Source organism: Alloactinosynnema sp. L-07, assembly GCF_900070365.1.
Taxonomy (GTDB): Bacteria; Actinomycetota; Actinomycetes; order Mycobacteriales; family Pseudonocardiaceae; genus Actinokineospora.
Genome location: NZ_LN850107.1, coordinates 900345 through 957577, shown reverse-complemented (window position 1 = coordinate 957577; position 57233 = coordinate 900345). Strand labels below are relative to the sequence as shown.

The 57233-nt window shown below is 69.8% G+C and carries 52 protein-coding genes and 2 pseudogenes (2 of these 54 cut by a window edge); 17 read left to right on the top strand and 37 right to left on the bottom strand.

Annotation, left to right across the window (positions count from 1 at the left end):
- From BN1701_RS04700 to BN1701_RS04660, 9 genes are all read right to left on the bottom strand, one after another.
- Window positions 1–1136, bottom strand: partial view of a molybdopterin cofactor-binding domain-containing protein gene (locus BN1701_RS04700; protein WP_054045833.1) — the 5' portion only. Its footprint begins 1069 nt before the window's first position; the window shows 1136 of its 2205 coding nt (coding positions 1–1136); it begins with the start codon at window positions 1134–1136; its stop codon lies beyond the left edge, outside the window.
- Entirely contained in the window at window positions 1133–2497 is a 1365-nt protein-coding gene (locus BN1701_RS04695; protein ID WP_054045831.1) for an 8-oxoguanine deaminase, read from the bottom strand. Before BN1701_RS04695 ends, BN1701_RS04700 begins: the two co-directional genes overlap by 4 nt.
- Entirely contained in the window at window positions 2494–2967 is a 474-nt protein-coding gene (locus tag BN1701_RS04690; RefSeq protein ID WP_054045829.1) for a (2Fe-2S)-binding protein, read from the bottom strand. Before BN1701_RS04690 ends, BN1701_RS04695 begins: the two co-directional genes overlap by 4 nt.
- Before the next feature lie 5 nt (window positions 2968–2972).
- Complete coding sequence (locus tag BN1701_RS04685) at window positions 2973–3830, bottom strand: xanthine dehydrogenase family protein subunit M (RefSeq protein ID WP_054045827.1); 858 nt, start codon at window positions 3828–3830, stop codon at window positions 2973–2975.
- Between the two features lie 2 nt (window positions 3831–3832).
- Window positions 3833–4687, bottom strand: coding sequence for a factor-independent urate hydroxylase (gene pucL, locus BN1701_RS04680; protein ID WP_054045825.1), 855 nt, complete (start codon window positions 4685–4687; stop codon window positions 3833–3835).
- A complete protein-coding gene (uraH, locus tag BN1701_RS04675; protein ID WP_054045823.1) occupies window positions 4687–5001 on the bottom strand; it encodes a hydroxyisourate hydrolase in 315 nt (104 codons plus the stop codon). Before uraH ends, pucL begins: the two co-directional genes overlap by 1 nt.
- On the bottom strand, window positions 4998–5495 hold the full coding sequence (uraD, locus tag BN1701_RS04670) for a 2-oxo-4-hydroxy-4-carboxy-5-ureidoimidazoline decarboxylase (RefSeq protein ID WP_197672042.1): 498 nt from the start codon (window positions 5493–5495) through the stop codon (window positions 4998–5000). Before uraD ends, uraH begins: the two co-directional genes overlap by 4 nt.
- A 612-nt stretch (window positions 5496–6107) precedes the next feature.
- On the bottom strand, window positions 6108–8273 hold the full coding sequence (locus tag BN1701_RS04665; protein ID WP_054045821.1) for a 3-hydroxyacyl-CoA dehydrogenase NAD-binding domain-containing protein: 2166 nt from the start codon (window positions 8271–8273) through the stop codon (window positions 6108–6110).
- A gap of 19 nt (window positions 8274–8292) precedes the next feature.
- The gene (locus tag BN1701_RS04660) at window positions 8293–9507 is read right to left on the bottom strand and encodes an acetyl-CoA C-acetyltransferase (protein ID WP_054045819.1); all 1215 of its coding nucleotides are present in this window, start codon (window positions 9505–9507) and stop codon (window positions 8293–8295) included.
- A 132-nt stretch (window positions 9508–9639) separates the two neighbouring features.
- Here BN1701_RS04660 and BN1701_RS04655 point away from each other — a divergent pair, with 132 nt between their 5' ends.
- Together BN1701_RS04655 and BN1701_RS04650 are read left to right on the top strand one after the other, a co-directional pair.
- Complete coding sequence (locus BN1701_RS04655; RefSeq protein WP_231949481.1) at window positions 9640–10854, top strand: TetR/AcrR family transcriptional regulator; 1215 nt, start codon at window positions 9640–9642, stop codon at window positions 10852–10854.
- A 10-nt stretch (window positions 10855–10864) separates the two neighbouring features.
- Window positions 10865–12235 carry a cytochrome P450 gene (locus BN1701_RS04650; protein ID WP_054045817.1) on the top strand — a complete coding sequence of 457 codons (1371 nt, stop codon included), beginning with the start codon at window positions 10865–10867 and terminating at the stop codon, window positions 12233–12235.
- Here the strand turns inward: BN1701_RS04650 and BN1701_RS04645 are convergent.
- The 15 genes and pseudogenes from BN1701_RS04645 to BN1701_RS04580 all read right to left on the bottom strand — a co-directional run bounded on the left by BN1701_RS04645 (window position 12222) and on the right by BN1701_RS04580 (window position 29925).
- Window positions 12222–13028 carry a phosphotransferase family protein gene (locus BN1701_RS04645; RefSeq protein WP_054045815.1) on the bottom strand — a complete coding sequence of 269 codons (807 nt, stop codon included), beginning with the start codon at window positions 13026–13028 and terminating at the stop codon, window positions 12222–12224. The two genes, BN1701_RS04650 and BN1701_RS04645, sit on opposite strands and share 14 nt — an antisense overlap.
- Before the next feature lie 177 nt (window positions 13029–13205).
- Window positions 13206–13811 carry a TetR/AcrR family transcriptional regulator gene (locus tag BN1701_RS04640; RefSeq protein WP_054045813.1) on the bottom strand — a complete coding sequence of 202 codons (606 nt, stop codon included), beginning with the start codon at window positions 13809–13811 and terminating at the stop codon, window positions 13206–13208.
- Between the two features lie 8 nt (window positions 13812–13819).
- Window positions 13820–14977 carry an acyl-CoA dehydrogenase family protein gene (locus tag BN1701_RS04635; RefSeq protein ID WP_054045811.1) on the bottom strand — a complete coding sequence of 386 codons (1158 nt, stop codon included), beginning with the start codon at window positions 14975–14977 and terminating at the stop codon, window positions 13820–13822.
- Window positions 14974–16908 (bottom strand): biotin carboxylase N-terminal domain-containing protein, encoded by a 1935-nt coding sequence (locus BN1701_RS04630; protein WP_054045809.1) that lies wholly within the window; start codon window positions 16906–16908, stop codon window positions 14974–14976. The genes BN1701_RS04635 and BN1701_RS04630 overlap by 4 nt, the downstream gene beginning before the upstream one ends.
- Window positions 16909–16915: 7 nt before the next feature.
- Window positions 16916–18514 (bottom strand): acyl-CoA carboxylase subunit beta, encoded by a 1599-nt coding sequence (locus tag BN1701_RS04625; protein WP_054045808.1) that lies wholly within the window; start codon window positions 18512–18514, stop codon window positions 16916–16918.
- Window positions 18515–18666: 152 nt separating this feature from the next.
- Window positions 18667–18861: pseudogene (locus BN1701_RS35240) on the bottom strand (acyl-CoA carboxylase subunit beta); the annotation flags it as partial.
- A 133-nt stretch (window positions 18862–18994) separates the two neighbouring features.
- Window positions 18995–20140, bottom strand: a complete 1146-nt coding sequence (locus tag BN1701_RS04620) for an acyl-CoA dehydrogenase family protein (RefSeq protein WP_255364579.1) — start codon at window positions 20138–20140, stop codon at window positions 18995–18997.
- Window positions 20137–21789, bottom strand: a complete 1653-nt coding sequence (locus BN1701_RS04615; protein WP_054045806.1) for an acyclic terpene utilization AtuA family protein — start codon at window positions 21787–21789, stop codon at window positions 20137–20139. The genes BN1701_RS04620 and BN1701_RS04615 overlap by 4 nt, the downstream gene beginning before the upstream one ends.
- Entirely contained in the window at window positions 21786–22571 is a 786-nt protein-coding gene (locus BN1701_RS04610; protein WP_054045803.1) for a TIGR03084 family metal-binding protein, read from the bottom strand. The genes BN1701_RS04615 and BN1701_RS04610 overlap by 4 nt, the downstream gene beginning before the upstream one ends.
- Before the next feature lie 39 nt (window positions 22572–22610).
- Complete coding sequence (locus BN1701_RS04605; RefSeq protein ID WP_255364577.1) at window positions 22611–23231, bottom strand: HAD family hydrolase; 621 nt, start codon at window positions 23229–23231, stop codon at window positions 22611–22613.
- On the bottom strand, window positions 23228–24577 hold the full coding sequence (locus BN1701_RS04600; protein WP_054045801.1) for a glutamine synthetase: 1350 nt from the start codon (window positions 24575–24577) through the stop codon (window positions 23228–23230). The genes BN1701_RS04605 and BN1701_RS04600 overlap by 4 nt, the downstream gene beginning before the upstream one ends.
- The gene (locus BN1701_RS04595; protein ID WP_054055615.1) at window positions 24574–26286 is read right to left on the bottom strand and encodes an IucA/IucC family siderophore biosynthesis protein; all 1713 of its coding nucleotides are present in this window, start codon (window positions 26284–26286) and stop codon (window positions 24574–24576) included. Before BN1701_RS04595 ends, BN1701_RS04600 begins: the two co-directional genes overlap by 4 nt.
- Window positions 26287–26336: 50 nt before the next feature.
- On the bottom strand, window positions 26337–27587 hold the full coding sequence (locus tag BN1701_RS04590; RefSeq protein ID WP_054055614.1) for a lysine N(6)-hydroxylase/L-ornithine N(5)-oxygenase family protein: 1251 nt from the start codon (window positions 27585–27587) through the stop codon (window positions 26337–26339).
- Entirely contained in the window at window positions 27587–28978 is a 1392-nt protein-coding gene (locus BN1701_RS04585; RefSeq protein ID WP_054045799.1) for a pyridoxal-dependent decarboxylase, read from the bottom strand. The genes BN1701_RS04590 and BN1701_RS04585 overlap by 1 nt, the downstream gene beginning before the upstream one ends.
- A complete protein-coding gene (locus BN1701_RS04580) occupies window positions 28975–29925 on the bottom strand; it encodes an LLM class F420-dependent oxidoreductase (RefSeq protein WP_054045797.1) in 951 nt (316 codons plus the stop codon). Before BN1701_RS04580 ends, BN1701_RS04585 begins: the two co-directional genes overlap by 4 nt.
- A gap of 101 nt (window positions 29926–30026) precedes the next feature.
- Between BN1701_RS04580 and BN1701_RS04575 the strand changes: the two genes are divergently transcribed.
- From BN1701_RS04575 to BN1701_RS38065, 3 genes and pseudogenes are all read left to right on the top strand, one after another.
- Window positions 30027–30866: a helix-turn-helix transcriptional regulator gene (locus BN1701_RS04575; RefSeq protein WP_054045795.1), complete on the top strand. Its 840-nt coding sequence runs from the start codon at window positions 30027–30029 to the stop codon at window positions 30864–30866.
- Between the two features lie 6 nt (window positions 30867–30872).
- Window positions 30873–31061, top strand: coding sequence for a DUF397 domain-containing protein (locus BN1701_RS04570; RefSeq protein ID WP_054045793.1), 189 nt, complete (start codon window positions 30873–30875; stop codon window positions 31059–31061).
- 167 nt (window positions 31062–31228) lie between these two features.
- Window positions 31229–31381 (top strand): annotated as a pseudogene (locus tag BN1701_RS38065) (Imm1 family immunity protein); the annotation flags it as partial.
- Between the two features lie 4 nt (window positions 31382–31385).
- Here BN1701_RS38065 and BN1701_RS04565 read toward each other — a convergent pair.
- Window positions 31386–31793 (bottom strand): VOC family protein, encoded by a 408-nt coding sequence (locus tag BN1701_RS04565; protein ID WP_054045791.1) that lies wholly within the window; start codon window positions 31791–31793, stop codon window positions 31386–31388.
- A gap of 94 nt (window positions 31794–31887) precedes the next feature.
- Window positions 31888–33954 carry a S9 family peptidase gene (locus BN1701_RS04560; protein ID WP_054045790.1) on the bottom strand — a complete coding sequence of 689 codons (2067 nt, stop codon included), beginning with the start codon at window positions 33952–33954 and terminating at the stop codon, window positions 31888–31890.
- A 107-nt stretch (window positions 33955–34061) separates the two neighbouring features.
- Here BN1701_RS04560 and BN1701_RS04555 point away from each other — a divergent pair, with 107 nt between their 5' ends.
- The gene (locus BN1701_RS04555; RefSeq protein ID WP_067520518.1) at window positions 34062–34589 is read left to right on the top strand and encodes a TetR/AcrR family transcriptional regulator; all 528 of its coding nucleotides are present in this window, start codon (window positions 34062–34064) and stop codon (window positions 34587–34589) included.
- On the opposite strand, the gene BN1701_RS04550 is transcribed toward BN1701_RS04555, so the two are convergent.
- Complete coding sequence (locus tag BN1701_RS04550; RefSeq protein ID WP_054045786.1) at window positions 34569–35054, bottom strand: SRPBCC family protein; 486 nt, start codon at window positions 35052–35054, stop codon at window positions 34569–34571. The two genes, BN1701_RS04555 and BN1701_RS04550, sit on opposite strands and share 21 nt — an antisense overlap.
- Window positions 35051–35359 carry a helix-turn-helix transcriptional regulator gene (locus tag BN1701_RS04545; RefSeq protein ID WP_054045784.1) on the bottom strand — a complete coding sequence of 103 codons (309 nt, stop codon included), beginning with the start codon at window positions 35357–35359 and terminating at the stop codon, window positions 35051–35053. Before BN1701_RS04545 ends, BN1701_RS04550 begins: the two co-directional genes overlap by 4 nt.
- Before the next feature lie 103 nt (window positions 35360–35462).
- On the opposite strand from BN1701_RS04545, the gene BN1701_RS04540 reads away from it, so the two are divergent.
- A complete protein-coding gene (locus BN1701_RS04540; RefSeq protein WP_054045782.1) occupies window positions 35463–36347 on the top strand; it encodes a S1C family serine protease in 885 nt (294 codons plus the stop codon).
- Between the two features lie 44 nt (window positions 36348–36391).
- On the opposite strand, the gene BN1701_RS04535 is transcribed toward BN1701_RS04540, so the two are convergent.
- The 6 genes from BN1701_RS04535 to BN1701_RS04510 all read right to left on the bottom strand — a co-directional run bounded on the left by BN1701_RS04535 (window position 36392) and on the right by BN1701_RS04510 (window position 42064).
- Complete coding sequence (locus BN1701_RS04535) at window positions 36392–37876, bottom strand: CoA-acylating methylmalonate-semialdehyde dehydrogenase (protein WP_054045780.1); 1485 nt, start codon at window positions 37874–37876, stop codon at window positions 36392–36394.
- Window positions 37876–39234, bottom strand: coding sequence for an aspartate aminotransferase family protein (locus tag BN1701_RS04530; protein WP_369800491.1), 1359 nt, complete (start codon window positions 39232–39234; stop codon window positions 37876–37878). The genes BN1701_RS04535 and BN1701_RS04530 overlap by 1 nt, the downstream gene beginning before the upstream one ends.
- A 61-nt stretch (window positions 39235–39295) precedes the next feature.
- Window positions 39296–39889, bottom strand: a complete 594-nt coding sequence (locus BN1701_RS04525) for a hypothetical protein (RefSeq protein ID WP_054045778.1) — start codon at window positions 39887–39889, stop codon at window positions 39296–39298.
- 54 nt (window positions 39890–39943) lie between these two features.
- A complete protein-coding gene (locus BN1701_RS04520; protein WP_054045776.1) occupies window positions 39944–40825 on the bottom strand; it encodes a hypothetical protein in 882 nt (293 codons plus the stop codon).
- A 49-nt stretch (window positions 40826–40874) separates the two neighbouring features.
- Window positions 40875–41270 (bottom strand): RidA family protein, encoded by a 396-nt coding sequence (locus BN1701_RS04515; RefSeq protein WP_054045774.1) that lies wholly within the window; start codon window positions 41268–41270, stop codon window positions 40875–40877.
- Window positions 41267–42064: an NAD(P)-dependent oxidoreductase gene (locus BN1701_RS04510; RefSeq protein ID WP_067520516.1), complete on the bottom strand. Its 798-nt coding sequence runs from the start codon at window positions 42062–42064 to the stop codon at window positions 41267–41269. Before BN1701_RS04510 ends, BN1701_RS04515 begins: the two co-directional genes overlap by 4 nt.
- An 82-nt stretch (window positions 42065–42146) precedes the next feature.
- Between BN1701_RS04510 and BN1701_RS04505 the strand changes: the two genes are divergently transcribed.
- Window positions 42147–43061, top strand: coding sequence for a LysR family transcriptional regulator (locus BN1701_RS04505; protein WP_054045770.1), 915 nt, complete (start codon window positions 42147–42149; stop codon window positions 43059–43061).
- 101 nt (window positions 43062–43162) lie between these two features.
- On the opposite strand, the gene BN1701_RS04500 is transcribed toward BN1701_RS04505, so the two are convergent.
- Entirely contained in the window at window positions 43163–45145 is a 1983-nt protein-coding gene (locus BN1701_RS04500) for a TPM domain-containing protein (RefSeq protein ID WP_054045768.1), read from the bottom strand.
- Window positions 45146–45235: 90 nt separating this feature from the next.
- Between BN1701_RS04500 and BN1701_RS04495 the strand changes: the two genes are divergently transcribed.
- Window positions 45236–46831, top strand: a complete 1596-nt coding sequence (locus BN1701_RS04495; RefSeq protein ID WP_054055612.1) for a PucR family transcriptional regulator ligand-binding domain-containing protein — start codon at window positions 45236–45238, stop codon at window positions 46829–46831.
- Window positions 46832–46922: 91 nt separating this feature from the next.
- Here BN1701_RS04495 and BN1701_RS04490 read toward each other — a convergent pair whose 3' ends face one another.
- Complete coding sequence (locus tag BN1701_RS04490; protein ID WP_054045766.1) at window positions 46923–47519, bottom strand: TetR/AcrR family transcriptional regulator; 597 nt, start codon at window positions 47517–47519, stop codon at window positions 46923–46925.
- Window positions 47520–47594: 75 nt separating this feature from the next.
- Here BN1701_RS04490 and BN1701_RS04485 point away from each other — a divergent pair, with 75 nt between their 5' ends.
- The 4 genes from BN1701_RS04485 (at window position 47595) to BN1701_RS04470 (ending at window position 52625) form a co-directional block, all read left to right on the top strand.
- Entirely contained in the window at window positions 47595–48635 is a 1041-nt protein-coding gene (locus BN1701_RS04485; protein ID WP_054045764.1) for a nitronate monooxygenase family protein, read from the top strand.
- Window positions 48636–48787: 152 nt separating this feature from the next.
- Complete coding sequence (locus BN1701_RS04480) at window positions 48788–50215, top strand: DNRLRE domain-containing protein (protein ID WP_054045762.1); 1428 nt, start codon at window positions 48788–48790, stop codon at window positions 50213–50215.
- A gap of 191 nt (window positions 50216–50406) precedes the next feature.
- On the top strand, window positions 50407–51660 hold the full coding sequence (locus tag BN1701_RS04475; RefSeq protein WP_082860261.1) for an MFS transporter: 1254 nt from the start codon (window positions 50407–50409) through the stop codon (window positions 51658–51660).
- On the top strand, window positions 51657–52625 hold the full coding sequence (locus BN1701_RS04470) for a PD40 domain-containing protein (protein WP_054045760.1): 969 nt from the start codon (window positions 51657–51659) through the stop codon (window positions 52623–52625). Before BN1701_RS04475 ends, BN1701_RS04470 begins: the two co-directional genes overlap by 4 nt.
- Before the next feature lie 11 nt (window positions 52626–52636).
- On the opposite strand, the gene BN1701_RS37775 is transcribed toward BN1701_RS04470, so the two are convergent.
- Window positions 52637–52771 (bottom strand): hypothetical protein, encoded by a 135-nt coding sequence (locus tag BN1701_RS37775; protein ID WP_255364575.1) that lies wholly within the window; start codon window positions 52769–52771, stop codon window positions 52637–52639.
- Window positions 52772–53060: 289 nt separating this feature from the next.
- Between BN1701_RS37775 and BN1701_RS04465 the strand changes: the two genes are divergently transcribed.
- The 4 genes in view from BN1701_RS04465 to BN1701_RS04450 are tightly spaced (at most 9 nt apart) and all read left to right on the top strand, a layout consistent with a single transcriptional unit that may run on beyond the window.
- On the top strand, window positions 53061–54599 hold the full coding sequence (locus BN1701_RS04465; RefSeq protein WP_054045758.1) for an NCS1 family nucleobase:cation symporter-1: 1539 nt from the start codon (window positions 53061–53063) through the stop codon (window positions 54597–54599).
- Window positions 54592–55434, top strand: a complete 843-nt coding sequence (locus BN1701_RS04460) for a nitrilase-related carbon-nitrogen hydrolase (protein ID WP_054045755.1) — start codon at window positions 54592–54594, stop codon at window positions 55432–55434. The genes BN1701_RS04465 and BN1701_RS04460 overlap by 8 nt, the downstream gene beginning before the upstream one ends.
- Window positions 55434–56819 carry a dihydropyrimidinase gene (hydA, locus tag BN1701_RS04455; protein WP_054045753.1) on the top strand — a complete coding sequence of 462 codons (1386 nt, stop codon included), beginning with the start codon at window positions 55434–55436 and terminating at the stop codon, window positions 56817–56819. Before BN1701_RS04460 ends, hydA begins: the two co-directional genes overlap by 1 nt.
- A gap of 9 nt (window positions 56820–56828) precedes the next feature.
- Window positions 56829–57233: the 5' portion of a TIGR03842 family LLM class F420-dependent oxidoreductase gene (locus tag BN1701_RS04450; protein ID WP_054045752.1), read on the top strand. Its footprint extends 615 nt past the window's final position; 405 of the gene's 1020 nt are visible here — the first part of the coding sequence; the start codon lies at window positions 56829–56831; the stop codon falls past the right edge of the window.

Below are 57233 nucleotides of genomic sequence, written 5' to 3'. Positions count from 1 at the left end.
ATTCCGACCGCCTCGGCCAGTTTGTCCATTTGGGACTCATAGGCGAAACATGCTTGCACCGCGCCGAATCCGCGCATGGCGCCGCAGGGCGGGTTGTTGGTGTAGACGCCGTAGCAGTCGATGTGGACGGACGGTACCTCGTAGGGCCCGACGCCCAGGGTGGCCGCGTTGGCGACCACGGCGGTGGTGCTCGACGCGTAGGCGCCGCCGTCGAACAGGACTCGGGCGCTGACGTAGAGCAGCCTGCCGTCCTCGGTGGCGCCATGCTCGTAGGTCAGCACCGCCGGGTGCCGGTGGACGTGCCCGAAGAACGACTCCTCGCGCCCGTAGACCATCTTCACCGGCTTGCCCGTGTGCAGTGCCAGCATCGACGCGTGGACCTGCATGGACAGGTCCTCGCGCGCGCCGAACGCGCCGCCGACGCCCGCCAGGGTGATCCGCACCTTCTCCGGGGGCAGCCCGAGCGACTCGGCGACCTGCGACTGGTCGACGTGCAGCCACTGGGTGGCCACGAACAGGTCGATCCCGCCGTCATCGGCGGGCACCGCGAGCCCGGACTCCGGGCCGAGGAAGGCCTGGTCCTGCATGCCGACGGTGTACTCGCCGGTGACCACGACCGGCGCGCGCAGGCCCTGTTCGCCGCGGCGGATCCGCACGTGCCGCACCACGTTGCCGGTCTCGTGCGCCGGGTGCAGGACCGCCGAGTCCGGCCGCAGCGCCGCGGCGGGGTCGGTGACCGGGTCGAGGACCTCGTACTCGACCTCGATGGCCGCGGCGGCGCGGCGGGCGGTCTCGGGGTGGTCGGCGGCCACGATCGCGACTGGTTCGCCCTGGTAGCGCACGACATCCTCGGCGAGGACCGGCTGGTCCGGGAATTCGAGGCCGAAGCGGTTGCGGCCCGGCACGTCGGCGTGGGTCAGCACCGCGTGCACACCGGGGATCCGCAGCGCGCCACCGACGCCGATCAGCTTGATCCGGGCGTACGGGTGCGGGCTGCGCAGCGTCGCGCCCCACAGCATCTCGTCGGCGAACAGGTCCGACGAGTAGGCGAACTCGCCCTTGACCTTCAGGCCGCCGTCGGGCCGGGTCGGGCTCTGGCCGACACCGCCGCGGGTCTCCACCGCCGAGCGCGTCATCGCAGCATCCCCGCCTTGCGCGCCAGCCGCTGACTCGCGACATTGAGATCGCGCGCGACGTCGGACTCGGTGACCAGGCACGACTCGTCGTCCTCGATCACCGCGTGCCCGCCCGCGAGCAGCAGCGCCAGCGGCGGCAGCGCCCCGAACACCAAGGCGGCCACGGGATCGGCGATGCCCGCGTGCTCGACGCCGGTCAGCCGCCAGACCGCGACGTCGGCGAGCTTGCCCGGCTCCAGCGAGCCCAATTCCTCTTGTCTGCCAAGGCATGCCGCGCCACCCATGGTCGCCAGCCACAGCGCGCGCCGGGCGTCGAGCGCGCCCGCGCCGTCACGCAGCCGGGCCAGATACATGGCCTGACGCAGTTCCCCGCCCAATCCACCGTCCTCATTGGACGCCGCGCCGTCCGCGCCGAGACCGACCGGAACACCCGCGGCCAGCATGTCGGCGACCCTGGCGATGCCCGCGCCGAGCCGCGAGTTCGACGTGGGGCAGTGCGCGATGCCGGTCCGGCTCGACCCGAGTGTGCGGATCGCGCCGTCGGACAGGTGCACGCCGTGGGCCAGCCACACGTCCGGGCCGATCCAGCCCAGCCGCTCGGCGTACTCGACCGGCGTGCACGCGTACTCGGCCAGGCACTGCTTCTCTTCCTCGACCGTCTCGGCGAGGTGGGTGTGCATCCGCACGCCCGCCGCCCGCGCCACCTCGGCCGCCCCGGACATCAGGTCCGCGCTGACCGAGAACGGCGAGCACGGCCCGACCGCGATCCGGATGAACGACCCGCGCGAGGCGTCGTGCCAGCGGGCGATCGCCTCGCCGGTGCCGTCGAGCGCGGCGGCGGTGTCCTCGACCAGCGAGTCCGGCGGCAGCCCGCCCGCGGAGGTGCCGCGGTCCATCGAGCCGCGTACCGCGTGCAGGCGGATGCCGACGGTCTGGGCCGCGTCGACGGTGGCGCCGAGCAGGTCGCCGACACCGCTCGGGAAGATGTAGTGGTGGTCGGCCGCGGTCGTGCATCCCGTGCGCGCCAAGCGAACCAGTCCCGCCGCGGCGGCCGCGCGGGTGATCTCCTCATCGAGCCCCGCCCACACCGGGTAGAGGCGCACCAGCCAGTCGAACAGGTCCGACTGCTGGGCCATGCCGCGCGTGGCCCACTGGTACAGATGGTGGTGGGTGTTGACGAACCCTGGGGTGACCAGGCAGCCGCGCCCGTCGACCCGGTGGTCGGCGGGCAGGTCGGCCGGGGCGGGTCCGGCGCCGACCGACTCGATCAGGCCGCCGTTGACGACCACGTATCCGTCGGTGTGTTCGGTGCCCGCGGCGTCGACGGTGGCTATCGCGGCGCCATCGATGACGGTCCTCACGAGGAACCCTCCATTCTGGACGCAGCCAGCCGCACCGCGTCGAGGATCTTCTCGTATCCGGTGCAGCGGCAGAGGTTCCCGGCAAGCGACTCGCGGATCTCCGCGTCGGTGGGCGACGGGACGCGCTGGATGAGGTCATGGGTGGCCACGATCAGGCCGGGCGTGCAGAAGCCGCACTGCACCGCGCCCGTTTCGACGTAGGCCTGCTGCACGGGGTCCAACTCATCCGCGCCCGCCAGCCCTTCGACGGTGCGCACGCGACGCCCGTGCGCCTGACCCGCCGCGACCAGGCACGCGCAGACCGCGACGTCGTCGAGGAAGACCGTGCACGAGCCGCACTCACCCTGCTCGCACGCGTTCTTCGAGCCGGGCAGGCCCAGCCGCTCCCGCAGCACGTACAGCAGGCTCTCGCCTTCCCACACGTCGTCGGCGTCGCGCTGCTCGCCGTTGACCTCCACACTCACCCGCATCGCTATCAGCTCCCCGCTTGATACTGCGTCCACGCCCACGCCAGCGTCCGCCGCCCCAACACGCCCAACGCGTGCCGCCGGTACGCCGCGGTGCCCCGCACGTCGTCGATCGGCCGCGCGGCCTGCCCGACCAGCTCGCCGAACCGGCGCAGCACGGTGTCGGACAGGGGGTCGCGCGAATCCCAGTCCGCCTCGTCGGCGAGATACTCCTCCGCGTCGGTCGCCCGCAGCGGGGTCGGCCCGGCCGAGCCGATCCCGGTGCCGACGGCCCGTCGCACGGGGTGCAGCGCCAGGCCGAACGAGCAGACCGCGATCACCATCGCGTTGCGGGTGCCGACCTTGGCGAACTGCTGCGGTCCCGTGGCGACCGGCACGCGCGCGGCGACGATCAGCTCGTCGTCGGCCAGGACGGACCGCTTGGGGCCGGTGAAGAACTCGGCGGCGGGAACGGTTCTGCTCCCCCGCTCGGAGGCCAGCTCGATCTCGGCGCCGCAGGCCAGCAGCGGCGGGTGCGCGTCGCCTGCGGGCGAGGCCGCGCCGAGGTTGCCGCCGACGGTGCCGCGGTTGCGGATCTGCGGCGACCCGACAGTGCGCGACGCCATCGCCAGACCCGGCAGCTCGTCACCCAGCTCGGCGATGATCCGCGCGTAGGAGACCCCCGCGCCCAACCGGATCACGTCGTCCTGTCGCTCCCAAATGGACAGTTCAGGGATGCCGGTGAGGTCGATGATGGCCTCGGGGCGGCGCTTGTCGAAGTTCAGCTCGACCATGACGTCGGTGCCACCCGCGATCGGCGCGGCGCCAGGGTGTTCGGCCTTGGCGCGCAACGCTTCGGCGAGGGTGGCCGGTCGGAGGAAGTCCACGGTCACCACCACGCCAGACCGGCGTCGGGGGCGTCGGAGCGGCGAACCGTGCCCTCAATCAGCCCATAGGGACGGTCCGCGGCGTAGAACACCTCGCCCGGGTTGTCCAGGCCGAAGGGGGCAAGGTCGACGAGGAAGTGGTGTTTGTTGGGCAGCGTCAGCTTGATCTCCGCCAGGGTGTCGTCGCCGTCGAGCACGCGTTCGCCCATGGCGTGCAAGGTCTGTTGCAGGGAAAGGCTGTGTGTGTCGGCGAAAGCTGTCAGCAGACGTTGTTTGGCGCCGTCGAACGACACCGCCCAGTCTTGGTCCGGACCGGCGTGGCGCCAGACGGCGGTGACCGCGGTGGCGAGGATGCGGTCGCTGGTCTCGGCGAGGGTGGTGTAGCGGTCGCGGGGGAAACCGTGGAACTCCGAGCCGGTGGTGTTGAGCACGACCAGGTCGGACACGCCGGACACCACCCAGGCCTGGTCGCCCTCGGCGGTCGCCGTGGCGGTCCGGGTGCCCGCGCCGCGGCTGAACGAGTGGGCGCCCATCCGGTCCCAGGTGTACTGCTCGATCCGCACGCGTGCGCGGGAGATGGTCGGCGCGGCGGTCACGAAGTGCCGCACCAGCCGCAGCGCGAAGGCCTCGATCTCCCCCACCCCGTCCCGTGCGAAGGCGTAGACGGTGTTCTTCTGCGTATCGGTGGGCAGCACACCGCTGTTGTCGCCGGTCAGATGGGTCGCGGCGAGGTCACCGGCCAGCGTCGTGGTGACGTTGAGGTCGGTGATGGCGTGCGTGTCGGTGTCCCGGTCGACCCGGACCAGCCTGCATTCGGCCTTCCCGTACTGGTTGGCGCCGAGCTCCAGACTCCCCATCAGCTCCCCCGGTAGGTCGAGTACCCGAATCCGCTGATCAACAGCGGGACATGGTGGTGGCCGTCGTCTCGCACCTGGAAGGTCACCACGACCTCCGGGTAGAACGCCGTCTGTCCGAAGTACCCCGCGGTGTCGAAGACCAATCGGTGTTCGCCTTCCTCGGCCGTCCACCCGGAGATCCGCCCGTCGGCGTCGGTGATCGCGCGGCCCATCTCCCGCCAGTCGCCGTCGCGGCGCACGTCGTGGCGAACCTCGACACCGGCGGCGGGTCGGCCGGTGCCGGTGTCGAGGATGTGGGTCGACAGCGTCGTCACCGGTCCCCCAGCTTGGCGAGTCTTATCGCCACGATCTTGCGCATTTCCGCACGGACCTCGACCCGCTCGGTGTCCTCGTTGTTGGCGAGCCTGCGGCGCGCGGCGGCGAGGATGGTCGGCGCGTCGAGGCCGGTGGCACAGATGAGGAAGACGTGGCCGAAGCGGTCCTCGTAGTCGATGTTGGCCTGTTTCAGCTCATCATCGGCCCCCTGGGCGGCGGCCTGCTCGGCCCGCGACCAGGTCGCTTCCTGACTCGGACCCGCCGCTCGCTCACCGATCCGAGGGTGGGCGTCGAGTGCCTCGCGCACGTCATCCCAGGCGAGTCGCTCGAAGATCTCGGTGGAGGTGGTGGTCAGGCTGTGGAGGTCCCGGTAGGGCCGGTTGTCCGCCATTTCCCCAGCCCAACGCCGCGACGCACAACAGGGAAGCAGCGTGGCGATGGCCCCCTCGGAGTCGGCGGCGTTGAGTCTGGACAGGAATGAGTCGCCGGGCACCAGCCAAGTAGACACCGGCCGGCTGTTCGCGGCCACTGACAACGGGGAATTCATGCAGTCGTCAGGTGGTCGCTGGAGGCCCCTACAGCGTTGGCTAGCTGCGGAAACTCGGTTGCGTCCGGCGGCAGAATCGGGGGATCGGAGGAATCATGGCGGGCCGCGATCTCTCCGGGCTGACGCTGGGCAGGCTTCCGGGGTGCTTGCCGGGCCTGCGGTGCTTCGTCGGGCGGGCTTAGCGGTGCTCGTCGCTGGCTGGCGGTGCTTCATCGGCCGGTGTGGTGGTGCTCGTCGGCCGGGCGGTGCTCGTCGGCCAGCTTGGCGGGAGGCGCCTGTTTGGGTGGTTCGCCTTGATTCGGGGACCCCGAAAATGGGCCTGTGCGGGTCAAAAGGCGAGCTCAAGGAACCTCACCCGCACCGCGCGTTTAGGCCCATTTACCCCGAATCAAGGCGAACCACCCAAACAGACCGTTCTGTTGGGCCCCTTGGGTTGGCGGAGGATCACCAACCCTCCCCACTCGCTTCCCCACTGTCCTTCCTCCCCCTCTCCCTTCCCTTGAAATGGGAGAAGGGCGGCCCCTGGTGGGACCGCCCTTCTCCTGCCTTGCTTGGTTCTTACTTGTAGATCTCGCCCTTTTCGGCCTTCTCCACCAGGGAGGCGGGCGGGGTGAACCGAGCGCCGTAGCGGTCGGCCAGCTCGCGGGACCTGGCCACGAAGCCTGCCAGGCCGCCCTCATACCCGTTGATGTACTGGATGACACCACCGGTCCAGGGTGGGAACCCGATGCCGAAGATCGACCCGATGTTGGCGTCCGGGATCGTACGCAGGACGCCCTCGTCGAAGCACTTCACGGTTTCCAGGGCCTCGGCGAACAGCATGCGTTCCTGCATGTCGCGCAGCGGCACGTCGACGCCTTCGACGGCGAAGGCGTCGGCCAAGCCTGCCCAGAGGCCGACTCGCTTGCCCTCGTCGTCGTATTCGTAGAAGCCCGCGCCCGAGGACCGGCCCTTGCGGTCGAACTCGTCGATCAGGCGGTCCAGCACGACCTCGGACGGGTGGGTATTCCAGGTGCCGCCCGCCGCCACGATGGCGGCCTTGGTCTCCTCGCGGATCTTGCGCGGAAGGGTGAAGGTCAGCTCGTCGAGCAGCTGCAGCGGCGCGGCCGGGTAGCCCGCCTGCAGGCCTGCCTGCTCGATCGAGGACGCCGCGACGCCCTCGCCGACCAGGGCCACGGCCTCGTTGATGAACGTTCCGATGACCCGGCTGGTGAAGAAGCCTCGGCTGTCGTTGACGACGATCGGGGTCTTCTTGATCTGCAGCGCGTAGTCAAACGCCTTGGCCAGGGCGACGTCGCTGGTCTTCTCGCCGACGACGATCTCCAGCAGCGGCATCTTGTCGACCGGGGAGAAGAAGTGCAGGCCGATGAAGTCCTCCTGCCGCTTCACCCCCTCCGACAGCAGCGTGATCGGCAGGGTCGACGTATTCGAGCCAAGGAGCGCGTCGGGGGCGACCAGGTCCTCGATCTCGCTGAAGACCTTCTTCTTGAGCTCGGGGCTCTCGAACACGGCCTCCACGACCAGGTCCACGCCCGCGACGTCGGCCGGGTCGGCGGTCGGCTTGATCCGGGCGAGGACCTCGTCGGCCTTCTCCTGGGTCAGCTTGCCCCTCGACACCGCCTTGGCCAGGATCTTCTCCGAGTACGCCTTGCCCTTCTCGGCCGACTCAAGGGTGACGTCCTTGAGCACGACATCGATCCCGGCCCGCGCGCTGGAGTAGGCGATACCGGCGCCCATCATTCCGGCGCCGAGGACGGCGACCTTCTTGGCCTGCCATTGCGGCTGGCCGTCGGGGCGGCTGTTGCCCTTGTTGATGGCCTGCAGGTCGAAGAAGAACGCCTTGGTCATGTTCTTCGAGACCTGGCCGATCACCAGCTCCACGAAGTACTGCGTCTCGATCTTGGTCGCCGTGTCGATGTCGACCTGGCAGCCCTCGATGACCGTGGCGAGGATGTTGCGCGGCGCGGGCATCGGGGCGCCCTTGAGCTGCTTGCGCAGGTTCGCCGGGAACGCGGGCAGGTTCGCCGCGAACGCCGGGTGCGACGGGGCGCCGCCGGGGATCTTGAAGCCCTTGACGTCCCACGGCTGCTGGGCGGCCGGGTTGGCCTTGATCCACGCCTTGGCCGCCGAGATCAGCTCCTCCGGCGTCGAGACGACCTCGTCGACCAGGCCGATCTCCTTGGCCTTGGCGGGCTTGTTGCGCTGGCCCTGCAGCAGCACGTTGAGCAGCGCGTTCTGGATGCCGATCAGGCGCGGTACGCGGACGGTGCCGCCGCCGCCGGGCAGCAGGCCGAGCGACACCTCGGGCAGGCCGATCTCGCTGCCCTTGACGTCGAGTGCGATGCGGCGGTGGGTGGCCAGGGCCAGCTCCAGGCCGCCGCCGAGCGCGGCGCCGTTGATGGCGGCCACGACCGGCTTGCCAAGGGTCTCAAGGCGACGGAAGTCGCGCTTCATGCCGTTGCACTGGTCGGTGATCGCCTGCGCGTCGGCCGGGCCCGCCTTCGCCATCAGCTTGAGGTCGCCGCCCGCGAAGAAGGTCTTCTTGGCCGAGGTCAGCACGACGCCGGCGATCGAGTCCTTTTCGGACTCAAGTCGGTCGACGGTGGCGGCGAGCGAGACGCGGAAGGTCTCGTTCATCGTGTTGGCCGACTGGCCAGGGTCGTCCATCGTCAGCGTGACGATGCCGTCCGCGTCCGACTCCCACTTGAACATGTTCTCAGTCATTTGAGTGATCTCTCCGGGATCAGACGCGCTCGATGATGGTCGCGACGCCCATGCCGCCGCCGATGCACAGGGTGATGAGCGCGCGCCGGGCACCGCGCCGCTCCAACTCGTCGACCATGGTGCCGGTGATCATCGCGCCGGTGGCGCCCAGCGGGTGGCCCATGGCGATCGAGCCGCCGTTGACGTTGATCTTCTCGTGCGGGATGTCGAGGTCCTTCATGAACTTCAGGACGACCGCCGCGAACGCCTCGTTCAGCTCCCACAGGTCGATGTCGTCCGGCGTCAGACCCGCCAGGGCCAGCGCCTTCTTCGCCGCCGGGGTGGGACCGGTGAGCATGATGGTCGGCTCGGCGCCGGTGACCGCGGCGGAGACGATCCGGGCGCGCGGGGTCAGGCCCGCGGCCTTGCCGGCGGCCTCGTTGCCGATGAGCACGAGCGAGGCGCCGTCGACGATGCCGGAGGAGTTCGCCGCGGTGTGCACGTGGTTGATCTTCTCGACCCAGTGGTACTTCTGCAGCGCCACCGCGTCGAAGCCGCCCATCTCGCCGATGCCCGCGAAGGACGGGCCGAGCTTGGCCAGGCCCTCCACAGTGGACTCGGGGCGCATGTGCTCGTCGTGGTCGAGGACGATCACGCCGTTGCGGTCGCGCACCGGCACTACCGACTTGGCGAAGTAGCCAGCCGACCAGGCCGCCGCCGCGCGCTTCTGCGACTCGACGGCGTAGGTGTCGACGTCCTCGCGGGAGAAGCCCTCGATGGTGGCGATGAGGTCGGCGCTGACGCCCTGCGGGACGAAGTACGAGTCGTAGTTCGTCTCCGGGTCGTTGAACCAGGCACCGCCGTCGGAGCCCATCGGCACCCGCGACATCGACTCGACGCCACCCGCGATCATCAGCTGGTTCCAGCCGGAGCGGACCTTCTCGGCCGCGGTGTTGACCGCCTCCAGGCCAGACGCGCAGAACCGGTCGAGCTGCACGCCTGCCACGGTGTCCGGCAGGCCCGCGGCGACCGCGGCGGTGCGGGCGATGACCGAGCCCTGGTCGCCGACCGGGGACACGACTCCGAGCACGATGTCGTCGATGGTGGTGGGGTCGAGGTCCGGGAAGCGGGCCCGCAGTTCGTCGATGAGGCCAACGACCAGCGAGATGGGCTTGACCCCGTGCAGCGAACCGTTCTGCTTGCCGCGGCCTCGCGGCGTTCGGATCGCCTCATAGATGAAGGCTTCGGTACTCACGCTCGTCCGGTCCTCTCGTGGCTGAGTTTGAGCTAATGCCCATTAACATAGTGCCGCTGATTCCCAGGTTGTCAACAGCAAGTCGCTCCGTTAGCTTGGTTAAGCGCGTCTCACGACCAGGAGGCTTGACCGTTGACCGCCGAACTGAGCCCACCGCGTGGCCGCAGGCCGCGCAACCGCAAGGCCCAACTGGCCGAGGCGGCGGCGGAGCTGTTCGGCAAGCGCGGCTACCACGCGGTCGGCGTCAACGACATCGCCGCCGCCGCGGGTATCACCGGCCCGGCCCTCTACCGGCACTTCCCGAACAAGCAGGCCCTGCTCGGCCACGTGCTGCTGACCGGCGTCGACGTGCTCATCGACCGCCTCGACACCGCCATCGCCGCGGCCCACGGCGACCCCGAGCGCTGCGTCGGGCCGCTGCTGCACGCCGCGGCCGAGGTGTCCATCGAACAGCGGGAGCTGACCGCGCTCTGGCGCTGGCAGGGCCGCCACCTGCACGCGGGCGACCAGCAGGAGATCCGCAGGCGGATGGGCGGTTCGCTGGCCCGCTACGTCACCGGCCTGCGCGGCCTGCGCCCCGAGCTGGACCGCGCCGACACCGAGCTGCTGACCTTCGCCGTGATGAGCGTCTACGGCAGCGTCGGCGACCACCACGTCAACTACGCCCGCGAGCCGTTCGAGCGGCTGCTGGCCCGACTGGCCGAGGCCGTGGTCCGCAGCGACGTCGTCCCGGCCGCCGAGGAGCCCGCCGCCGCGGCGTGGCGGTCACGCGCCCAGCCAGCGGCCAGCAGACGCGAGGAGCTGCTGTCCGCGGCGACCAGGCTGTTCCGCGAGCGCGGCTACCACGCGGTCAGCATGGAGGACATCGGCGCGGTCACCGGGATCGCGGGGCCGAGCATCTACAAGCACTTCGCCGCCAAGTCCGACATCCTGCTCGCCTCCTGCCGCCGGATGGCCGACCGGCTGCACCTGGGCCTGGAACACGCGCTGGCCGAGGCCACCGACCCGGTCGACGCCTTGCACCGGCTCACCCGGTCCTACGCCGACACCGTCCAGCGCTCCGACGACCTCATCTCCGTCTACACCAGTGAGCTGGTCAACCTGCCCGAGCGCGACGCCAAGGAGCTGCGCAGGCTCCAGCGGAGCTACGTGGCCGAGTGGGTGCGGCTGCTGCGGGAGACCGCGCCCGGCTCGACGGAGGCCGAGGCCAGGGTCGCCGTCCACGCGGCCCTGACCGTGATCAACGACTTGCCGCGGTCGCGCCGGTTCGCGGCCCGACCCACACTGACCGCCGAGACTGCCGAGATCGCGATGGCGATCCTCCGAGAGGCCGCACGACCGAGCTAGGGAGGGCCCCATGACGACGGTGCGCAAGGTGGAGCGGTGGCTGTCGGATCGGCCGTGGCCGACGCGCGAGCTGTCCCCCACCCCTCCGGACTCCCGTCCCGTGCTCGGTGACGCGGGCCTGCCTGTCCTCGGCCATACCCTCAGCATCCTGCGTCAGGGCGTCGATTTCGGCCTGCGGCGTTATGAGCGCTACGGCCCGGTGTCGTGGATCAGCTCGTTCGGCACGAAGTTCGTCACCGCTTCGGGCCCGGAGGCGGCGCAGGTCGTGCTGACCAACAAGGACAAGGCGTACTCGCAGCAGGGCTGGACGTTCTTCATCGGCCCGTTCTTCCGCGGCGGCCTCATGCTGATGGACTTCGAGGAGCACCTGCAGCACCGGCGGCTGATGCAGCACGCGTTCACCCAAGACCGGATCAGCGCCTACAACGCCCGCGTCGCCGACATCGCCGAGCGGGAGATCCGCGAGTGGCCCGCGCGCGACGGCTTCCTGGTCTACCCGGCGCTCAAGCAGCTGACACTCGACGTGGCCACCGACATCTTCATGGCGACCAGCGGCCGGACCGACGCGCTGCGCGAAGCGTTCATCGACACCGTGCGCGCCGGGACGTCGCTGGTCCGCTACCCGGTGCCCGGCGGCCGGTGGGCGGCGGGGCTGCGCGGGCGCAAGGTGCTTGAGGCGTACTTCCGGGAGGCTGTGCCGCGCAAGCGCGCCAGTGTCGACGACGACCTGTTCTCCGCGTTGTGCCACGCCCGCACCGACGAGGGCGACGTGTTCAGCGACGACGACATCGTCAACCACATGATCTTCCTGATGATGGCCGCGCACGACACCTCGACCATCACCACGACGGCGGCGCTGTACTTCCTCGGCAAAGACCCGGTCTGGCAGGAAAGGGCCCGCGCGGAGTCGATGGCGGTCGACGAGATCACCACGTCCACTTTGGACAGCCTGACGTCGTTGGATCTGATCATCCGCGAGAGCATGCGACTGGTCTCGCCCGTTCCGTCGCTGGCGCGGCAAACGGTTCGCGACACCGATCTTCTTGGCCACCATGTGCCCGCCGGGACCAAGATCGCCGTCTCGACGTGGGTGAACCACCTGCTGCCCGAGTACTGGCCGGACCCGACCCGGTTCGACCCGCTGCGCTTCGCCGAGGACCGGCGCGAGGACAAGGTGCACCGGTACGCGTGGATGCCCTTCGGCGGCGGCGTGCACAAGTGCATCGGCATGCACTTCGGGATGTACGAGGTCAAGACGCTGCTGCACGAGCTGCTGCGGATGTTCCGGTGGTCGGTCCCGGAGGGCTACCAGGTGCGCTGGGACCCGACCGCGCTGCCCGTGCCGACCGACGACCTGCCGATCCGCCTCACTCGGCTCTGAACAGCCACTCCAGCGACGCCTGGGCCTGGGTCACGAACTGCCGCAGCCCGCTCTCGACCCCGTAGCGCCAGTCCTCCAGGACCGAGCAGCGGGCGTAGAAGACCGCCCGCTCGACGAATCCGTCTGGCCTGCCGGAAGGCAGGACGCCGAGGTCGCGGTAGAGCAGGCCGTGGTCGTAGGCCGGGTCGCACAGCGCGGCGTCGGTCCAGTCGATCACCCCGCTGACCCGGCCGTCCTGGATGAGGACGTGCTCGATGCCGAGGTCGTTGTGCGAGAAGACGACCTCGTAGTCGGGCTTGGGCGGCGCCTCGGCCAGGAACGCCTCGATGACCGGCCGGAACCTGGCGGGCACGGCCAACGCGGCGTAGCAGTCCTTGGCGTCGGCGAGCCAGCCCTCGCCGTCCTGGTCGTCGACCTCGACAAGGTCGGCGACCAGGTCGACCGGGATGACCTGCAGCGCGTCGAGGAACCCGCGCAGCTCGTCCACGACCCCGGGCGGGCACTCGGGGAGGTCGAGCAGCTGGGTTCCGGGAAGCCGGTCATAGGCCAGACAGCGCAGCTCCGGCACGACCAGTCTCGGCAGCGGGATCCGCAGCGGCGAGAACCCGGCGACCACCTCCAGCAACCGGGCCTCGGCCGCCACATCGGTGTCACCCTTGGCGAACCGGACGATCAGCTCGCCGTTGACGTCGAAGGCGGTGTTGTCCTGCCCTTCTCCCAGGTGTTCGACGGTGTCGACCCGGAGGTCGGGCAGGTGCGCGGCCAGGACCGCGCGGACGTCATCGCTCCCCATGCCCCGATCCTACGAACCGAGGCAACTCGTTTCGACCTTATGGACCCGCCGGGAGCGCCGCGCCGCGGTTGTCGACCGGAGCGAAGCCGAACCGGACGATCGTCGCCCGGTCACGACACAGGAAAGCCACGCCGGTTGGGCGCGACCCCGGTCATCTGGTCCACAGTGGACTGGATGTCAGCCCGCCAACGTGGTGTGCAGGACGGCGGCCCATTGGTTCAGGACCCGCGTGCGGCGGCCGCGGTCGTCGGTGAGCAGGTTCGCCAGGCCGAGTCCACGCGCCAGGTCCAACGTCGCCTGGACGGCCTCGCGCACCCCAGGCAGCGACTCGTCGGCGCCGAGGGCGGCAACGGTCATCCGGTGGGCCTCGCGGCCGACGTGGGCTTCCAGGGGGACGACCTGGGCACGCAGTTGCTCGTCGGAGGCCGCCGCCACCCACAGCTGCAGGGCCGCGCGGAAGAACTTGCCCGCGTACAGCTCGCCGATGGTGGTGACCACCAGCTCGGTGCGCTCCGGCCCGGGTGGCAGGTCGGGCATGGCCTCGCTGAGGGTGGCGATGCGTTCGTCGGTGACGTACTCGATCGCCGCGGTGACCAGGTCTTCCCTGGTCGGGAAGTGGTGCTGGGCGGCGCCGCGGGACACACCGGCGCGTTCGGCGACGACCGTGACCGTGCTGCCCGACCAGCCGACCTCGGCGAGGGACTCGATGGCGGCCTCCAGCAGCCGCTGCCGGGTGGCCCGACTACGGTCCTGCTGGGGTTGCCGTACTGCCTCGCTGCTCACTGCCACCTCTAATAGGACTTGGGCAGCCCCAAGGAGAACTGCGCCACGAAGTTCAGGATCATCTCACGGCTGACCGGTGCGATCCGCGTGAGCCGGGACGCGCCGATGAGCGCGCCCAGACCATATTCGCTGGCCAGTCCGTTGCCGCCATGGGTCTGCACCGCCGCGTCTACCGCCTTGGCCACGGCCTCACCAGCGGCGTACTTGGCCATGTTCGCCGCCTCGCCCGAGGCCATGTCGTCGCCGCTGTCGTAGAGGGCGGCGGCCTTCTGCGCCATCAGCTTGGCCAGTTCCAGCTCGATCTTGGCCACGGCCAGCGGGTGCGCGACGGCCTGGTGGGCGCCGATCGGCTCCTTCCACACCGTGCGGGTCTTGGCGTACTCGACGGCCTTGTCCAGCGCGAAGCGGCCCATGCCCACGGCGAACGACGCGGCCATGATCCGCTCCGGGTTGAGGCCCGCGAACAGCTGCATGAGCGCGGCGTCCTCGGAGCCGACGAGCGCGTCGGCGGGCAGGCGGACGTCGTCGAGGAACAGCGCGAACTGGTAGTCCGGCGCGATGATGTCCATCTCGATCTTCTTGTACTCGAACCCGGGCGCGTCGGTCGGCACGACGAACAGCGCGGGCTTGAGCTTGCCGGTCTTGGCGTCCTCGGTGCGGCCCACGACCAGCACCGACTGCGACTCGTCAACGCAGGAGATGAAGACCTTGCGACCGCTGAGGACCCAGCCGTCGCCGTCGCGGCGGGCCGTGGTGGTCAGCTTGTGCGCGTTGGACCCGGCGTCGGGCTCGGTGATGGCGAAGGCCATCCGCAGCGAGCCGTCGGCGAACCCGGGCAGCCAGCGCCGCTTCTGCTCGTCGGTGCCGAAACGGGCGATGATCGTGGCGCAGATCGCTGGCGAAACAACCATTTGCAGCAGGCCGGCGCCCGCCGCGCCGAGTTCCTCGCACACCGCGGCCAGATCGCCGATGCCGCCACCCCCGCCGCCGAACTCCTCGGGCACGTTGACGCCGAGGTAGCCCAGCTTGCCCGCCTCGTTCCACAGCTCAGTGGTGTGACCGCCGGAGCGGGCGGCCTTGATCGTGTACTCGTATCCGTACTTGCGCCCCAACTCGGCGACCGCCGCGCGCAGAGCCTGACGCTCGGGGGACTCAGTGAAGGTCACGCTTCCTCCTGCACAACGGCGAGAACCCGGCCCATGTCGACCTGGTCCCCTGGGGACACGGTGAGTTCGGCGACGACACCCGCGACGGGCGCGTCGATCCGGTGTTCCATCTTCATCGCTTCCAGCCACAGCAGCGGCTGACCGGCCTCGACGTGCTGACCAGCCTCGACCGCCACCCGCACGACCGTGCCGGGCATCGGCGCGAGCAGCGAACCGGCGGCGATGTGGTCGGCGGGGTCTTCGAACCTGGGCTGGACGGTCAGCGCGACCGCCCCGAACGCCGAGTCGACGCAGGCCAGGCCCGGGTAGGCGGCCACGTCGAACCGGCGCCGGACGCCGCCGACCTCCAGTTCGACCACCGTCGGCGCGGCCGACAGCAGCCGCACGCCCTCGACGCCGACCAGGCCGTCGCGGGTCACCCGGTAGCGGACCTCATGGTCGCCATAGCGTTTGACCTGCGGCTGCGACGGCACGTTGCGCCACCCAGCGGGCAGCCTGCCGAGCACGCGCGCCGTCGCCCGGTTCGCCTCGGCGTCGGCCAGCGCCGCGGCCAGCGCGGAGAGGGCTTCGGCGTCCTTGTCGGCCAGCGGGGCGGCCAGAGTGTCCAGGCCGTGCCGGTCGAAGAACGCGGTGTCGGTGTCCCCGGCGAGGAACGCCGGGTGGCGCAGCACGCGCACCAGCAGGTCGCGGTTGGTCCGCAGGCCGTGGATCTTGGCCCTGGTCAGCGCGCCCGCCAGCGCGCGGGCGGCGGCGGTGCGCTCGGGCGCCCAGGCGATGACCTTGGCCAGCATCGGGTCGTAGTGCACCCCGACGACCGACCCGGTGCGCACCCCAGAGTCCAGCCGGATACCCGCGCCGACCGGGTTGGCGAACTCGGTGCCGGGAAGGTCGAAGGCGAGCAGCGTCCCGCTCTGTGGCCGCCAGCCCGCCGCCGGGTCCTCGGCGTAGAGCCGGACCTCGATGGCGTGCCCGGTCGACGCGGGCGGCTCGGCGGGAAGCCGGGCACCCTCGGCGACGGTGAGCTGCAAGGCGACCAGGTCGAGCCCGGTGACGCACTCGGTGACCGGGTGCTCGACCTGCAGGCGGGTGTTCATCTCCAGGAAGTAGAAGCGCCCGGACTCGTCGGCCAGGAACTCCACGGTGCCCGCGCCCTCGTAGCCGATGGCCGACGCGGCCGTGCGCGCGGCGTCGAACAGCCGCTCGCGCATGCCTTCGGTCCGCTCGACCAGCGGCGAGGGGGCTTCCTCGACGACCTTCTGGTGGCGCCGCTGCAACGAGCACTCACGTTCGCCGACAGCCCAGACCGTGCCGTGCCGGTCGGCCATCACCTGAACCTCGATGTGCCGCCCGGTCTCCAGGTACGGCTCGATGAAGACCGTCGGGTCGCCGAACGCGGAGCCCGCTTCGCTGCGCGCCACCTCCAGTTCGGCAGGCAAGTCGTTGGCACTGCGGACAATCCGCATACCCCGGCCACCGCCGCCCGCCGACGCCTTGATCAGCACCGGGAACTCGGTCACATCCGATGGGTCCAATTTGGACAGCACCGGCACGCCCGCCGCCGCCATCAGCACCTTGGACTCGATCTTGGAGCCCATCCGCTCGATCGACTCGACCGGCGGGCCGACCCAGGTCAGCCCGGCGTCGATAACCGCTTGGGCGAACCCAGCGTTCTCCGACAGGAACCCGTAGCCGGGATGGATGGCGTCGGCACCGGCGTCGAGCGCGGCCTGGATGAGCAGGTCGGCGCGCAGATAGGTCTCGGTGGGGGTGTTTCCGGGCAGCCGCACGGCGCTGTCGGCCTCGGCGACGTGCGGGGAGTCCGCGTCGGCGTCGGAGTAGACCGCGACCGTGGCGATGCCGAGGTCGCGGGCGGTGCGGAAGACGCGGCGGGCGATCTCGCCGCGGTTGGCCACGAGCAGTGAGGTGATCATGTCCCGCTCACATCCGGAAGACGCCGAAGCCGTCGGCGCCCTTCACTGGTCCATTGTGGATTGCGGACAAGGACATCCCGAGCACCGTGCGGGTGTCACGCGGGTCGATGATGCCGTCGTCGTAGATCATCCCGGAGAGGAATGTCGGCAGCGACTCCGCCTCGATCTGCCCCTCCACCATCGCGCGCATGGCCGCGTCGTGTTCCTCGTTGAAGACCTGCCCGCGACTCTCGGCACCTTGGCGCATGACGATCGAGAGCACGCCCGCGAGCTGCTGCGGCCCCATGACGGCGGACTTCGCGCTCGGCCAGGCGAACAGGAACCGGGGGTCGTAGGCCCGGCCGCACATGCCGTAGTGGCCCGCGCCGTAGGAGGCGCCCATGAGGATCGAGATGTGCGGCACCTTCGAGTTCGACACCGCGTTGATCATCATCGCGCCGTGCTTGATGATGCCGCTCTGCTCGTACTCCTTGCCGACCATGTAGCCGGTGGTGTTGTGCAGGAACAGCAGCGGCGTGTTCGACTGGTTCGCCAGCTGGATGAACTGGGTGGCCTTCTGCGCTTCCTCGCCGAACAGCACACCGCGCGCGTTGGCGAGGATGCCGACCGGGTAGCCGTGGACCTGCGCCCAGCCGGTCACGAGGCTGGAGCCGTAGAGCGGCTTGAACTCGTCGAAGTCCGAGCCGTCCACCACCCGCGCGATAACCTCGCGCGGATCGAACGGCACCTTGAGGTCGGTCGGCACGATGCCGAGCAGATCCTCGGCGTCGTACTCGGGCTCGGCGTAGTCGGCGGCAGGCGTCGGCCCCTGCTTGCGCCAGTTGAGCCTGCGGATGATGCGGCGCCCCAACCGGATGGCGTCTTCCTCGTCGACGGCGAGGTAGTCGGCGAGCCCGGAGATCCGCGCGTGCATCTCCGCACCGCCGAGCGACTCGTCGTCGGACTCCTCCCCGGTCGCCATCTTCACCAGCGGCGGCCCGCCGAGGAACACCTTGGCGCGCTCCTTGACCATCACGACGTAGTCGGACATGCCGGGCAGATACGCCCCGCCCGCGGTCGAGTTGCCGAACACGAGCGCGACCGACGGGACACCGGCCGCCGAGGCGCGGGTGATGTCGCGGAAGGTGCGCCCACCGGGGATGAAGATCTCCTTCTGGGTCGGCAGGTCCGCCCCGCCAGACTCCACCAGGCTGATCGACGGCAACCGATTCTGCGCGGCGATGTCGGCGGCGCGGAAGCCTTTGCGCATGCCCCAGGGGTTGATGGCTCCGCCTTTGACCGTCGGGTCACTGGCGTTGATCATGCACTCGACACCTTCGACCACGCCGATGCCGGTGACGAGGCTGCCACCGACCTGGTAGTCGGTCCCCCACGCGGCCAGCGAGGACAGTTCGAGAAAGGGCGAGTCCGGGTCGAGGAGAAGCTCGACCCGCTCGCGGGCCAGCAACTTTCCACGCTTGCGATGCCGGGCGACATACTTCTCGCCACCGCCCGCGACGGCCTTGGCGTGCTCGCCGTCGAGGTGGTCGAGCTTCGCCAGCATCGCCTCACGATTGGCCTGGAAGTCGCCCCCGGACGAATCCACCGAAGAACGCAGAACCGTCATGCCACCAACCTCCTGTGGTGTGACCCATAACGTTGGCCTGGTATCGGCGTGTCCACGGCGTCGCTGTCAAGGCGCAGGGACCGCACGCATACCGGGTGCACGTGGCTGTTTCGGCAACGCGAGCAGCGGCGTCGTGGGCAGGGCGAGTCCTGGTCGAGAAGGAGTTCGACCCGCTCGCGGGCCAGCAACTTTCCTCGCTTGCGATGCCGGACGACGTACTTCTCGCCACCGCCCGCCACAGCCTTGGCGTGCTCGCCGTCGAGATGGGCAAGCTTCGCCAGCATCGCCTCCCGATCGGCCTGGAAGCCGCCCCCGGACGAATCCACCAAAGAACGCAGAACCGTCATGCCACCAACCTCCGAGCACGAAGCCCCCGCCCAATCCAGGGGGGACGTCCCTGGTCCAGTCTGCCGGCGAGAGGTGTCAAAGGATCTTCGTTGCTGGAGGGCTGTGGACAGCCGTCCCGCATTGTGTGCAACCTCATGAGGTGTACCCCAATCGCTTGGCGGCCAGGCCGGTCATGATCTCGTTGGTGCCGCCGCCGATGCCCAGGATGCGCATGTCGCGGTAGTGGCGCTCCACTTCGGACTCGCGCATGTAGCCGAGGCCGCCGAAGAGTTGGACGGCCTGGTGGGCCACCCACTCCCCCGCCTCGACCGCCGTGTTCTTCGCGAAACACACCTGAGCGATGACCTCCTCGCCCGCCAGGTGCCGCTCCGCGACGTCCCGTGTGTACGTCCGCGCGACGTCGATCTTGCGGGTCATCTCGGTCACCGTGGTCTGCACCGACTGACGCGAGATCAGCGGCCGCCCGAAGGTCTCGCGCAGCCTGCACCACTCCAGCGTGAGGTCCAGCGCCCGCTGCGCCGCCGCGTACGCCTGTACCGCCAGCGTCAGCCGCTCGGCGACGAAATTCTGCGCGATCTGGATGAACCCGGTGTTCTCGGCGCCGACCAGGTTGGCCGCGGGCACCCGGCAATCCACAAAGGACAGCTCGGCGGTGTCCGAGCACAGCCAGCCCATCTTCTCCAGCCGCCGTGACACCGTGAAGCCGGGGGTGTCCTTCTCGATCACCAGCAGCGAGATCCCGTGCGCCCCCGCGTCGCCGGTCCGGACCGCCATGGTGACGAAGTCCGCGCGGACGCCGGAGGTGATGAATGTCTTTGCCCCGTTGACAATGAAGTCGTCGCCGTCGCGCTTCGCCGTCGTCCGTAGGCCCGCGACATCCGACCCGCCGTCGGGTTCCGTGATCGCCAGCGACCCGATCATCGAGCCGGACAGGGTCGGCCGGACCCACCGGTCGATCTGGGCGGCGTCACCGGCGAACGCGATGTGCGGCAGCGCGATCCCGCAGGTCAGCAGGGCCGCGATCAGACCACCGGAGGCACCCGCGTAGTGCATCTCTTCCACGGCGACCATCGCGTCGATCAGGTCGCCGCCACCGCCGCCGACCGACTCCGGAAACGCCAGCCCGAGCAGGCCGAGGTCACCCGCGACGCGGTGCACCGACCTAGGCACCTCGCCTTCGCGCTCCCAAGAATCCAAATGGGGCAGCACTTCCGCGGCCATGAACCTGCGTACGGTCGCGCGCAGCTCTTGCCGCTCCGGCGTGTCAAAAGAGCTCACAGAAACACCTCCGGAACATCCACCTGCCGCGACCGAATCCACTCACCCAACGCCTTGGCCTGCGGGTCGAACCGCGTCGCCGCGGCGACCCCGGCGCCGAGCAGCCCGTGCACCACGAAGTTGACCGCCACCAGATTCGGCAGCAGGTGCCGCTCGATCTCCAGTTCGGCGGTCTCCGGCAACAACACCCGCAACCGGTCGACGGTCAGCGTCCGCACCAGCCAGTCGTACGCCTCCGGCCGACGCACCCACAGCCCGAGGTTCGCGTCACCGCCCTTGTCCCCCGACCGCGCCCCGACCACGAGCCCGAGCGGCACACCGCGAGTCGGCCCGAAGTCCGTGCCCGGGTCAGTCCAACCGACCGACCGCGGCTCGACCGCGGTACCGGGCGTCCACTTGACGACCCGCCGCTGCCCCGCCACGACAGCGACGTGCTCGACCTCCGCCGACGACACGTACTCCGGCCGATACACCCCGACCGGCGTCCCGTCCGCGGGCGGCGCCGTCATCGTGAACCCGGGGAAGGACGCCAGCGCCAGCTCCACGGTCGCCCGCGAGAACGCCTTGGCCCGCGCCGGGTCCGGGGTCTTCACTATCGCGTGCAGCAACGCGCTGGCGGCTTCCTCGGTGTCGGCGTCGGCGTGGTCGGTCCGCGCGAGCGTCCATGTGATGCCGTCCGCGCCGATGGCGCCTTCGAGCTGGCGCCGCACCAGGTTCGCCTTGGCCTCGATGTCAAGTCCACAGAGGACGAAAGTCGCGCTGTTGCGGAACCCGTCAAGGGTGTTCACACAGACTTTGACGGTCTCCGGCGGCGGTCCACCCGTGACCCCTCTTATCCGCACACGATCCGAACCATCAGCGGTCAGCGCGATCGAGTCGAACCGGGTAGTGACGTCCGGACCAAGGTAGTCCGCGCCTTGGATCTCGTAGAGCAGTTGCGCCGTAACGGTTTCCACCGTAACCGCGCCGCCGGTCCCCGCGTGCTTGGTGATGACCGACGAGCCATCCACCTCGATCTCGGCGATCGGGAAGCCTGGGTGACGGAGGTCGGCGACCTCGGTGAAGAACGCGAAGTTGCCGCCCGTGGCCTGCGTGCCGCACTCGATCACGTGTCCGGCGACGGTCGCCCCGGCGAGTGCGTCGAAGTCGTCGCGGGCCCACCCGAAGTGCGCCGCGGCGGGGCCGACCACGAGTGAGGCATCGGTTACCCGGCCGGTGACGACGATGTCGGCGCCCGCGGTGAGGCACTCCGCGATCCCCCACGCGCCAAGGTAGGCGTTTGCGGTCAACGCACCCTCGCGCGGTAGCAGGTCGTCGCCCTCGACGTGGGCAACCGACACGTCCACCCCGAGCCGCTCGGCCAGCGCACGGATCGCGTCGGCCAGGCCTGCCGGGTTGAGGCCGCCCGCGTTGCTGACGATCTTGACACCGCGGTCCTTGGCCAAGCCGAGGCAGTCCTCCAGTTGGCGCAGGAACGTCTTGGCGTAGCCGCCCGCCGGGTCCTTCATCCGCTGACGCCCGAGGATGAGCATGGTCAGCTCAGCGAGGTAGTCGCCGGTCAGCACGTCGAGATCGCCGCCGGTCAGCAGCTCGCGCATGGACGAGAGGCGGTCGCCGTAGAAGCCGGAGGCGTTGCCGATGCGGATCATGACTTCTCCCGTCCGGCCCCGGGCGGGCCCGCGAAGGCCTGCGCGATGTCGAGCCACTCGTCGGCGTCGGCGCCGTAGGCCACCAGCGTGGTGTCATCGCGGTGCGCGCGCTGGGTGACGAGCAGACAGAAGTCGACGGCGAGCCCGGTCACCCGCTGCGCGGCGTCGTCCGGTCCCCACGTCCACACCGAGCCGTCGGGGGCGATCAGCTCGACCCGGAACGCTTCGGTAGGCGCCGTCCTGCCGTTCACCAGATAGGCGAAGTCCCTGGTCCGCACCCCGAGGTGGGCCACGTGCCTGATCCGCGCGGCGGGCACCCGTTTGACGCCGAGCGCGTCGGCGATGTCGTTGCCGTGCGCCCAGGTCTCCATCATCCGCGCGGTCGCCATGGACGCCGCGCTCATCGGCGGGCCGTACCAGGGCAGCTTGACCCCCGGCGGCACCGCGGCCAGCGCGCCCTGGAGGGCTTCGCGCAGCTCACGCCACCTGGCGAGCAGTTCCGCGGGCGGCACGGCCGCGCCTTCCTCGGCGCCGTCGTCGACGAGTCGCTGCGGGTTTCCGCTGGTCAGCGCGGCCGTGAACTCGGCCTGGAAGGCGTCGGCGTCGGTCGCGGCGAGCAGCGACCGCTCGTCGGTCCACGCCAGGTGGGCGATCTGGTGCGCGACGGTCCAGCCCTCGGCCGGGGTCGGCGTCGCCCACCTGTCGGCGGGCAGGTCGGCGACCCAGGAGTCGATCTCGTCGCTCTCGGCGCGCAGGTCGGCCAGCAATGCGGTCAGGTCCACGCACCCACCGTGGCACGGCGGGTGCGCAGAATCAAGCAGTCATGCTTGTTTTTTTATCCAACCGGCAAGCCAGGTCGGAAAGTCGCCCAGGTCGGCGAGCACGACCGCCGCTCCGGCCGCCCGGAGTTCCGCCGCCGAGCACGGCCCGGACGTGACCCCGACCGGCACGGCACCGGCCGCGAGCGCGCCCACCATGTCCCCCTCGTGGTCGCCGACGAAGATCTGCGCGCCCTGCCGCACCAGCTCCGGGGCCTTCGCTGCCGCCCAGAGTCCGCCGATGACCGCGTCGACCGTCCACCCGAGTGCCTTGACGTGCAGTTCGGCGTTGGGCGTGTGCTTGGCCGTGACCACCACCGCGCGACCGCCCACCGCGTGGACGGCCTTGATGGCCTCGGCCGCGCCCGGTAGCGCGACCGTGCCGGGGATGACTACCTCGGGATAGTCGGCGCGGAACAAGTCGATGAACTCGTCCATCCGGTCCTCCGGGACGCCCTGCTCGCGGAACTTCTGACGCAGCGGCGGCCCCAACTCGGCGATGAACGCCACGCCGTCGAGCGGGATGCCGGTCTTTCGCCCGATCGCGTGCACCTGGTCGACCATGCCCGCCCGCGCGTCGATCAGCGTCATGTCCAGGTCGAATCCGACCACCAGCCCGCTCACGACCGCAGGTCCCCTCTCGTGCGCTGCCAGTCCGAGACGGAGTCCAGGCCGGTGGTCAGTTCCTCGCCCAGCATCGCGACGCGGTGGTCGACCACCGCGTCGCCCAGGATCGCCCTGGCGAGTTTGGAGTCGCTGAGGCGGGTCTGGGCCTCCCACGGGGTTCGCGCGAGGTCGCCGACGACCCGCCCCTCGGCGGGAAGGTCCAGCCGTTCGTCCACTCCGGACAGACCGGACGCGATCAGGGCCGCCACCACCAGGTGCGGCTGCGCGTCGGCGCCCGCGAACCGCGCCTCCATGCGCAGGGACGGGCCGTGGCCGACCAGGCGGACCGCGGCGGTCCGGTCGTCGGTCCCCCACCGCAGCGTGCGGGGTGAGAACGGCGCCGTGCGCAGGCGGACGTAGGAGTTCCACGTCGGCGCCCAGAACGCGGTCAGATCGGGCGCCGCGCGCAGGACACCCGCGAGGAAGTGGCCGAACACAGTGGACGGCTCGGTCGGCCGGGCGCCCGCGACCATCGGGGCGCCCGCCGGGTCGGTGAGGGAGAGGTGCACGTGGCAGGAGCCGCCCTGGCCGGTGGCCTCGGCGGCCAGGTAGCCCGCGCGGACACCGTGTGCGGCGGCGGCTCGGCGGATGGCGAGTTGGTGGAGCATGGCGTCGTCGCAGGCGGCGAGGGCGTCGCGGTGGCGCAGGACGATCTCGTACTGGCCGGGGTGACACTCGCCGCGCGCGGACTCCGTGCCCAGCGCCAACGCGTCCAATGCGTCGCTGACCTTGTCCAGCAGGTCGGAAAGGGGTTCGGTGCCGCCGACGGCGTAGTCGAGGCCGCCCTTGGTGAGCGGGTGGCCCGCCGCGTCGGTGAAGGTGACCTCGTGCTCGATGCCGACCGCTGGCACCAAGCCCGCCTTCTCGGCCGCGGTCAGCTGTTCCTTGAGCACACTCCGCGGCGCCTCGGCGACCGGGCGGCCGTCGGGCCACTCGACGTCGCAGACCACGAACCACGTTCCGGGGCCCGCGGGGGCGAGAGTGGCCAGGTCGGGCCGCATCCGTAGATCCCCGTAGCCGCCGAGGAACTGGTCGACCGCCGAGGCGTTGACCGGCTGACGCTCCGGGTTCCAGCCGAAGACGTAGGCGCACAGGCCGTAGCCCGACACGAGGACAGTGTCCACAAAGAACTCGGCACCGACCTCGACGGACGCGAACCGGGTATGTGGATCGGGTACCAGGCAGATGATCCGGCGCACCGAACCCGACGCCACCGCCGCCCGCAACGCCCCGGACAGCGCTGACGCGGTGAGGGCGCGGTCGGCCAAGGTGCGCGGACCGACTGGTCTGGCGTGCTGGATCACCAGGCACCCCCGGCGTCCGGTCCCGCCAGCGGGTTCACGGCACGGCCGAACCGGACATCGAACTCGTCGTCGCGCTCGATCTTGTCGAATCCCTGCCCGGCCAGGTGTTCGCGGTTGAGGCACACCCGCTCCACATCCACCGCGAACAGCCCGCACGCGTCGAACCGCGCCGCCGTCTCCGGGTGCGCGTCACGGTAGGCGCCGACGATCTCCCGGACCAAAGCCCACAGCCGGGGCCTGCCGAAGTTCAGTTCCTCATCGAGCACCTCGGCCCAGAACCGCAGCTGACCTGCGAAAACGGAGCTGAACAGGGACTGTGCCAGCAGGTGCGCCGGCCAGCGCAGCATGTCCGCGCGGGCGGCCGAACCGAGCAGGTCGTAGCTCGGCAGGTCCTCGTCGAGCAGGTCGACGCCTTGGGCGAAGTCCTTGATGGCCACCCGCAGCGGCGTGCCGTGGGCGTCGGTGACGAGGACGAGGTTCTGGCCGTGTGGGCAGAACCCGACGCCGTGGGCGAGCAGCCAGTGCAGCAGCGGGGTGAGCGTCATGTCAAGGACCAGCCGCAGCCACGTCCCAGTGTCCATACCGGACTCGCGGATGAGCCGCACCAGCACCGACTCGCCGTCCGGACCCCCATACGGCAGAGCGGCGAAGGAGATGGCCCGCTCCCCCGGCTCAAGCCGCGCGCGCATCGGCTCGCGCCACAGCGCGCCCAAGGTCTCGTGGAAGCGGTAGGGCAGCTCGTCTATCGCGCCGAACAGCGGATGCCTGACCGACACGCTCGCAACCTCGCCGAGCAGGTCGAACCCGTACTCCCGTAACAGCTCGTCGCCCGCGTGCACCTCGCGCAGCCAGGTCGTGACCTCAGGAGCGGCGAGCGTGGCGGCCGAGTTGAGTCCTCTGTAGACAAGGGTGTTGCGCACCGACACAGCCGTCTTGACGTCGCGGCGGGTCGGGTGGCTGACGTTGGCCAGCGTGCGGATGGTCTGGTGTGGGCGATAGCGGTCGCGGCCCTCGCCAAGTTGGACGATGACGCCGGTCGCCAGTTCGGCGGCGTAGTACGTGCCGACGATCTCGTCCAACTGCCACGGATGCACCGGCACCAGGACATAGTTCTGCGGATCCGGCAGCGCCGCGCGGAACATCGCCAGCTGGTCCGGACCCAGTTCCTCGGTGAGCAGCTGCTCCTCGGCGAGCCCGTCCACGCTCCGGAACGACGCGTGGTCGCGGTGCACGGCCAGCCACGGCAAGCCGAACCCAGCCCCGGCCTCGGGCGCGAACCGGGCGCGGTCGGCGGCGGAGAACCCGACCCGGCCCTTGTTCATCACCAATCGAGGGTGCCCGGTCAGGTGCCCGTCGGCGGTGTCGTAGTCCATGGCGACAAGTTCGGCGGCGGTCGGCGCGTGTTCGAGCCGGGTGGCCTCGTTGGTGACGGTCGCGGTCAGCTCGGCCAGCACCTCGGCCAGCCGCAGCCCGGTCAGGCCCAGTTCCTCGCGCGCGTCGACCACCAACGTCCTGGGGTCGTCGGCGGGCACGCCGTCGCGGGTCGCCGAGCCGGGGCGCACCGCCCACGACTCGAACGCGCCGGTCCTGGCCACGAACGCGTAGGTGGCTCCCGGCAGCGTGATCGTCCACGCCCGGTAGCCCCCGTCCCCGGGCGGTGCGGCCGGTTCCGGCCGCAGCATCCCCTCGTAGCTCAGCTCGCCGAGCATCTTGTGCACGACCAACGCCCCGGCCTCACGCCAGGCTTGCGCACCGCGAGTCACAACGCTCCCTCCGACAACCCGAACGTGGTGAACGCCGTGCGCTGGGGCAGCCGGTAGACCGCCCGGCCGCACACGGCGTTGACGATGGTGGCCGACCGCCAGGCGGCCAGGCCGAGATCGGGCGCGCCGACGCCGTGAGTGTGGCGCTCGGCGTTCTGAACGTAGACCGCGCCGGTGATGCCCGGGCGCAGCCGGAGCCGGTAGTCGGCGTCGACCTGGAGCCTGCCGGAATCGTCGCGGCAGGCCGCGTCGGCCAGCAATGGGCCGAGGTCGCGTTCGACATAGCCGGTGGCGCAGACGACGGCGTCGGTGCGGAGTTCGGTCGTGGTCGCCTGCTGGCCGTGTCGCACGGTGAGTTCCAGGCCCGGCCGCGCGGCGACGACCTCGGTGCCCGGCGCGAGCGTCACCTCAGGCCAGCCGCCGCCGACGGTGCGCTGGTAGAGCTCGTCGTGGATGGCGTCGATGGTCTCGGCGCTGATGGCTTTGTAGAGCTGCCACTGGGCGGGCACGAGCCGGTCGCGGGTGGGCGCGTCGAGGCCGTGGAAGTAGCGAACATAGTCAGGGGTGAACTGCTCCAAACCGAGCTTGGAGTACTCCATCGGCGCGAAGGCGGACGTTCGGGTGAGCCACCGCAGCCTGCCCGATTCCCTGCGCCGCAACAGGTCCAGGAACACCTCGGCGCCAGACTGCCCCGAGCCGACGACCGTGACGTCACCGGCGTCGACCAGCTTGTCGCGGGCGACGAGGTAGTCGGCGGAGTGGACCACGTTGTCCAGTCCCCGCAACGGTTCGGGCAGCACGGGCGCGGTCCCGACACCCAGTACCACCGATCGGCTCAGCACGGCACCGGTCGAGGTGGTCACCGCGAACGCGTTGTCCTTTGTGGACCACTCGATCCGCTCGACCTCGGCGCCGAACGCACAGGAGTCGAGGCGTTCGCTGGCCCAGCGGCAGTAGTCGTCGTACTCGGCGCGCGGGATATGGAAGCGCTCGGCGAAGTAGAACGGGTAGAGGCGGTCGCGGTCGCGCAGGTAGTTGAGGAACGAGAACGGGCTCGTGGGGTCGACCAGGGTGACGAGGTCGGCGAGGAAGGGGACCTGGATGGTGGTGCCGTCGATCATGAGGCCGGGGTGCCAGCGGAACTCTGGTGCGCGGTCGAAGAACCGCGCGCGTAAGTCGGTCGCCGAGGCGAGCGCGGCTAAGGAGAGGTTGAACGGGCCGATCCCGACGCCGACGAGGTCCAGCATCAGCACCCGCCCGCGATCAGGTCTAGCACCGGCGCGTAGTCGGCTGCGGTGGCATGGGGGTGCAAGAGAGTCAGCTTGAGCCACAAGCGTTCCCGGCCATCCCAACCATCCAGAGTGGAGGGAGCGACGGTGGCGCGACCGATGACCGCGGTGCCATTGTCGAGCAAGTCGCGGCGTACGGCAGCGACCATCGCGTTGCCCGCTTCGAGGCCCAACTCGGTCTCGACCTGGTCGGCGACCAGCGGGCGCAGCAGGATCGTTGAGAGCGTCGGCTCGCCCCAGATCCGCAGGCCGGGGTGCGCGCGGATCGCGTCGGCGACGGTGGTCGCGGTGTCACAGCAGTGGTCGACCATGGCGCCGACACCGTCGCGGCCGAGGGCGCGCAGGGTGACGGCGATCTTGAACGCGTCGGCTCGGCGGGAGGTGCGCAGCGAGCGGCCGAGAAGGTCGGGGAGTCCGGCTTCGGCGTCGTCGGCGGCGTTGAGGTAGTCGGCGCGGACGCTGAGCGCGGCGAGAGACCGAGCGGACTTCGCTGCGAACACACCTGCCGCGATCGGCTGCCAGCCGAATTTGTGCAGGTCGAGACCGATGGAGTCGGCTTGGTCCATGCCGGCGAGCAGCGGCCGTCTCGTGCTGAACAGCAGCCCGCCGCCGTAGGCCGCGTCGACGTGCAGCCAGGCCGGTCTCAGCGCGGCGATCTCGGGGAGCGGGTCGATGGCGCCGGTGTTGGTGGTGCCCGCGGTCGCGATGACAGCGGCGGGACCGTCGATGGTCGCCAGCACGTCGGCCAGCGCGGAGGGGACCATTCGGTCGCCGGCGCAGTCGACCTGGATCGGTTGCGGCAGACCAAGAACCCAGGCGGCGCGGGCGACGCTGTGGTGGGCGTTGCGGCCGCAGACCGGCTGGACCCGACCGATGTTCTCCCGCGCGAGCAGCAGACCGTACAAAGTGGACTCGGTGCCGCCGGTGGTCACCACGGCGTCGGGGTTGTCGGCGGCCGGGTAGCAGAGTCGGGCCAGCTCGTGGCTGAGCTGTTCCTCGATGGCGCTCGCCGCGGGCGCCTGGTCCCAGGAGTCCATCGACGGGTTGAGCGCACTGGCCACCAGATCGGCGACGGCCGCCACCGCGAGCGGTGGGCAGTGCAGGTGCGCGGCGCAGGCCGGGTCGGCGGGGTCGGCCGAACCGTGCGCGAGGAAGCGCGTCAGCTCGACCAGCGCGTCGACCGGCCCGACCCCCTGGTCGGGCATGGGCGCGCGAATGGCTCGCGGGCCGCCCGCGGGCAGCGGCCCACCACGCTTGAGCACCCCTTCGGCCAGCGCGTCGAGCGCGACGGTGACAAGGTCGCGCAGTGCGTGGTCGGTCGCGAGTTCGGTGCCGTCCGGCCTGGTCACCGGGGCGCCAGTGCCCGCACGGTCTCCGCCGGGTCGGCCCCTGTCGGCAGCACCGCGATGACCGGCGTTGTCAGTCCGGCCGCGACATATTCGGCGACACGGTCGCGGCACTGGTCGGGGGTGCCGTGCACGATCAGGTCATCGACCACGGAGTCGGGGATGGCGGCGTTGGCCCCCATCCGGTCGCCCGCGGCCCACGCGTCGTGCATGGGCTTGAGGATCTCGCCCCGGCCGAGCCAGTCGTGGAAGGCCGCGTAGACCGGGACTGTGAGATAACTGCTGATCAGGAGCCTGCCAAGCCCACGCGCGGCGTCCGCGTCGTTAGTCGGACAGACAAAGATCCGGGCGACGAGATCCAGGTCGTCCCCAGTCTCGGCACGAACCGTCGGCACGTCACCCGGCGCGAGCCAGTTGGTGATCGCGCCGTCGGCCTCGCGCTTGGCCAGCTTGAGCATCCCCGGCCGCAACGCCGCGAGGAAGATCTCCGGCGGGGGCGACGGCGTGCGCTCCAGCTTGAACTTCTGAATGGAGAACGTGTCGTACTGCTCGGTGACCTTCTCGCCGGCCAGCGCCTTGCGAAGGAACCGGAGCGTGTCCTTGGTCCGCTGAACCGGCTGCGCGAACTCGGCCCCGTTCCACCCCTCCACAATGGTCGGCGAGGACGTGCCGATCCCCAGGACGAACCGCCCCGGCGCGAGCTCGGCGATGGTGGCGGCGCTCATCGCGAGCAGGCCGGGGCCGCGGGTGTAGATGGGCACGATGGCGGTGCCCAGCCGGAGGGTCGGCGCCCACTCGGCGACCAGGGCCAGCGGGGTGAAGGCGTCGGTCCCAGCGGTCTCCGCGGTCCAGACGTCGGTGTAGCCGAGGTCAGGCAGCTCACGGACCAGTTCCCGGTGCGCGGTCAACGGGACGCCGGTCAACGGCAACGTGATGCCCCACCTCGACATATGGCCCTCCTAGTTCGCCTCACTGACAGCGTTTCACACCCTGATATACCTCATCCATTGGTGTCGATCGCGATTTGTCCGACAACTGATCTCATGAACACATGAGCGACCGACTGCCCGCGCGCCTGCGTGCGCTGGCCACCGAGCTGACCACCTTCCGAGAACGCGCCGAACTGACCACCCGAGCCGCCGCCAAACGCATCGGCACCTCGATCACGACCCTCAACCGCACAGAGAACGCCAAACGGGTGCCGACGATCGCCGAGGTCGCAGGCCTACTGGCCACCTACGGCGTAGTGGGCAGCGAACAGAAGCGAATCTTGACCATGGTGGACGAGGTCCACTCGCCAGGATGGTTGGAGCGCTCTCCCCGTCTCGACCCAGTGGTGAAGGCGCTTGGTGACTTCGAGTCGGAGGCTAGGTCGATAGTGAACTTCGCGCCGTCAGTGATACCCGGCCTCCTCCAGACCCACGAGTACGCGCGAGCGATCATGGCTACGGGTTACCTCAGTGAGTCCGAACAACAGGCCATGGCGAAGGCGCGGATGCAGCGGCAGAATGTGCTGTCCAAACTGGCGGCTCCGATGTACACGGCCATCCTCGACGAAGCAGCACTCCGGCGCGCATATGGGGGTTGTTTCGTCATGGCCGACCAGCTGCGCTGGCTCGTCGACCGGGCGAAATCGCCAAACATCTCCATCCGGATCATCCCGTTCCGGCACGGCGGCTACCACAATCCCGGCTACTACAAGCTGCTCGGCTTCGCCCAAGCTCCGCCTGTCGTCTACGTGGAGCCGCACGAGACGTCGGGGTTCCTCGACCATCCAGATGATGTGAAGCTGTTCCGAGACAACGCGGAACACCTGTTGAAGGTGTCCTTGGGTTCCACCGATTCAGTGAATCTTCTGACCAGGTTGGCGACTGACTTCGATCGGAGCTGAAACACCATGCACGGAGAGTGGCGAAAGTCCAGCTTCAGCAGCGGCACCAAGGCGGACTGCGTGGAGGTCGCCTACGCGACCTCCGTCCGCCTCCGCGACTCCAAGAACCCTGACACGGGGACCCTCACCATCCCGACGTCGACCTGGTCCCCCGGACTCCTGGCCGTCGCATGCCCACGACACCAGGTGAGGTAGCCGAAGCCCTGGAAGAAGGCACCGACGGCCTACCGTCCGCCGAGGTCATCATCACCAATTCAACGGCAAGACCACCGGGTGCTGGACCGATCACACTGTCGGTGTTGAACGCGCGCGCGGCACTTCGCTACACCGGTCACGGCACCTGATACAGCCACGGCGACCACGTCAATCCGAACGGCGTCGAGTTCGCCTACTTCGGCACCGGTCACGACTTTCCCGCCGACTCCGAGGTCCCGCTCGGCTTGATCCGTCAAGCCATGGAAGAGCTCCTCGAAGGCGGCGGGAAACGCCCCACCTGTGTCACCTGGCAAGAGTGAGGGCTCAGGCCTGGGTGATGTTGACCATCCATCCAATGCCGAACTTGTCGGTGAGCATGCCGAATTCGTCGCCCCACATCTGCTTTTCCATGGGGACGGTGACCGTGCCACCCTCGGCGAGTTTCGTGTAGTAGCCCCGCAGTTCCTCCGCGTCGTCGCCGCTGAGGCTGACTGACATGTTGCTGCCCGCGCTGTACGCGGCTCCGGGCGGGTTGTCGGCGCCCATGATGGTGTAGCCGCTGTCGGTCTTCAGCGACCCGTGCATGATGTTGTCGGCGCCGTCACCGCTCGGGTCCCCGTACTCGCCGAAGGTGTTCATTTCGAGCGTGCCGCCGAAGACGTCCTTGTAGAACTCCATCGCCTGGCGGGCGTCGCCGTTGAAGCTGATGTACGGGTTGAGCAGGGAAGCCATCGGGATCTCCTTTGGTACTTGCCGGTCCGCGGAAATCCTAAGCCTGATCAGGCCGTCCGGCAGGGGCAGCCGACAGCCGCCCCCGCCGACCGGATCAAACGCCCAAAGCGGACTTCAGCCAGCGGACCTGCATCAGCATGAAGTTCTCCGCCACGTCATCCTCCTGCGGCGTCATGTGGGTGACGCCCGGAAGCGGGAGCAGCGCGTGCGGTCGGCCGGCGGCAACCAAAGCGCTCGACAGGCGGATGGCGTGGGCGACCACGACGTTGTCGTCGGCGAGGCCGTGGATGATCAGCAGCGGCCGGTCCAGCTTTGGCGCGTCGTCGATCAGGGAGTTCCGGTCGTAGACCTCCGGGCGCTCGTCCGGGTGACCCAGGTAGCGCTCGGTGTAGTGCGTGTCGTACAGCCGCCAGTCCGTCACCGGGGCGCCCGCGATGGCCGCGTGGAAAACCTCTGGCGCGCGCAGCACGGCCAGCGCCGCGAGGTAGCCGCCGTAGGACCAGCCGCGGATGGCGACCTTGGTCAGGTCAAGATCCGGGTGCGCCGCGGCGACGCCGTGGAGGGCGTCGATCTGGTCGGTGAGAGTCACCTCCGCGGGCTCGAAGGCGATCTCGCGCTCCCACACCGGACCGCGCCCCGGGGTACCCCGGCCGTCTGCGATGACGACGGCGAAACCCTGGTCGGCCAGCCACTGCGGGCCGAGGTAGGCGTTGCGGGTCGACAGGACGCGCTGGGCGTGGGGGCCGCCGTAGGGGTCCATCAGGACCGGCAGCTTCGTCCCGGCGACGTGGTCGGCCGGGTAGAGCACCGCGACGCGCAGGTCGCGTTCGCCCACGCTCATCAGCGTCACGTTCGGGGTGAGCGGCGGGGTGACGGCCAGGCTCTCGATCTCGCCGACCGCCGTGCCTCCGCGCGACACCGTGATCCGGGGGCCGGACCAGTCCAGCGACCACGATGTCAGCACCGTCGCGTCGCCGCCGCGGGCGGCCGAGTGCACACCATCCACAGTGGACACCTGGACCGGGCCGGAGCGGTAGACGTGGACCTGCGTTGGGTCCTCGGCCGACGCGGTGAACAGGACGTCGTCGCCGACGTCGAGGACCGAGCGGACCTGGAGGTCGCCCGACACCACCTCGGCGCCGACGAACAGGCGGTTGGCGCCGTCGTGGGCCTCGACCCGGACGAGCGCGCCGTCCGGCGTCCACGCCGGGACGCCTGTGACGATCTCAACCCAGGTGTCGTCGGTGTCGGTGTGCACGAGTTCGGTCGCGCCCGTGTCCGGGTCGACCGTGCGGGTCTCGACGGTCTTCTGGTCGCGCGACTGCACGGCGATCAGCGGCAGACCGGCGGCCGACCAGTGCGCGGTCACCAGGTACTCCAGCGCGCCGTCCCAGTCGACGTCGACCTTCGAGCCGTCCAGGCCGATCACCGCGAGGCTGACCTTGACGTTGGCCGTGCCCGCCGCCGGGTACGACACGACCGACGGCTCGGCGGCCGGGTTCGCCGGGTCGGCGATGTGCCAGCGCTGAACGTCGCGCTTGTCGGTGAACGCGACGAGCAGCCGGGTGCCGTCCGGCGACCACCAGTAGCCGCGCGACCGGCTCATCTCCTCGGCCGCGACGAACTCGGCGACGCCGCACGCCCGGCCCTCGCCCTCCGGCGTGGCCAGCGCGCGGTCGTCCGCGCCGTCGACGCCGACGACCCGCAGCTCGTCGTTGGCCACATACGCCACGTGGGTGCCGGTCGGGTTCGGCCGCGGGTCGACGATCGGGGTCGCCGTCGTCACCTCACTGGCCTGCTCGGTGCGCGCGTCGGCGACGAACAGCCGCCCGGACAGCGCGAAGGCCACCACCTCGGCCCGCGCGTCGGTCGCGCAGCCGATGACGCCCGCACCCTGTTCGCGGCTGCGCTCGCGGCGCGCGCGTTCCTCGGCGGACAGCTCCTCGGAGCCGCCGAGCAGGACGGCCGGGTCGCCGAGCCGGGTCTCGGCTCCGGTGGTCAGGTCCCGCTTCCATAGGATGTGGGTTCGGTCCTCACCGCCCGCCGAGCGCAGGAACAGCACGTGGCCGCCGTCCGGCGCGACGCGGAACTCGCGGGGGGAACCGAGGGTGAAGCGCTGGGTACGCGCCTGCAGGCGGAGAAAGGTCGTCTCACTGGTCACGCGGACAACCTATCCGGGAATCGGGTGGCCGACAGGGACCCCCAGTCCCCATCGACCACCCGCACGTACCATACGGTATGGCACGTCCCGAGTGAAACGGCGGAGACATGGCAAGCAAGCGAGACTGGTTGGACCACGGGTTGGACGTGCTGGCGGCCGAGGGCGCCCAGGCGCTGACGATCGAGCGGCTGTCGACCCGACTCGGGGTGACCAAGGGGTCGTTCTACCACCACTTCGCCGGGATGGGCGCCTACCACCAAGCGCTGCTGGAGCGGTTCCAACAGGACAACACCAGCCATCACATCGAGGCCGCCGAAGCCGAGCCTGCCCCGCCGGAGGCGACGCTGGAGCGGCTGCTCGCCTCGGTCATGGCGGGCAGGCGGCAGAACCTGGAGACGGCGGTGCGCGCGTGGGCGCAGCGGGACCCCCACGTCGCCGCCGTGCTGACCGAGGTGGACAAATCCCGAATGGACTACCTGGAGTCGGTGTGCCTGCGCGCGGGTCGCACACCCGCCGAGGCCCGGCACGTCAGCCAGCTGCTCTACGTGATCATCGTCGGCGCGGGCCAGACACTCCCCGCGCTATCCACAGAGGACGTGGGCCAGATCTACCGCCTAGTCCTCGACCGCGTCTGACGCCACGGCGGCGTAGGCCCGCAGACCGAGCATCCAGCCGTTGTCGGAGCTGACCGAGGCCAGGATCTCCTCGCCGGACTCACCGTGCCGCTCAAGCTCGCGGTGCTCCAACTCGACCCGCGTCGTCGCGCCCTCCGGGATGAACCGGACCTCGATCTCGCTCGCCCGCGCCGAGTCGGGGTCGTAGTTCCAGTCGCCCTGCAGGTGCCAGGCCAGCAGAAACCGGTCATATGGGTCGTAGGCCAGCACGCGCCCCCAGTCACACTCGACGCCGTCCTGCCCGCGCTCGAACCAGCGGCCACCCACGCGCGGCTCGATGACCACGTCGGCGAAGTCGGTTTCGCCGAGATGGTGATCGGCGGGCCACCAGGTGCCCATCCTCGTGGCGAACACCGTGAACGCGCGCTCTTGCGTGGCCCGCACAGTGATCGTCTTCACCACGCTCAGCCCAGTACCCTGCGTCATCGCTCCTCCTCTTCGACAGCCTCGGCGAACGCCGCCATCGCCTTGTCCCACAACTGATCGAGATACCCACGCAGCGCCGCGACCCCGGCGAGGTTCACCTGGTAGCGCCTGCGGGTGCCCTCGGCCCGGTCGACCACGAGGCCCGCGTCCTTGAGCACTTTGAGGTGCTGGGACACAGCGGGCCTGCTGACCGGCAGCTCGGCCGCCAGTTCGCCGACCGCGCGGGGCCGGTCGACCAGCAACTCGAACACCGCCCGCCGGGTCGGATCGGTGAGCGCGGCGAACGCAGCTTGGTAAGTCACCACGAACGGTAAGCTACAACTTACCTTAGCGCGGGTCAATGAGTTTCTTGGGGAATCCCTGGCAGGCGCACAGGTTTCTCTCACGTGGCGGGCGCAGGTTGGAGGCATGAACCAGTACCCCCAACCGGGCATGGGCGCTGTCCCCGGCACGCCGGTTCAGCCCGGCCAGCCAGTCCACTCGATCTGGCCCACCCAGCAGCCCCACCGACCCCAGCCCGCCCAGCGGATCCGGCGGGGCGCGGTCGCCCTCGTCGCGGCGGCCGTGCTCGGGGCGGGGGCGCTCGGTGGTGTGGCGGGCGCGTTCATCGGGTCCGACACCGGCTCCGCCCTCAACACCCCCACCACCGCCCAAGCGGCCAGTGCGACGGTCCCGACCGACCTGTCCGACATCGTGGCCAAAGTAATGCCGAGCGTCGTGCAAGTCGGCGTGCGGAGCGGCAACGCCGAAGGGGTCGGCTCCGGGGTCATCCTCACCACCGACGGGCGCATCCTGACCAACAACCACGTCGTCGCGGGCGCGCGGGAGATCCAGATCACCTTCGCCGATGGCCGCAAGGCCACCGCCGAGGTCCTCGGCACCGACTCCGGCGCCGACCTGGCGCTCCTGCAGGCCAAGGGCGTCAGTGGGCTGACCCCGGCCGTCCTCGGCGACTCGGGCGATCTCCAGGTCGGCGACACGGTCATCGCGATCGGATCACCGGCCGGGCTCCAGGGCACGGTCACCACGGGCATCGTCAGCGCGCTCGATCGGGACGTCAGCATCCCCGGCCGCGGCAAGGGCGGGGCGTCCTACAAGGCGATCCAGACCGACGCGTCGATCAATCAGGGGAACTCGGGTGGGCCGCTGTTCGACACGGCGGGTCGGGTGATCGGCATCAACTCCGCCATCTACTCCCCCGTGACCGGCCAGGACGGCGCGGCGGGCAGCGTGGGGATCGGCTTCAGCATCCCGATCGACGCGGCCAAGTCGGTGATGGAGCGGATCGGCTGACACACCGCGCGGGCCACGTGGGCCATGGCCCGCACGATGCGTGTCTACACGTTGCGCGGGAATCCAAGGTTCACGCCGCCGTGGGACGGGTCGAGCCAGCGGCTCGTCACGACCTTCGTGCGGGTGAAGAAGTGGATGCCGTCCGGGCCGTAGGCGTGGGTGTCGCCGAACAGGGAGTCCTTCCAGCCGCCGAAGGAGTAGTAGCCGACGGGGACCGGGATCGGGACGTTGACGCCGACCATGCCGATCTCGACCTCGTGCTGGAACCGCCGGGCCGCGCCGCCGTCGTTGGTGAAGATCGCGGTGCCGTTGCCGTAGCGGTTGGCGTTGACCAGCGCGACGGCCTCCTCGTACGACGAGACCCGCACCACCGACAGCACCGGACCGAAGATCTCGTCGGAGTAGACCGACATGCCCGACTCGACGTGGTCGAACAGCGACGGCCCGAGCCAGAAGCCGTCAGCGTCCCCGTCGATCTCGTGGCCGCGGCCGTCGACCACCAGCGATGCCTCGCCTGAGTCCAAATAGGACGCGACCTTGTCCCGGTGGGCGCGGGTGACCAGCGGTCCCATCTCGTTGCCCGGCCGGGTGCCTGCGCCGACCTTGAGCACGGCCATACGATCGCGGATGCGGCTGACCAACTCGTCGCCGATCGGGTCGACGGCGACGACGACCGACACGGCCATGCACCGCTCCCCCGCCGACCCGAAGCCCGCCGAAACCGCGGCGTCGGCGGCCAGGTCGAGGTCGGAGTCGGGGAGCACGACCATGTGGTTCTTGGCCCCACCCAGCGCCTGCACGCGTTTGCCGTGGCGGGTGCCGGTCTCGTAGACGTACCGGGCGATCGGGGTGGAGCCGACGAACGAGATCGCGCGCACGTCAGGGTGTTCGAGCAGCCCGTCGACAGCCACCTTGTCGCCGTGCAGCACGTTCAGCGCGCCATCGGGGAGCCCGGCCTCGGCGAACAGCTCGGCGATGAGGTTCGCCGCCGACGGGTCCTTCTCGCTTGGCTTGAGAACCACGGTGTTCCCGCAGGCCAGCGCGTTGGGCACGAACCACAGCGGCACCATCGCCGGGAAGTTGAACGGCGAGATCACCCCGACCACGCCGAGCGGCTGGCGCAGCGAGTAGACGTCGACCTTCGTCGAGACGTTCTCGCTGTAGCCGCCCTTGAGCAGCGACGGCACCCCGCAGGCGAACTCGACCGCCTCCATCGCGCGCTGCACTTCGCCCGCCGCGTCGTCGGTCACCTTGCCGTGTTCGGCGGTGACCAGGTCGACCAGCTCCCGCTTTCGGGCGTTGAGCAGTTCGCGAAATCCGAAGAGGACAGAGGTTCGAGCCGCCAGCGAGGCGTCCCGCCACCCCACGGAGGCCGCGCGGGCCGCGTTGACGGCCGCCTCGATCTCCGTGGGCCCCGCGAAGTCGACGTGGGCGGCGACCTGGCCGGTCGCCGGATCGAAGACGTCGCCGTGCCGGTCGGTGTCGCCCGACCACGGCTTGCCGTCGATCCAGTGACTGATCCTGCGCATCAGCCCTCACCACCCTGCGCTGCGGCGTCCGCGACAGCGATCGCTTCGCTGAGGACGTCGAGCGCTTCGTCGACTTCATGCTCGGTCAGTGTCATCGGCGGCGCGAGCCGGATGACGTTGTTGTGCAGGCCGCCCTTGCCGACCAGCAGCCCACGCGCCTTGGTCTCCTCCAGCACGCGCACCGCGGCCGTCGGGTTGGGGGCCTTACCGCCGGGCTCGACCAGCTCGACGCCGATCATCAGGCCCTTGCCGCGCACGTCGCCGACCACCGGGTGCCGGTGGGCGATGTCGTGCAGTCCCTCGGACAGCCGGATTCCCTGCTTCTCGGCGTTGGCCTGCAGGTCGTTGTCCAGCAGGTAGTCGATCACGGCGTTCGCGCCTGCCGTGGCGATCGGGTTGCCGCCGAAGGTGGAGATCGAGTTGGCGGTCAGGCAGTCCATGACGTCCGGCCGCGCGACCAGCCCGCCGATGGCCAGGCCGTTGCCCAGCCCCTTGGCGAAAGTCATCATGTCCGGCGTGACGCCGTGGGCCTGGATGCCCCAGAAGTGCTCGCCCGTGCGGCCCCACCCGGTCTGCACCTCGTCGGAGACCAGCAGGATCCCGCTCTCGTCCAGGATCTCCTTGAACGCCTTGTAGAGCCCGTCCGGTGGCACGCAGAACCCGCCGACCCCCTGGATCGGCTCGGCGATCATGCACGCGACGTCGCCGGAGGTCGTGGTGTTGAGGACCTCGCGCAGGTCGTCGGCGCAGGCCTGGATGTAGTCGGCGTCGCTGAGGTGGCCGAAGGGGCTGCGGTAGCGGTAGCCGCCGTGGACGTAGCTGACCTTGACCGGCGACAGGCTGCTGGCCGACCAGCCCCGGTTGCCGGTGATGCCGACCGTGCCGAACGCGCGCCCGTGGTAGGAGTTGCGCAGCGCGAGGACCTGGTTGCTGCGACGGAACTGGGTCGACAGCATGAGCGCGGTCTCGTTGGCCTCGGTGCCGGAGTTGGTGAAGAACACCTTCGCGTCCGGGATGCCGGACAGCTTGGCGATCTTCTCGGCCAACTCCACCTGGCCGCGGATGAGGTAGAGCGTCGAGGTGTGCAGGACCCCCGAGTCGAGCTGACGCCGGATCGCGTCGCTGATCTCGGCGATGTCGTAGCCGATGGCGTTGGTCAGGATTCCGGCGAAGAAGTCGAGATAGGTCTTCCCGTCGGCGTCGGTGACATGCCTGCCCTCGGCACTCACCAGCTCGATCGGGTCGGCGTAGTAGAGCGCGAGCCAGGACGGTAGGACCGCTCGGTGACGGTCGATCAGCGGCGTCTGCTGGGTGTCGGCCATGCCGCGAGTGTGGTCGGTGGACAGCGTCGACACCATGGTCAAGGTGTATCGGCGGGCCGGATTAGCCCTACAGAGTGACCACTCTCGCCCGCAGAGGTCACTTGTCTTTGCAGTGTTCTACGACTTCCGCGTACGACCCGTGCCCGACGCCTCTGTCCACCAGCCGGACCTCCAGGTCGCCCTTGGTGAACCTGTCAGTGATGTATTGGCCCTCCAGCCGCCGCGGCCTTCTCCCAGCGGCGTGTATCTCGCCCGCACCTATGTGTCGACTGCTTCCATGAGTCACATTCTCATAGGTATACGAAAACGTGTATGTGTCCGCGCCTGGAGCCTTCTCCAGGATGGCAGTCCGGGAGTGCGACGAACTCTCACCGGTGAACATTCGAACGTTCACCGACCAGAAGCTCTGCTCGATGATGAAGTAGGCCGCTATCGGCCCCCAGTTCCCGGTTTCAGGTATGTGACTGCCCTCAGCGGGGACCAGGGTGCCTTTCCAGGTGCCGTCAAGCCTGGGCCGGGGGACGATCTTCTTGATCATGCCCCATTTCCACAGCCACTTGTCGAAGACCACGACCAAGACGGCCAGCACGGACGGGAGGTAGACCAGTCCTTGTTTGATCCCGCCCTGGAGTTGAACACCCGCCAGAAACAGCACAGCGGCATAAAGACCGCTGACGACCACCGCGGTCACTTGGACAGTCCGTGCCGGGCTCTTCATACCGACCCTCGCCTCGATCGGAGCGGCCTATTCGTCGTCCCTGTACCTGTTCCTGTACCACTGTTCTGGCTGATCCGGATCCGGATGCTTCACAAGATGCTTGATGAAGTCTTCGAGGTTCAGCAGATCGGTGGACGAAGCACTGGCCTTGATCGTCTTGCGCCCGCCCAAGGTCGACAGGCAAGCAAGCCCTCCCGACATCTCACCGAGCCAGTCGACTATCTTTGGATGAGTCCGGAAAAGTTTGCCCGAGTAGCAGCCCGCTGGCGCATTGCCGATTACACACTCAAGCAAGTACGACGGCATGGGTGCTTTAAGGGAAGAGCACAGTCGTTTGATGAGGCGGATTTCACCTCGATACAATCCGCCGGTTTCCTTGTCTATTCTTTCCACTTCGGCCGCGTGCAGCTGCGGATAACTCTCCATGAGAATCGGTTCCTCCGCCGCGAGAGACCAGAAGAAGATCGGCGTCTCGACGGGCAGTTCACCGTCACCGGCACGCGGGGTGCGCTGACCGGGCTGCTCACCTTCGCAGCACACCACCAGGTCGACCGCCAGCAGCGGCGCACGAGCACTGAGCTTGATCGTCTTGTGGGCCCGCTCCGGCTTCCCCAAGGGCGATTTCCCGTTGAAGACACCGAACACAGCCTGACGGAATTCCAGCCAATCATTGTACGTCGTTGGTATGTGGGCGCATACCACGACATCGACGTCGCTCGTGGCCTCGATGTTCGTCTGATTGCGGGCCGAGCCCTGTACGAAAGTGTGGAACTTCCACTCGGCGAGCACGGACGCTTTCCGGAGAACCTCGTCGACCTTGCAGATCGTGTTCCCGGCCTTGTCGCGCGCCACGGGCCTGCCATGGCGCCGATATCTTTGCTGGTTGTTGATCGGAATCACCTCGACCACACCGATTCTCGAACCGTACCCCTCTCTGTCGCTCTCCGTCCGAAGATCGCTACACCACGGCGGTGATGTCGACCTCCAGCAGCAGGCCGGGCCGGAACAGTCGGGACACCTCGACCGTCGTGCTGGTCGGCAGGGTGTCGCCGAGGTAGGTGCGGCGGACCGCGCCGTACTCGGCGAGGCGGTCCATGTCGGCGAGGTAGGTGCGGATGTTCACCACGTCGGCGAAGCCCGCGCCGCGGTCGGCGAGCAGGGCGGCGACGGCGTCGAAGATGAACGCGGTCTGGGCGGCCATGTCGTCTTCGCCGACCACTTCGCCATCGTGGTCGAGGGCGGCTTGGCCGGACAGGATCAGCAGCCTGCGCCCGCCGAGGTCGATCTCGGCCAGGTTGGAGTAGGCGGCGGCCGGGGGCGGCGCGGTGGGCGGGTTGTGGAACGTCGTGGTCATCGGCCTGCCTTCGTCGGGTCGGCCAGCGCGCCGACGTCGCGGCCTCCGGTGTTGGGGACGGCCGCACGGGCCCTGGCCAGCGCGGCTCGGGTGAGTGGGAGGTCGCCGCCGTGGTCGACGGCGAGCGCGAGGTCCTTAGCGGCCAAGTCCATGGTGAAGTGAGCGCCCTTGCCTTCCGACCGCCGCACCAGGGCGCCCATCGGGCCCGCGGCGAGGAACCGTTCGGCGTCCACGTCGAGGGTGGCCGCCAACTCGCGGAGTTCGCCGAGCAGCGCGAGCCCGGCGATCAGCGCGGTGTTCACCACGAGCTTCGCCGCGGCGGCCGAGCCGGGGCCGCCGACCCGCTCGACGGTGCCCATGGCGGCGAGAACCGGGGCGACGCGGTCGACGTCGGCGGGCTCGCCGCCGGTGAAGATCGTCAACTCCCCGGCCTCGGCCTTGTCGACGCTTCCGCCGACGGGCGCGTCGACCATGGCGCACGGCAGGCGGGCGGCGATGGCTCGGACCGCGTCGGGGCCGATCGTGGACATCTCGACCAGCACGGTGTCCGCGCGCATGGCCGATGCCGCGCCGTTCTCGCCGAACAGCACCGACTCGACGGCGGCGGGCCCGGAGAGCATGGTGATCACGATCTCCGCGCCCGACGCCGCACCCCCAGGCGTGTCGGCCGCGGTCGCGCCGACGAGTGGCTTGCTGGTCCGGTTCCAAACGGTCACGGTGTGGCCTGCGGCGACCAGCCTGGCCGCCATGCGAACCCCCATGTGGCCGAGTCCCAGAAACGCGACAGTGGGCATGCCGCTGACGTTAGGCTCAACCCTGACATGCGACAAGCGAAGGTTTCGCATGATCGCCATGCGAGATCAGAATGGATCCATTGTGGACATAGTGAGGCTGTCGGTGTTCCGTGAGGTGGCGGTCCTGGGTTCGTTCACCGCCGCGGCGAGGTCGCTGCGCTACACCCAGTCCGCGGTGTCCCGCCAGATCGCGGCACTGGAGGAGGACGTGGCAGCGGTGCTGTTCGACCGGGTGCCACGCGGCGTCCGGTTGACAGATGAGGGCCGCTGCCTGCTCGGCCACGCCGACGCGGTGCTCGACCGGCTCGACGCGGCCCGCCGCGACCTGACCGCGTTGCGTGAGGTGGACACGGGAAGGCTGCGCATCGGCGCGTTCGCCACGGCGGAGGCGGTGCTGGTGCCGCGCGCGATGGCGGCGTTTCAGGCCGCGCACCCGCGCGTGGAGCTGTCGCTGTCCGACGGGCTCACCGCGGCGCACATCGGCAGGCTGCGCGCGGGCGAGCTGGATGTGGCGGTGCTCGCGGGCTCACCTGGGTCGGTCGAGGGGCTGGCATTGCACCACCTTCTCGACGATCCCCTGCTGGTCGCGCTGCCCACCGACCACCGGTTCGCCGGGCGCCGGACGCTGCGGCTGACGGAGTTGGCGGGTGAGAGCTGGATCGCGGGGTCTACGACTGTCGAGGACACATTGATCGGCATGTGCTTGCGGTCGGGTTTCCGGCCGTCGGTGCGTTACGTCGTGCAGGAGTGGACCGCGAAACAGGGGTTGGTCGCGGCGGGTCTGGGGATCACGCTTGTACCCGGCCTCGCGGCGACGGCACTGCGACCGGACATTCTGGTCAAGCGTCTGCATGCCGATGAGGCATCCCCACGTGCGATCTACGCGGCGGTGGTCGACCGCAGGCCGCGACCGCCTGCGGTGCAACGGTTTCTAGACTATCTGACGGAGAGCGCTGCTCTGCTGCTGCACGAGCTGAGTCAGATCATGTCTCGTTGACGCGCGTTGTGCACTCGTTCGTTCTTCGTCGGCGAGGGCGCTCCCTCGTGCAGGGGAAATGCAGGGACCTTCGGTCCCCAAAAGCAAATGCAGGACAGCGCTTAGAAGCGGCCGCCGCCGCCGATTCGGCGGGAGCTGCCCGCGCCGCCGAATGAACCGGGGCCGCTGCCGCCACCGCCCCAACGACCGCCCCGGCTGCCGGAGCCGAAGCCGCCGCGCAGGACGCTGTCCAGCAGGATGCCGCCAAGGACCGCGCCGGTGTTGCCGCCGAAGCCGGACTGGTTCTGCCTGCTCTCCCAGTCGCGGACGTCTGACTCCGCCGCCGAGGACGCGCGGGCGGCCAGGCCCGCGGCGGTTTGGGCGTGTTGGAGTGCGACCGCGAGGTCGGTGGCCTGCTCGGCTTCGGCCAGGTGCCGCTGTGCCTCCGACAGGCGCGTACGGGCCTCGGCCTCGACGGCGCCGCGGCGGGTGGCGATGTAGTCGGTGGCGGCGGACAGCTGGGCCCTGGCGGTGGCGAGGGTCTGGTCGACCTGCTGGCGCAGGCGGTCCGTGCGGTCCTTCGCCGTGGCCGCGGTGCTGACGGCCTTGTCGAGTTCGACGTCGGCGGCGGCGAGGTCGGTGTAGGCGCCCAAGGGGTTGGTGTCCTTGGTGGCCTCGGCCGAGGCGAGGGCGGCTTCGGCGGCTTCCATGGCCGAGGCGAGCAGCTCGCCGCCGTGGGCGGCCAGGTCGCGGGCGGCGGCGAGGTCGGCGCGGGTGTCCTCGATGGCGGCGGGCAGGCCCGCGATGGCCGTGCGGATGTTGTCGGCGCCGTGGTCGACGGCGTCGAGCAAGGTGCGGGACTGGCCGACGGCGCCCTCGGCGGCGCGGATGGCGGCGACCACCGCGCCCTGCTCGCCCGCCGGTCGTGCGGTCGCCTCGCGGCCCGCGGTGATGTTCTGGTCGGCGAAGGCCAGGCGCTGCCGGGCCTGGGTGACGTTGTCGCGGATCGGGGCCAGCACGGGCGCCGGGAACTCCGCGACCAGCCGGGCCAGCGTGGCCTCCGACTCCGGCAGGCGCGTGGTCAGCGCGACCATCTCCTGGGTGAGCGTGTCGAGTCGCTGGGGGGCGTCGATCAGCAGGTCGCGCATGCCGTCGAACTCGGCGACGCGGGCGTCGAGTTCGCGGTCGGCCTTGCCGCAGCTGCTGATCAGCTCGACGAGCAGGTCGCGCTGCTCCGCGGGCGTCTCGGGGATGTTGTCGTCGAGCCGCTGGCGCAGGGTGAAGGCGTGGGCGAGGGCTTGCTTGGCGGTGGTGAACGCGGTGGTGAACGGCTGGGTCTGGGCGTCGCCGAACTCGCCGCGGGCCAGGTCGAGTTCCTCGGCGCTGGTGCGCAGCGCGTTGTCCATCTCCACGAGGACTTCCCGTGACCGGGCGTCGAGCGCGTCGATCGGCAGGGCGGCGAGGGCCGCGGTGTCGTTCGGGTCGATCTCGCGCGCGGCGGCGATGCTCGCCTCGGCCCGGTCGCGCCTGCGCTTGCGGGTGTAGAAGTACACGCCGCCGCCGCCGACGAGCACGACCGCGCCGCCGATCAGCAGCGGTCGCGCGGAGACCGTGCTCGGCGCCATCGCACCGTCGAGGCCGTTGGCCGCGGCCACGACGGCGCCCGCCCAGTCCTGGTCGCGCAGGGCGGGTTCGATGCTGTCGACCCGCAGCTCGGTGAACTCGTTGTCGGTGATCTCCTGCGGCAGGCCCGCCGAGTAGAGGCCGTACGAGCGGTCGACGGTCGCCACGGCGAGCAGCACGTCCCGGTCGCCGAGGGAGCTGAGGGTCGCGGTGTCCTCGGCCCAGCGCGGCCCCTCCTCGCCGGTGAAGTCGGCGACGAAGACAACCCAGAGCCGAAGCTTGCGCGAGTCGTAGAGCTTGTCGACCGCAGCCGTCACCGCGTCCCGCCCGGCCGCGTCGAGCGCGCCGGAATTGTCGGTGACCTGATCACGCAGCCGCTCCGGCGGGTCGGCCATGGCCGGGCCCGCGACCAGTACGAACAGTGCCAGCGCCGCGGCGGCGGACCAGCGGAGCAGGCGGGCGGGCGACGGTGCGGTCGGCATGGGCAGGAATGTATCCCGTCCTGGGCGGCGGCACCGCGCCGCGATGGTCAAGATGTATCGGTGACCGCGGGCCGGACTTACAGTGTGTCGATGTACCCGACTGTGTCGGAGATCCTGGCCCTGCCGGTCGTGCGGCAGGGTGCGCCCGCGGTCGTCGCGGGCGCGTCCGGACTGTCCAATCGGGTCCGCTGGGTGCACGCGGCCGAGGTCGCCGACATCGCCCACCTGCTGCGCGGCGGCGAGCTGGTGCTGACCACGGGCATCGCCCTCGCCGATGATGTCGCGGCCCTGACCAGGTACGTCGACGAGCTGGCCGGGATCGGCGCGGCGGGGATCGTCGTCGAGCTGGTCCGGCACTGGAGCGAGAGTCTGCCGCCCGCGCTGGCCGCCGCGGCCGAACGGAACGGTCTGCCGCTGATCACGCTGTCCCGCGAGACGAAGTTCGTGGCCGTCACCGAGGCCGTGGTCGGCCTGATCGTCGACGCTCAGGTCGCCGAGCTGCGGGCGGCCGAGCAGGTCCACGAGGCGTTCACGGCCCTGACGGTGGCGGGCGCGGAGCCCGCCGAGGTGCTGCGGGAGGTCGTGCGGGCGTCGGGCTTCCCGGTGGTGTTGGAGACCTTGGACCACGACATCCTCGCCTACGACGCGGGCGGCGAACTGCCCGGCGAACTCCTGGCCGACTGGGCCCGCCGCTCGCGCGCGGTGACGGTGACGGAGCGGACGGCCTACCACCAGGCGGCGGGCTGGCTGGTCACGGTGGTCGGCGCGCGCGGCAACGACTGGGGTCGACTCGTGCTGCTGTGCCCGGAGGCGCCCGCGCACCGCCACATCGTGATCGTCGAGCGAGCCGCGTCGGCGCTGGCGGTGCACCGGTTGGCAGCGCGGGACCGGGAGGGCCTGGAGCGGCACGCGCACCGGACGCTGCTGACCGAGTTGCTGGCCCAGACTCCCCCGGCGGACCTGGTCGCGCGGGCGGGCGGGCTCGGGGTGCCGTTGGAGCACCGGCAGCTGATCGGCGTGGCGGTCCGGCCCGGCACCGACGTGAGCCCGGCGCCCGCGATGGCGACTCAGGAGGTGCTGAGGGACCTTGCCGAGGCCACGGCCCTGGCCACCCGGCGGGCTCGCGTGGCGGCGCTGGTCGGGATCGTCGACGACACGAGTGTCCGGGCGCTGCTGTCGCTGACGCCGCAGGCCGACGCCGACGCGGTCCTGCGGCGGGTGGCGAAGGAGATCCACCAGGCTCCCCGGCCGGTGGTGCTGGCGGTGGGCACGACCGTGGCCGCGGTGACCGATGCCCGCCGCAGCCTGATCGAGGCGGCGCACGTAGCCCAAGCGGCGCTGCGGTCGCCGGGGAAGGCGGTGCACCGGCTCGATGATGTGCGGTTGCGGGGACTGCTGCACCTGCTGGCTGACGACGACCGGGTCATCGCGTTCGCCGATCGGGAACTGACGGCGTTGGTGGCTCGGGACTTGTCCCACGGGAGCCGGTTGATGGACACGTTGCGGCACTACTGCGAACACGGCGGGAACAAGTCGGCGGCCGCGGCGGCGGCGCATATGTCCCGGACGGCGTACTACCAGCAGTTGGCTCGGATCGAGCAGATTCTTGGGGTGTCGTTGGAGGATTCGGAATCGGTGCTGTCGTTGCATGTGGCGTTGCTGGCGCATGAGGTGCGCGGCCATTGAGGTGAACGAACTCGCGATCCGATAGCGCGCCTTGGGCTTGGCCTTGTCGTCGCTGTGGCGACCTTGGACCTACGAGGTCGACGTGGATCGGTTAGCGCGCGCCGAGTAGTAGCATTGTGTTGGGCCACAGGCGGTCCAGGAGTGCCGGGTCGTTGGCGAGTTTGGCGAACAGCACCATCCCCTCCAACTGGGCGAGCACGGCCCGCGCGGTCTCCTGGGTCCCGGTTCCCGCCGGGATCGCGTCTTCCGCCTCCGCCGCCGCCAATGCCTCGGACACCAGCGTGATCTGGTCGTCGAACACCGCGGTCAAGTGGCCTGCGACCAAGTCGTCCTGGTTGCCGAGTTCCTGGGCAAGGTTGCCGAACAGGCATCCCCGCAGCACGCCGAGGGACTTCTTCTCCGCGCGCTGAGTATCCACTTGGGACTCCAGTACCCGCCGGATCCGGTCCAGCGGAGCCACGTCGGCGGCGAGCGCCGCTGTCCACACAGGACGCTGGCGGGTCCACGATGTCTCGATCGCCGCGACCGTCAACGCCTGTTTGGAGTCGAAGAAGTGGTAGAAGCTGCCCTTGCGCACGTCCGCGGTCGCGCAGATCTCGGCCACGCCCAGCGCGGCGTAGCCGCGGGCGTGCATCAGGTCACAGGCGGCGTCGACCAGACGCTCGCGGGCGGTGCTGGTTCTTCCCACGGTCGAAGTGTTGCACTTTAGTTGACCGGTCGTCTAGTGTTCGTCCAGTCACGAACAACTTTGAAAGGGTGTGCGATGGAGGCGCTGTTCGGGATCGAGTACCCGATCGTCCAGGGGCCCTTCGGCGGCGGGCTTTCGTCGGTGGCGCTGGCCGCCGCGGTGTCGAACGCGGGCGGGTTGGGCTCGTTCGGCGCGCACATCTTGACGCCCGAGGAGATCACCGCGCTGGTCGCCGACCTGAGACGCCACACGGACAGGCCGTTCGCGGTCAACCTTTGGGTGCCGCAGCCCGGCGAGGACGGCTGGCCCGACCCCCACGAACTCGCCGGGCACATCGACCGGATCCGGCCCTACCTCGACGAACTCGGTCTGCCCGACCCCGAGCCGACGCGCGGGCCGGACTTCGTCGAGCAGGTCACCGCGCTGCTGGCCGCCGCTCCCCCGGTGATCAGCTTCGTCATGGGCGTCCCACCGGCCGACGTGCTGACCGAGGCCCGCGACCGGGGTATCCGCACGATCGGCACCGCGACCACGGTGGATGAGGCGGTAGCGATCGCGGAGGCCGGGATGGACGCCGTGGTGGCCTCCGGCAGCGACGCGGGCGGACACCGGGGCGCGTTCCTGCGACCGGTCGCCGAGTCCCTGGTCGGCACGTTCTCGCTGATCCCGCAGGTGCGCGACGCCGTGCGGATTCCGGTGATCGCCGCGGGCGGAATCGCCGACGCCCGCGGGATCGCCGCGGCCCGGGCGCTCGGGGCCGACGGGGTGCAGATCGGCACCGGCTTCCTCACGACCACCGAGTCGGGGGCGAGCGCGGTCCACAAGGCCGCCTTGCTGAGCCAGGCCGCCAAGGTCACCGTGCTGACCCGGCTGTTCTCCGGGCGCCACGCCCGGACCATCCCGAACCGACTGACCCGCGAACTGGCCGAGCATGAGGCGCTTGTACCGCACTACCCGGTGCAAAGCCTGCTGATGTCACCCATCCGTCGCAGTGGGAACGCGGACTTCGTCAACCTGTGGTCGGGTCAAGCCGCCCCACTGAGTCAGTCGGTGTCGGCGAAGGAGTACTTCGAGTCCCTGATCCGACCGTCTGGTCCGACTAAGGATACGGACTGATCCCAGCCCCGTGGCGGACATTCGCGAGTGTGCATGTGGACAATTCACCTTCCAGTCATCTGGTGCTTGGCGGGGACCCGGCTGATCGTCCGCTTGGCCCCCAAAGGTTGTAGGTCGGTCCCCACAACTGAACCAGGGAAGGCCTTCGACACATGTCAAGTCGTAAAGCCAAGATCGCAGCCGCGCTCGCGGGAGTGGTCACAGTGGCCACCACCACGACGCTCGTCGTCATCGGATCGGCCCCCGTCGCCTCGGCGGCAACCACCACGTTCAACCCCGTCGCCGACACCTACGTCGACAACGCGGCCACCGGCACCAACTACGGCACCTCCGGCCAGCTCGGCGTGGACAACTCGTCGGTCAAGCGGATGTTCCTGCGCTTCAACGTCACCGGTGTCACCGGCACCGTGACGAGCGCGAAGCTGCGCATCCACACCGACAACGTCGCGGGCGCGCAGAGCTCCAACGGCGGCACCTACCGGCTGATGTCCAACACGGCCTGGTCCGAGACCAGCGTGACCTGGAACAACCAGCCCGCCATCGACGGCGCCACCCTCGGCTCGCTCGGCGCGGTCAGCCAGAACACCTGGTACGAGATCGACGTGCTGTCGCTGATCTCGGGCAACGGCACCTTCAGCATCGGCGCCACCTCGACGAGCAGCGACGGCGCGGACTTCGACTCGCGCGAGTCGGGCTCGGCCACGGCGCCGCAGCTGGTGCTCACCACCGGCACGACGACCACAACCACCCCGCCCACCACCACCCCGCCGACCACCACGACGACCCCGCCGCCGTCTGGTGACCCGGTCCTGGTCGGCGCGGGCGACATCGCCACCTCCGGCTCGGCCGACTCGGCCACCGCCAACCTGCTCGACGGCATCCCGGGCACGATCTTCACCCTGGGCGACAACGTCTACCCGGACGGCACCGCCGCGCAGTTCACCCAGTACTACGAGCCGACCTGGGGCCGCCACAAGGCGCGCACCCGTCCGGCGCCGGGCAACCACGACTACCACACCTCGGGCGCGTCGGGTTACTACAACTACTTCGGCGCGAACGCGGGCCCGTCGGGTCGCGGGTACTACTCCTACGACCTGGGCAACTGGCACGTCGTCTCGCTCAATAGCGAGGTCAGCATGTCCGCGGGCTCGGCGCAGGAGCAGTGGCTGCGCGCCGACCTGGCCGCCAGCACCAAGCCGTGCACCATCGCCTACTGGCACAAGCCGCGCTTCACCTCCAGCTCCAACCACGCGCCCAACCCGGCGACCGGTCCGCTGGTGCAGGCCCTGTACGACTACAACGCCGAGGTCATCGTCACCGGCCACAACCACCAGTACGAGCGGTTCGCCCCGATGAACCCGAGCGGCGGCCTGGACAACACCAACGGCATCCGCCACTTCGTCGCGGGCATGGGCGGTGCGGGCTTCTACGGCTTCGGCACCATCCTGCCGAACAGCCAGGTCCGCAACAGCAACACCAACGGCGTGCTGAAGTTCACCCTGCACGCCAACAGCTACGACTGGGAGTTCGTGCCGGTCGCGGGCCAGACCTTCACCGACAGCGGCACCACCGCGTGCTAGTCCGCCTCCCCGGAATTTCAACGGGTAGTCGCCGTTGGAGCAACGGGTGCGGATAGCTGTCGCCGTGGTCGGCCGCCGTCACGGTGCCCCTTAGGCGCCGGTCGGTAGTCGCGAACAATCTAGGACAACCGGTGGTGCCCGCCGATCTCGGCGGGCACCACCTCCATCCGCAGGTGGAGGTAGGTCAGCCCGTGTATCTGTCCACGATCGACAAGCCGAAGTCCGCCGAGGACACCGGGCGGCGGTGGCGCGGAGTCAGCGGCAACGTCGTCGCGCTGGGCTCGGTCAGCCTGGTCACCGATATCTCCTCGGAGATGGTCACCGCCATCCTGCCGCTGTACCTGGTGGTCGGGCTGCACATGAGCCCGCTGGCCTACGGCGCGATCGACGGGCTCTACACGGGAGCGACCGCGCTGCTGCGGCTGCTCGGCGGCTACGTCGCCGACCGGACCAGCAGACGCAAAGCCGTCGCGGGACTGGGCTACGGCCTGTCCGCGGTGGCCAAACTCGGCCTCATGGCCGCGGGCAACTCCGCGGCGCTGATCGGCCTGGCGATCACCGGCGACCGCGCGGGCAAGGGCCTGCGCACCGCCCCACGCGACGCCCTGATCACCCTGTCCACCCCGGCCGACCGGCTCGGCCGCGCGTTCGGCGTGCACCGGTCGATGGACGCGTTCGGCGCGTTCTGTGGGCCGCTGGTGGCGGTAGCCGTGCTGGCCGCCGCGGGCGCCACCGCGTTCGACGCGGTGTTCTTCGTCAGCTTCCTCATCGCGGGCTTCGGCGTGCTATTGCTCGTGCTGTTCGTGCGGGACAAGCGGTCCGAGCTGGTCACCGCGAAGGTCAGCCCGCGCGCGGCGGCCGGTCTGCTGAAGCTGCCCGCGGTGCGCGGGCTCCTGCTCGCAGCGACTCTGCTCGGCCTGGCCACGGTCGGCGACGGCTTCGTCTACCTGCTGCTGCAGCGGCGGGGCGAACTGTCGATGGGCTGGTTCCCGCTGATGGCGGTCGGCACCGCCCTGGTCTACCTGCTGCTGGCCACCCCGCTGGGCCTGCTGGCCGACAAGATCGGCCGCGGCCGGGTGATGCTGGCCGGGTACGGCGCTCTCGCGCTGGTCTACCTGGCGCTGATCGGGCCGGTGCACGGGCTGCCGCTGATCATCGCCGTGCTCGTCCTCTACGGCGTGTTCTACGCCGCGACCGACGGCGTGCTGATGGCCATGGCGGGCGCGGTGCTGCCGGAGCACCTGCGCGCGACCGGACTCGCCCTCATCCAGACCGGGCAGGCGCTGGCCTACCTGGGCTCGTCAGTCCTGTTCGGACTGTCCTGGCAGCTGTGGGGACCCACCGCGGCCTGTGCCGCCGCCGCGATCACCGTGGTGGCCACCATCATCGTCACCGGCGCGGTCTTCGCCCGGCTGACTCGCTCGACCGACGAGGCGAAGGCATGAACCAGCGCAACCGGGTGATCATCGCGGTCGTGGCCGCCGTACTGCTGGCCGGGGCGGCGGTCTACTACGTCGCGGGCCGCACGCCCAAGAGCGTCGCCGCGCCGGACAGCGGCCCGGTCAGCACCGCGGGCGGACGCATTCAGGTGCTCACCAACGGCATGCTCTCCTCGGTGGCCCGCGCCGACTCACGCGGCGCGCGGTCGATCAGCGAGCAGCAGTGCGACCGCGCGTACACCGCCAAGGACACCGTCGCCTGCCTGCGTCCGGTCGACGCGCTCACCGGCACCCGCCTGGTCGTGTTCGACCAGGCGATGGCCGAGCGCAAGTCCGTCCCGCTGACCGGATTCCCCAACCGGCTGCGCGTGTCGACCAGCGGCCGGATGGTGTCGTGGACGGTGTTCGTCGGCGGCCACGACTACGCCACCAACGGCTTCTCCACCCGCACCGGGATTCTCGACACCCAGACCGGCCAGGTGACCGACACCCTGGAAGGGTTCGCCGTGACGAACGAGGGCACGCTCGTGCAGGCCGTCGACGTCAACTTCTGGGGCGTCACCTTCACCGCCGACGACAACCGCTTCTACGCGACCATGTCGACCGGCGGCAAGCGGTACCTGATCGAAGGCGACCACGCCGCCCGCACCGCCCGCACCCTGGCGACCAACGTCGAGTGTCCGTCGCTGTCCCCCGACGGCAAGCGCATCGCCTACAAGTCGGCCGTCGACGCGGACCCGGCCAAGGGCTGGCGGCTGTCGATCATGGATCTGGCCACGCTCAGGTCGACCCCGCTCGCCGAGACCCGCAGCGTCGACGACCAGCCCGCCTGGCTCGACGACACCAGCGTCGCCTACTCGCTGCAGCGCGACGACGGCGTCAACGACGTCTGGACCGTGCGGGCTGACGGCTCGGGGCAGCCCACGCTGGCTGTGGAGGGCGCGAACTCCCCCGCGGTCGTCGCGAGCTGATCAGCGCCGGGTCACGGGGCGGGGATGGGCACGACCATCTCCGCCTCCGGCGCGCTTGGCTGCTCGACCGCGGAGACCCGCCACACCAGGGCCACGGCCAGCATGAGGACCAACAGCAGCGCGGCGAGATCCAGTGCCCGCGACATGACCGGTCGGGTCGAACGAAACTCGGTATCCACCACAGAAACCCCCCAGGTCTCCTTGTCCGGAATTGCCGCGGAATACCGCAGGCCATTCCGTCCTTACCTCGACCGTAACGTTGTCGATCATCCACGGCAATACGCCGAACCGGCCAATACACCCATCTCCGAAAAGGCGCAACGGGCACTGTGTGCGCCGAGTGCGGCAAGCCCGAACACAGTGACACTGCCGGGTGAGTGCGGCTGCCTCCACGATGCCGGGATGGAACTCTGATCCACGAGCATCGGAGAGCGGATGGCGACAGCTGAGCGAACCAGCCAGATCACCGACCCCGACGGCCGCGTCGACCTGCCCGACCACGGCCCGATCGAGCACAGCCGCTTCTACAACCCCGAACTCGCGCCGGTCCCGGTCGAGCGCCGCACCTGGACGACGTACAACTACTTCGCGCTGTGGATGGGCATGGCGCACAACATTCCGAGCTACACGCTGGCGGCTTCGCTGATCGCCATCGGAATGGACTGGTTGCAAGCCTTTCTGACCATCACCATCGGCAATCTCATCGTGCTCGTCCCGATGCTGCTCAACAGCCACGCCGGGACCAAGTACGGAATTCCGTTCCCGGTGTTCGCCCGCGCCTTCTACGGGCTGCGTGGGGCCAATCTGGCCGCCTTGCTGCGCGGGTTCATCGCCTGCGGCTGGTTCGGCATCCAGACCTGGGTCGGTGGGCAGGCGCTCTACGTCATCGTCGGCAAGCTCGCGGGCGACGGCTGGACCAATTCGGCCGTCGTCGGCGGGCAGCACTGGACGCTGTGGCTGTGCTTCGGGGTGTTCTGGGTGATCCAGATGCTCATCATCTGGCGCGGCATGGACGCGATCCGCCGGTTCGAGAACTGGACCGCTCCCCTGGTCTCGGTCGGCTTCCTGATCCTGCTCGGCTACGTGCTGGTCAAGGCGGGCGGCCTCGGCCCGATCCTGTCGGCGCCGTCGAAGCTGGGCTGGGGCGCCGACTTCTGGAAGATCTTCGCCCCCTCGCTGATGGCGATGATCGCCTTCTGGGCGACGCTGTCGCTGAACATGCCCGACTTCACCCGGTTCGGCGGCAGCCAGCGCAAGCAGATCCGCGGCCAGGTCCTCGGCCTGCCGACGACGATGTCGTTCATCGCCATCGTCGCCATCCTGACCACCTCCGGCGGCCAGGTCCTCTACGGCGAGGCCATCTGGGACCCTGCCCTGCTCGCCTCCCGGTTCGACAGCCCGGTCCTGGTGGTCGTCGCGCTGATCGCGCTCGTGCTCGCCACGATCTCGTGCAACCTCGCGGCCAACGTCGTGAGCCCGTCCTACGACTTCTCCAACGCCTTCCCCAAGAAGATCACCTTCGCCATGGGCGGCCTCATCACCGGCGTCATCGGCGTCGTGGTCATGCCGTGGCGGCTGATCTCCGACCCGAGCATCTACATCTTCGCCTGGCTCGGCTTCTACGGCGGCGTGCTCGCCGCGGTGGCGGGGGTGCTCGTGGCCGGGTATTGGTTGGTTGTGAGGACCGAACTCGACGTCAAGGACCTCTACCGCGACGGCGGCGGCCGCTACTGGTTCAGTGGCGGCTGGAACGCGCGCGCGGTCACAGCGACATTGGTCGGCGCGGTCCTGGCGGTCGGCGGCGCCTACGGCGGGCCGTTCCCCGCCGACGGGCTGATCCCGTTCCTCAAGCCCCTCTACGACTACAACTGGCTCATCGGCTTCGTCGTCGCCTTTGTCACCTACCTGGCGCTGTCGATGTCGAGCCGGGCAAGCGAACCCGTCCGTGTCCACGAAGGAGAAGCCCGTGCCTAACATCGTCAGGGCAGGCCTGGTCCAGCAAAAATGGACCGGCGACAAGGACTCGATGATCGCCAACGCGGTCGACGCGATCGGCAAGGCCGCCTCTCAGGGCGCCCAGGTCGTGTGCCTCCAGGAGCTGTTCTACGGGCCGTACTTCTGCCAGGTCCAGGACGCCGACTACTACTCCTACACCGAGGGCATCCCCGACGGCCCGACGACCGACCTGATGCGCGAGGTCGCCGAGCGGCACGGGGTGGTGCTCATCGTGCCGATGTACGAGCAGGAACAGCCTGGGGTCTACTTCAACACCGCCGCGGTGATCGACGCCGACGGCACCTACCTTGGCAAGCACCGCAAGAACCACATCCCGCAGGTCAAGGGGTTCTGGGAGAAGTTCTACTTCCGGCCCGGCAACCTCGGCTACCCGGTGTTCGACACCGCGGTCGGCCGCATCGGCGTCTACATCTGCTACGAGCGCCACTTCCCCGAGGGCTGGCGGGCGCTGGGACTGGCCGGGGCGAAGATCGTGTTCAACCCCTCGGCGACCAGCCGCGGCCTGTCGGAGTACCTGTGGCGGCTGGAGCAGCCCGCCGCCGCGGTGGCCAACGAGTACTACGTCGGCACGATCAACCGGGTCGGCGTGGAACCGCTGGGCGACAACGACTTCTACGGACAGTCGTACTTCGTCGACCCGCGCGGGCAGCTCGTCGGCGACGCCGCGTCGGACACCGAGGAAGAGATCGTCGTGCGGGACCTCGACATGGACAAGCTCGCCGAGGTCCGCGACCTGTGGGCGTTCTACCGCGACCGCAGGCCCGACACCTACGAGTCACTCACGAGGCCGTGATGCGCACACTCATCAAGAACGGCACGGTCGTGAACGCGACCGGCCGTCTGGCCGCCGACGTGCTGGTCGACGGCGAGACCATCGCCGCGGTCGCCGCCCCCGGCGTGCTGACCGAAGCCGACAAGACCATTGACGCCCAAGGGAGATATGTCATCCCGGGCGGCATCGACGCCCACACCCACATGGAGATGCCCTTCGGCGGCACGTTCTCCAACGACACCTTCGGCAGCGGCACCACCGCCGCGGCCTGGGGCGGCACGACGACGATCATCGACTTCGCCGTCCAGCCAAAAGGCTCGTCCCTGTTGTCCACTATGGACAAGTGGCACGAGAAGGCCGACGGCCACTGCGCCATCGACTACGGCTTCCACATGATCATCTCCGACGTCACCGACGAGTCGCTCAAGGAGATGCAGCTCTGCATCGACGCCGGCGTCAACAGCTTCAAGATGTTCATGGCCTACCCCGGCGTCTTCTACGCCACCGACGGGGAGATCCTGCGGGCGATGCACAGGGCCCGCGAGACCGGGTCGATGGTCATGATGCACGCGGAGAACGGCATCGCCATCGACCAGCTCGTCGCCCAGTCGCTGGCGGCGGGCCGCACGGAGCCGGTGCACCACAGCCTGACCCGGCCACCGGAACTGGAGGGTGAGGCGACCAGCCGGGCCATCCAGTTGGCGAAGGTCACCGGGGCGCCCCTCTACATCGTCCACCTGTCCTCGCGACACGCCCTCGCGGCCGTGGCGGAGGCACGGAACACGGGGCAGAACGTGTTCGCCGAGACCTGTCCGCAGTACCTCTATCTGTCCATTGAGGACATGGCGAAACCGGACTTCGAGGGCGCCAAGTACGTCGCGTCGCCGCCGCTGCGGCCCAAGGACCACCAGGCCGACCTGTGGCGGGGGCTGCGCACCAACGACCTGTCGGTGGTGTCGACCGACCACTGCCCGTTCTGCTTCAAGGACCAGAAGGAGATGGGCCGCGACGACTTCTCCAAGATCCCCAACGGCATCCCCGGCGTTGAGCACCGGATGGACCTGCTGCACCAGGGCGTGGTCGCGGGCGAGATCTCCCTGGAGCGGTGGGTGGAGATCAGCTCGACCACCCCGGCCCGCATGTTCGGCCTGCACGGCCGCAAGGGCGTGATCGCGCCGGGGGCGGACGCCGACATCGTGGTGTATGACCCGGCGGCCAAGCAGACCCTGTCGGCGGCCACCCACCACATGAACGTCGACTACTCCGCCTACGAGGGCATGGAGATCACCGGCAAGGTCGACACGGTGCTCTCCCGCGGCGCCGTGGTCATCGCCGACGGCGCGTTCCACGGCGGTGAGGGCCACGGCAAGTTCCTCAAGCGCGACCTGAGCCAGTACCTGATCTAGGGAGGCGACATGGATTTCGGAGTGGTACTGCAGACCGACCCGCCCGCGCGGGAGGTGGTCAGGCTGATGGTGGACGCCGAGCGGCGCGGGTTCAGCCACGGCTGGACGTTCGACTCGTGCGTGCTCTGGCAGGAGCCGTTCGTGATCTACTCGCAGATCCTGGCGGCGACATCGTCGCTGGTCGTGGGCCCGATGGTGACCAACCCGAGCACCCGGGACTGGTCGGTGACCGCGTCGCTGTTCGCCACGCTCAACGACATGTTCGGCAACCGCACCGTGTGCGGCATCGGCCGCGGCGACTCGGCCCGCCGGGTGATCGGCCAGAAGCCCGCCACGCTCGACGTGCTGCGCGAGGCGATGCACGTTGTCCGCGAACTCGCCGAGGGCCGCGAGGTCGAGCACCACGGCGCGCCC

Bases quoted from the DNA above. Each gene is read 5' to 3' on its own strand.
- BN1701_RS04690 (WP_054045829.1), bottom strand. From the start codon at position 2,967: ATGCGGGTGAGTGTGGAGGTCAACGGCGAGCAGCGCGACGCCGACGAC.
- pucL (WP_054045825.1), bottom strand. From the start codon at position 4,687: ATGGGGAGTCTGGAGCTCGGCGCCAACCAGTACGGGAAGGCCGAATGC.
- BN1701_RS04665 (WP_054045821.1), bottom strand. From the start codon at position 8,273: ATGACTGAGAACATGTTCAAGTGGGAGTCGGACGCGGACGGCATCGTC.
- BN1701_RS04650 (WP_054045817.1), top strand. From the start codon at position 10,865: ATGACGACGGTGCGCAAGGTGGAGCGGTGGCTGTCGGATCGGCCGTGG.
- BN1701_RS04645 (WP_054045815.1), bottom strand. From the start codon at position 13,028: ATGGGGAGCGATGACGTCCGCGCGGTCCTGGCCGCGCACCTGCCCGAC.
- BN1701_RS04630 (WP_054045809.1), bottom strand. From the start codon at position 16,908: ATGATCACCTCACTGCTCGTGGCCAACCGCGGCGAGATCGCCCGCCGC.
- BN1701_RS04625 (WP_054045808.1), bottom strand. From the start codon at position 18,514: ATGACGGTTCTGCGTTCTTCGGTGGATTCGTCCGGGGGCGACTTCCAG.
- BN1701_RS04615 (WP_054045806.1), bottom strand. From the start codon at position 21,789: ATGATCCGCATCGGCAACGCCTCCGGCTTCTACGGCGACCGCCTCTCG.
- BN1701_RS04595 (WP_054055615.1), bottom strand. From the start codon at position 26,286: ATGCTCGGCGAGCTGAGCTACGAGGGGATGCTGCGGCCGGAACCGGCC.
- BN1701_RS04590 (WP_054055614.1), bottom strand. From the start codon at position 27,587: ATGCTGGACCTCGTCGGCGTCGGGATCGGCCCGTTCAACCTCTCCTTA.
- BN1701_RS04580 (WP_054045797.1), bottom strand. From the start codon at position 29,925: ATGTCGAGGTGGGGCATCACGTTGCCGTTGACCGGCGTCCCGTTGACC.
- BN1701_RS04575 (WP_054045795.1), top strand. From the start codon at position 30,027: ATGAGCGACCGACTGCCCGCGCGCCTGCGTGCGCTGGCCACCGAGCTG.
- BN1701_RS04570 (WP_054045793.1), top strand. From the start codon at position 30,873: ATGCACGGAGAGTGGCGAAAGTCCAGCTTCAGCAGCGGCACCAAGGCG.
- BN1701_RS04565 (WP_054045791.1), bottom strand. From the start codon at position 31,793: ATGGCTTCCCTGCTCAACCCGTACATCAGCTTCAACGGCGACGCCCGC.
- BN1701_RS04555 (WP_067520518.1), top strand. From the start codon at position 34,062: ATGGCAAGCAAGCGAGACTGGTTGGACCACGGGTTGGACGTGCTGGCG.
- BN1701_RS04550 (WP_054045786.1), bottom strand. From the start codon at position 35,054: ATGACGCAGGGTACTGGGCTGAGCGTGGTGAAGACGATCACTGTGCGG.
- BN1701_RS04540 (WP_054045782.1), top strand. From the start codon at position 35,463: ATGAACCAGTACCCCCAACCGGGCATGGGCGCTGTCCCCGGCACGCCG.
- BN1701_RS04535 (WP_054045780.1), bottom strand. From the start codon at position 37,876: ATGCGCAGGATCAGTCACTGGATCGACGGCAAGCCGTGGTCGGGCGAC.
- BN1701_RS04530 (WP_369800491.1), bottom strand. From the start codon at position 39,234: ATGGTGTCGACGCTGTCCACCGACCACACTCGCGGCATGGCCGACACC.
- BN1701_RS04515 (WP_054045774.1), bottom strand. From the start codon at position 41,270: ATGACCACGACGTTCCACAACCCGCCCACCGCGCCGCCCCCGGCCGCC.
- BN1701_RS04510 (WP_067520516.1), bottom strand. From the start codon at position 42,064: ATGCCCACTGTCGCGTTTCTGGGACTCGGCCACATGGGGGTTCGCATG.
- BN1701_RS04500 (WP_054045768.1), bottom strand. From the start codon at position 45,145: ATGCCGACCGCACCGTCGCCCGCCCGCCTGCTCCGCTGGTCCGCCGCC.
- BN1701_RS04495 (WP_054055612.1), top strand. From the start codon at position 45,236: ATGTACCCGACTGTGTCGGAGATCCTGGCCCTGCCGGTCGTGCGGCAG.
- BN1701_RS04485 (WP_054045764.1), top strand. From the start codon at position 47,595: ATGGAGGCGCTGTTCGGGATCGAGTACCCGATCGTCCAGGGGCCCTTC.
- BN1701_RS04480 (WP_054045762.1), top strand. From the start codon at position 48,788: ATGTCAAGTCGTAAAGCCAAGATCGCAGCCGCGCTCGCGGGAGTGGTC.
- BN1701_RS04470 (WP_054045760.1), top strand. From the start codon at position 51,657: ATGAACCAGCGCAACCGGGTGATCATCGCGGTCGTGGCCGCCGTACTG.
- BN1701_RS37775 (WP_255364575.1), bottom strand. From the start codon at position 52,771: ATGTCGCGGGCACTGGATCTCGCCGCGCTGCTGTTGGTCCTCATGCTG.
- BN1701_RS04465 (WP_054045758.1), top strand. From the start codon at position 53,061: ATGGCGACAGCTGAGCGAACCAGCCAGATCACCGACCCCGACGGCCGC.
- hydA (WP_054045753.1), top strand. From the start codon at position 55,434: ATGCGCACACTCATCAAGAACGGCACGGTCGTGAACGCGACCGGCCGT.